This is a genomic window from Pseudomonas triticicola, from assembly GCF_019145375.1.
In the GTDB taxonomy this organism is placed as follows: Bacteria; Pseudomonadota; Gammaproteobacteria; order Pseudomonadales; family Pseudomonadaceae; genus Aquipseudomonas; species Aquipseudomonas triticicola.
Window position 1 is genome coordinate 57,672 of record NZ_JAHSTX010000001.1, and the last position, 57,354, is coordinate 115,025.

At 60.1% G+C, this 57,354-nt stretch carries 52 protein-coding genes, 1 tRNA gene and 1 pseudogene (2 of these 54 running past the window's edge); 30 read left to right on the forward strand and 24 right to left on the reverse strand.

All coding sequences use genetic code 11. The features are described from left to right. On the reverse strand, positions 1-877 hold the 5' portion of the coding sequence (locus tag KVG85_RS00190; RefSeq protein ID WP_217862659.1) for a putative 2-dehydropantoate 2-reductase. It extends 41 nt beyond the left edge of the window; 877 of the gene's 918 nt are visible here — the first part of the coding sequence; it begins with the start codon at positions 875-877; the stop codon falls past the left edge of the window. A gap of 140 nt (positions 878-1,017) precedes the next feature. On the opposite strand from KVG85_RS00190, the gene KVG85_RS00195 reads away from it, so the two are divergent. Next, positions 1,018-1,503, forward strand: a complete 486-nt coding sequence (locus KVG85_RS00195) for a YajQ family cyclic di-GMP-binding protein (RefSeq protein WP_016773491.1) — start codon at positions 1,018-1,020, stop codon at positions 1,501-1,503. Between the two features lie 152 nt (positions 1,504-1,655). Continuing rightward, on the forward strand, positions 1,656-2,498 hold the full coding sequence (locus tag KVG85_RS00200) for a mechanosensitive ion channel family protein (protein WP_217862661.1): 843 nt from the start codon (positions 1,656-1,658) through the stop codon (positions 2,496-2,498). A 112-nt stretch (positions 2,499-2,610) separates the two neighbouring features. Here KVG85_RS00200 and KVG85_RS00205 read toward each other — a convergent pair whose 3' ends face one another. Further along, a complete protein-coding gene (locus tag KVG85_RS00205; protein WP_206421668.1) occupies positions 2,611-3,960 on the reverse strand; it encodes an OprD family porin in 1,350 nt (449 codons plus the stop codon). A gap of 889 nt (positions 3,961-4,849) precedes the next feature. Between KVG85_RS00205 and KVG85_RS00210 the strand changes: the two genes are divergently transcribed. Both KVG85_RS00210 and KVG85_RS00215 read left to right on the forward strand, forming a co-directional pair. Then, positions 4,850-5,275: an HIT family protein gene (locus KVG85_RS00210; protein ID WP_217862663.1), complete on the forward strand. Its 426-nt coding sequence runs from the start codon at positions 4,850-4,852 to the stop codon at positions 5,273-5,275. Between the two features lie 3 nt (positions 5,276-5,278). Then, entirely contained in the window at positions 5,279-5,485 is a 207-nt protein-coding gene (locus tag KVG85_RS00215) for a SlyX family protein (RefSeq protein WP_217862665.1), read from the forward strand. A 63-nt stretch (positions 5,486-5,548) separates the two neighbouring features. Here the strand turns inward: KVG85_RS00215 and KVG85_RS26090 are convergent, their stop codons facing one another. Then, positions 5,549-6,151 (reverse strand): cold-shock protein, encoded by a 603-nt coding sequence (locus KVG85_RS26090; RefSeq protein ID WP_016773496.1) that lies wholly within the window; start codon positions 6,149-6,151, stop codon positions 5,549-5,551. Positions 6,152-6,462: 311 nt separating this feature from the next. Between KVG85_RS26090 and KVG85_RS00225 the strand changes: the two genes are divergently transcribed. The 19 genes from KVG85_RS00225 (at position 6,463) to nadA (ending at position 21,520) form a co-directional block, all read left to right on the forward strand. Continuing rightward, on the forward strand, positions 6,463-6,933 hold the full coding sequence (locus KVG85_RS00225) for a Dps family protein (RefSeq protein ID WP_016773497.1): 471 nt from the start codon (positions 6,463-6,465) through the stop codon (positions 6,931-6,933). Positions 6,934-7,114: 181 nt separating this feature from the next. Further along, entirely contained in the window at positions 7,115-7,453 is a 339-nt protein-coding gene (locus KVG85_RS00230; protein WP_217862667.1) for a ribbon-helix-helix domain-containing protein, read from the forward strand. A 130-nt stretch (positions 7,454-7,583) separates the two neighbouring features. Then, entirely contained in the window at positions 7,584-7,805 is a 222-nt protein-coding gene (locus tag KVG85_RS00235) for an FmdB family zinc ribbon protein (protein ID WP_016773499.1), read from the forward strand. A gap of 98 nt (positions 7,806-7,903) precedes the next feature. Then, complete coding sequence (aspS, locus tag KVG85_RS00240; RefSeq protein ID WP_064365013.1) at positions 7,904-9,679, forward strand: aspartate--tRNA ligase; 1,776 nt, start codon at positions 7,904-7,906, stop codon at positions 9,677-9,679. 119 nt (positions 9,680-9,798) lie between these two features. Then, on the forward strand, positions 9,799-10,545 hold the full coding sequence (locus KVG85_RS00245; protein ID WP_024014089.1) for a YebC/PmpR family DNA-binding transcriptional regulator: 747 nt from the start codon (positions 9,799-9,801) through the stop codon (positions 10,543-10,545). A 157-nt stretch (positions 10,546-10,702) separates the two neighbouring features. Then, on the forward strand, positions 10,703-11,230 hold the full coding sequence (gene ruvC / locus KVG85_RS00250; RefSeq protein ID WP_016773501.1) for a crossover junction endodeoxyribonuclease RuvC: 528 nt from the start codon (positions 10,703-10,705) through the stop codon (positions 11,228-11,230). A gap of 114 nt (positions 11,231-11,344) precedes the next feature. Further along, positions 11,345-11,953, forward strand: coding sequence for a Holliday junction branch migration protein RuvA (ruvA, locus tag KVG85_RS00255; RefSeq protein ID WP_024014088.1), 609 nt, complete (start codon positions 11,345-11,347; stop codon positions 11,951-11,953). After that, positions 11,954-13,015, forward strand: coding sequence for a Holliday junction branch migration DNA helicase RuvB (ruvB, locus tag KVG85_RS00260; RefSeq protein WP_024014087.1), 1,062 nt, complete (start codon positions 11,954-11,956; stop codon positions 13,013-13,015). Positions 13,016-13,142: 127 nt separating this feature from the next. Next, entirely contained in the window at positions 13,143-13,610 is a 468-nt protein-coding gene (ybgC, locus tag KVG85_RS00265; RefSeq protein WP_041479792.1) for a tol-pal system-associated acyl-CoA thioesterase, read from the forward strand. Further along, on the forward strand, positions 13,600-14,295 hold the full coding sequence (tolQ, locus tag KVG85_RS00270) for a protein TolQ (RefSeq protein WP_008080223.1): 696 nt from the start codon (positions 13,600-13,602) through the stop codon (positions 14,293-14,295). The genes ybgC and tolQ overlap by 11 nt, the downstream gene beginning before the upstream one ends. Positions 14,296-14,318: 23 nt before the next feature. Next, positions 14,319-14,771, forward strand: coding sequence for a protein TolR (gene tolR, locus KVG85_RS00275; protein WP_160767866.1), 453 nt, complete (start codon positions 14,319-14,321; stop codon positions 14,769-14,771). Then, a complete protein-coding gene (tolA, locus tag KVG85_RS00280) occupies positions 14,771-15,847 on the forward strand; it encodes a cell envelope integrity protein TolA (protein WP_217862668.1) in 1,077 nt (358 codons plus the stop codon). The genes tolR and tolA overlap by 1 nt, the downstream gene beginning before the upstream one ends. Positions 15,848-15,864: 17 nt before the next feature. Beyond that, positions 15,865-17,145: a Tol-Pal system beta propeller repeat protein TolB gene (gene tolB, locus KVG85_RS00285; RefSeq protein WP_016773506.1), complete on the forward strand. Its 1,281-nt coding sequence runs from the start codon at positions 15,865-15,867 to the stop codon at positions 17,143-17,145. Between the two features lie 52 nt (positions 17,146-17,197). Continuing rightward, positions 17,198-17,695, forward strand: coding sequence for a peptidoglycan-associated lipoprotein Pal (gene pal / locus KVG85_RS00290; protein ID WP_003178634.1), 498 nt, complete (start codon positions 17,198-17,200; stop codon positions 17,693-17,695). Positions 17,696-17,701: 6 nt separating this feature from the next. Continuing rightward, complete coding sequence (ybgF, locus tag KVG85_RS00295; RefSeq protein WP_024014085.1) at positions 17,702-18,541, forward strand: tol-pal system protein YbgF; 840 nt, start codon at positions 17,702-17,704, stop codon at positions 18,539-18,541. Between the two features lie 167 nt (positions 18,542-18,708). Beyond that, complete coding sequence (gene queE / locus KVG85_RS00300; protein WP_016770671.1) at positions 18,709-19,356, forward strand: 7-carboxy-7-deazaguanine synthase QueE; 648 nt, start codon at positions 18,709-18,711, stop codon at positions 19,354-19,356. A gap of 1 nt (position 19,357) precedes the next feature. Beyond that, on the forward strand, positions 19,358-20,050 hold the full coding sequence (gene queC / locus KVG85_RS00305) for a 7-cyano-7-deazaguanine synthase QueC (protein ID WP_217862670.1): 693 nt from the start codon (positions 19,358-19,360) through the stop codon (positions 20,048-20,050). Between the two features lie 63 nt (positions 20,051-20,113). Continuing rightward, positions 20,114-20,189 (forward strand) — tRNA-Lys (locus tag KVG85_RS00310). A gap of 272 nt (positions 20,190-20,461) precedes the next feature. Further along, complete coding sequence (nadA, locus tag KVG85_RS00315; protein ID WP_016773509.1) at positions 20,462-21,520, forward strand: quinolinate synthase NadA; 1,059 nt, start codon at positions 20,462-20,464, stop codon at positions 21,518-21,520. Positions 21,521-21,695: 175 nt separating this feature from the next. Here nadA and KVG85_RS00320 read toward each other — a convergent pair whose 3' ends face one another. The 12 genes from KVG85_RS00320 to arcD (KVG85_RS00375) all read right to left on the reverse strand — a co-directional run bounded on the left by KVG85_RS00320 (position 21,696) and on the right by arcD (KVG85_RS00375) (position 36,499). Then, positions 21,696-22,184: an RDD family protein gene (locus KVG85_RS00320; protein ID WP_217862672.1), complete on the reverse strand. Its 489-nt coding sequence runs from the start codon at positions 22,182-22,184 to the stop codon at positions 21,696-21,698. Positions 22,185-22,281: 97 nt separating this feature from the next. Further along, complete coding sequence (locus KVG85_RS00325) at positions 22,282-22,494, reverse strand: cold-shock protein (RefSeq protein WP_003227496.1); 213 nt, start codon at positions 22,492-22,494, stop codon at positions 22,282-22,284. A gap of 403 nt (positions 22,495-22,897) precedes the next feature. Further along, complete coding sequence (gcvT, locus tag KVG85_RS00330) at positions 22,898-24,025, reverse strand: glycine cleavage system aminomethyltransferase GcvT (protein WP_217862674.1); 1,128 nt, start codon at positions 24,023-24,025, stop codon at positions 22,898-22,900. 93 nt (positions 24,026-24,118) lie between these two features. Then, the gene (locus KVG85_RS00335) at positions 24,119-25,495 is read right to left on the reverse strand and encodes an L-serine ammonia-lyase (RefSeq protein WP_016773512.1); all 1,377 of its coding nucleotides are present in this window, start codon (positions 25,493-25,495) and stop codon (positions 24,119-24,121) included. 207 nt (positions 25,496-25,702) lie between these two features. Beyond that, a complete protein-coding gene (gene gcvP, locus KVG85_RS00340) occupies positions 25,703-28,555 on the reverse strand; it encodes an aminomethyl-transferring glycine dehydrogenase (protein WP_217862676.1) in 2,853 nt (950 codons plus the stop codon). Between the two features lie 11 nt (positions 28,556-28,566). Beyond that, entirely contained in the window at positions 28,567-28,950 is a 384-nt protein-coding gene (gene gcvH, locus KVG85_RS00345; RefSeq protein WP_217862678.1) for a glycine cleavage system protein GcvH, read from the reverse strand. 450 nt (positions 28,951-29,400) lie between these two features. Then, complete coding sequence (gcsR, locus tag KVG85_RS00350; protein WP_073472002.1) at positions 29,401-30,909, reverse strand: transcriptional regulator GcsR; 1,509 nt, start codon at positions 30,907-30,909, stop codon at positions 29,401-29,403. Positions 30,910-31,154: 245 nt separating this feature from the next. Next, entirely contained in the window at positions 31,155-31,517 is a 363-nt protein-coding gene (locus KVG85_RS00355; protein WP_217862679.1) for a DUF5064 family protein, read from the reverse strand. A gap of 62 nt (positions 31,518-31,579) precedes the next feature. Then, positions 31,580-32,509, reverse strand: a complete 930-nt coding sequence (gene arcC, locus KVG85_RS00360) for a carbamate kinase (RefSeq protein WP_217862681.1) — start codon at positions 32,507-32,509, stop codon at positions 31,580-31,582. A 191-nt stretch (positions 32,510-32,700) separates the two neighbouring features. Further along, positions 32,701-33,711 (reverse strand): ornithine carbamoyltransferase, encoded by a 1,011-nt coding sequence (locus tag KVG85_RS00365; protein ID WP_217862683.1) that lies wholly within the window; start codon positions 33,709-33,711, stop codon positions 32,701-32,703. A 68-nt stretch (positions 33,712-33,779) separates the two neighbouring features. Beyond that, positions 33,780-35,036 (reverse strand): arginine deiminase, encoded by a 1,257-nt coding sequence (arcA, locus tag KVG85_RS00370; protein ID WP_016773516.1) that lies wholly within the window; start codon positions 35,034-35,036, stop codon positions 33,780-33,782. A gap of 35 nt (positions 35,037-35,071) precedes the next feature. Next, positions 35,072-36,499 (reverse strand): arginine-ornithine antiporter, encoded by a 1,428-nt coding sequence (gene arcD / locus KVG85_RS00375; RefSeq protein ID WP_217862684.1) that lies wholly within the window; start codon positions 36,497-36,499, stop codon positions 35,072-35,074. Between the two features lie 438 nt (positions 36,500-36,937). Here arcD (KVG85_RS00375) and arcD (KVG85_RS00380) point away from each other — a divergent pair, with 438 nt between their 5' ends. Next, the gene (arcD, locus tag KVG85_RS00380; RefSeq protein ID WP_217862686.1) at positions 36,938-38,365 is read left to right on the forward strand and encodes an arginine-ornithine antiporter; all 1,428 of its coding nucleotides are present in this window, start codon (positions 36,938-36,940) and stop codon (positions 38,363-38,365) included. 196 nt (positions 38,366-38,561) lie between these two features. Here arcD (KVG85_RS00380) and KVG85_RS00385 read toward each other — a convergent pair whose 3' ends face one another. The 9 genes and pseudogenes from KVG85_RS00385 to gap all read right to left on the reverse strand — a co-directional run bounded on the left by KVG85_RS00385 (position 38,562) and on the right by gap (position 49,227). Next, positions 38,562-39,911, reverse strand: a complete 1,350-nt coding sequence (locus KVG85_RS00385; protein WP_217862688.1) for a CoA transferase — start codon at positions 39,909-39,911, stop codon at positions 38,562-38,564. A gap of 191 nt (positions 39,912-40,102) precedes the next feature. Continuing rightward, on the reverse strand, positions 40,103-40,858 hold the full coding sequence (locus KVG85_RS26195; RefSeq protein ID WP_371699605.1) for a methyl-accepting chemotaxis protein: 756 nt from the start codon (positions 40,856-40,858) through the stop codon (positions 40,103-40,105). A 102-nt stretch (positions 40,859-40,960) separates the two neighbouring features. After that, a pseudogene (locus KVG85_RS26200) lies at positions 40,961-42,313 on the reverse strand (methyl-accepting chemotaxis protein); the annotation flags it as partial. A 95-nt stretch (positions 42,314-42,408) separates the two neighbouring features. Then, positions 42,409-42,819, reverse strand: a complete 411-nt coding sequence (locus KVG85_RS00395; protein ID WP_122602096.1) for a YbaN family protein — start codon at positions 42,817-42,819, stop codon at positions 42,409-42,411. A 160-nt stretch (positions 42,820-42,979) separates the two neighbouring features. Then, complete coding sequence (locus KVG85_RS00400; RefSeq protein ID WP_217862692.1) at positions 42,980-43,576, reverse strand: biliverdin-producing heme oxygenase; 597 nt, start codon at positions 43,574-43,576, stop codon at positions 42,980-42,982. A gap of 109 nt (positions 43,577-43,685) precedes the next feature. After that, entirely contained in the window at positions 43,686-46,271 is a 2,586-nt protein-coding gene (locus KVG85_RS00405; protein ID WP_217862694.1) for a TonB-dependent receptor, read from the reverse strand. A 122-nt stretch (positions 46,272-46,393) separates the two neighbouring features. Further along, positions 46,394-47,359: a FecR family protein gene (locus KVG85_RS00410; RefSeq protein WP_016773524.1), complete on the reverse strand. Its 966-nt coding sequence runs from the start codon at positions 47,357-47,359 to the stop codon at positions 46,394-46,396. A 139-nt stretch (positions 47,360-47,498) separates the two neighbouring features. Then, on the reverse strand, positions 47,499-48,026 hold the full coding sequence (locus KVG85_RS00415) for an RNA polymerase sigma factor (RefSeq protein WP_217862696.1): 528 nt from the start codon (positions 48,024-48,026) through the stop codon (positions 47,499-47,501). A gap of 199 nt (positions 48,027-48,225) precedes the next feature. After that, positions 48,226-49,227, reverse strand: a complete 1,002-nt coding sequence (gene gap, locus KVG85_RS00420; RefSeq protein WP_016773526.1) for a type I glyceraldehyde-3-phosphate dehydrogenase — start codon at positions 49,225-49,227, stop codon at positions 48,226-48,228. A 220-nt stretch (positions 49,228-49,447) separates the two neighbouring features. Here gap and edd point away from each other — a divergent pair, with 220 nt between their 5' ends. From edd to KVG85_RS00450, 6 genes are all read left to right on the forward strand, one after another. After that, complete coding sequence (gene edd / locus KVG85_RS00425) at positions 49,448-51,274, forward strand: phosphogluconate dehydratase (protein ID WP_217862698.1); 1,827 nt, start codon at positions 49,448-49,450, stop codon at positions 51,272-51,274. Continuing rightward, a complete protein-coding gene (locus KVG85_RS00430; protein WP_125926431.1) occupies positions 51,271-52,230 on the forward strand; it encodes a glucokinase in 960 nt (319 codons plus the stop codon). The genes edd and KVG85_RS00430 overlap by 4 nt, the downstream gene beginning before the upstream one ends. 180 nt (positions 52,231-52,410) lie before the next feature. Continuing rightward, on the forward strand, positions 52,411-53,142 hold the full coding sequence (locus KVG85_RS00435; RefSeq protein WP_217862700.1) for a response regulator: 732 nt from the start codon (positions 52,411-52,413) through the stop codon (positions 53,140-53,142). Further along, positions 53,132-54,601 (forward strand): ATP-binding protein, encoded by a 1,470-nt coding sequence (locus KVG85_RS00440; protein ID WP_071173345.1) that lies wholly within the window; start codon positions 53,132-53,134, stop codon positions 54,599-54,601. Before KVG85_RS00435 ends, KVG85_RS00440 begins: the two co-directional genes overlap by 11 nt. 321 nt (positions 54,602-54,922) lie before the next feature. Further along, positions 54,923-56,182, forward strand: coding sequence for a D-mannose isomerase (locus tag KVG85_RS00445; RefSeq protein ID WP_217862701.1), 1,260 nt, complete (start codon positions 54,923-54,925; stop codon positions 56,180-56,182). Positions 56,183-56,300: 118 nt separating this feature from the next. Next, a protein-coding gene (locus KVG85_RS00450) for an ABC transporter substrate-binding protein (RefSeq protein ID WP_217862702.1) crosses the window boundary here: on the forward strand, positions 56,301-57,354 show its 5' portion. The gene runs 248 nt beyond the window's last position; only the first 1,054 of its 1,302 coding nucleotides appear in the window; the start codon lies at positions 56,301-56,303; its stop codon lies off the right edge, out of view.

Below are 57,354 nucleotides of genomic sequence, written 5' to 3' on the forward strand. Positions count from 1 at the left end.
GGCGTTGCTGCAACTGGTGCAGATGCGGCAGATGCAACTGATGGCGCTCGGCAACTTTGCAGGCGTGGCCCAACAGATAGCTGATCTCGGTGCGGCGCTGGTTGGCGACGTCCTGATACATCGAAGAGTAATTGGCAGCGGTGGCGTGGATCACTCGTTCGACTTCCGCTTGCAGGTTTTGCGCCGCAGCCGGCTGGCCGCAGCTCTCCAACAGTTCAGCCAGTTCGGCGCAGAGCGTGGCGACTTCGCAGTGATGCTCGCTCAGCCCGCCGTTGCGGCAATCGTGCAGCACGGTCAGCGGGTTGATCGCGCAGTTCAGCGCCAGTTTGCGCCACAGTCGAGTGAGGATGTCAGCGCTCCACTCATGGGGGATGTTCGCCGCTTGCAGATCGTCCAGCCAGACCGGCGCCAGCGGATTTGCCGCATCGCCCAGCCAGTTGAAACCGTGACCGGCAAACACCACGCGCCAATCGCCATCACGGAACGCGCCCTCGGTGCTGGAAGCGCTGATGCAGCGCGCTTGCGGCACGCGCGCGGCGACGGCGTCCTGACTGCCGAGGCCGTTCTGCAGCAGGATCAGTTCGGCGTCCGGAGCAAGGCGGGAAGCGAGGCGGGCGACGGCCTCTTCGGCGTCATAGGCCTTGCACGCAACCAGCAATCGGCGAATCGGCTCGGGGCTGTCCGGGGTTTCGCCGGGAACTGCATAGGTATGAGCTTGTCCGTTTTCTACCAGGGTCAATCCGCCCACTGCCTCGTAGCTTTGCAAGCGCGCCGCATCACGCAGGATCAGGCGCACCGGCAAGCCGGCGCGAGCCAGACGTGTCGCCCAGAGTGTGCCGAGGCTGCCGGCGCCAAGTACGTGCCAGGTGGTCGACATCAGTTTTTTGCTCGATTGCTTGCAGGCATGTGCGGCTCGCCGTATCGGTAGGAAAAGACCCGTTATAATGAGCCCGATTTTAACCGCAAGCCAAGCGCGCTCCATCCACATCGAGCGCGCCTTTTTATTGGAGAGATTACATGCCGTCGTTCGACGTGGTATCCGAACTGGACAAACACGAACTCACCAACGCGGTCGAGAACGCCGTGAAGGAACTCGATCGTCGTTATGACCTGAAAGGCAAAGGCAGCTTCGAGTTCAAGGAAAAAGACCTGACCGTCAGCCTCACCGCCGAAGCCGCTTTCCAGCTCGAAGCGATGATCGAAATCCTCAAGCTGGCGCTGACCAAGCGCAAGATCGACGTGCAGTGCCTCGAGGTCAAGGATGCTTACGCGTCCGGCAAGCTGATGAAGCAGGACGCCATCCTCAAGGAAGGCATCGACAAAGAGCTGGCGAAGAAGATCGTCGGCCACATCAAGGAAGCCAAGCTCAAGGTCCAGGCCGCGATTCAGGGCGAGCAGGTGCGTGTCACCGGCAAGAAGCGCGACGATTTGCAGGAAGCCATCGCGGCCCTGCGTGCCAAGGAATTCGGCATGCCGCTGCAGTTCAACAACTTCCGCGACTAAGCTTGGTCTGAAGGCTATGTGGGAGCGAGCCTGCTCGCGAATGCGGTGTTTCATTCAGCGAAAAGTTGACTGACACGCCGCATTCGCGAGCAGGCTCGCTCCCACAGTTGTTTTGAATACACCCCGGGAAGCCGGAAATCAGGAGATAGAACATGGATTTGAATGCGGAAGTGGACCACCTGGTCAAGGCGTCCCAGGCGTGGATCCCGATGATCATGGAATACGGCAGTCGCGTACTGCTGGCGGTGATTACCCTGGCCATCGGCTGGTGGCTGATCAACAAAGTCACGCAAAAACTCGGCGGTCTGCTGGCTCTGCGCAATGCCGATCTGGCGCTGCAAGGCTTCATCAGCAGCCTGGCCAACATCATTCTCAAGGTGCTGCTGATTGTCAGCGTCGCGTCGATGATCGGCGTCGAAACCACCTCGTTCGTCGCGGCCATCGGTGCTGCGGGTCTGGCGATCGGCTTGGCCTTGCAGGGCAGCCTGGCGAACTTCGCTGGCGGTGTGCTGATTCTGCTGTTCCGCCCGTTCCGCATCGGTGACTGGATCGAAGCCCAAGGTGTAGCGGGTACCGTCGACAGCATCCAGATTTTCCACACTGTGCTGCGCACCGGCGACAACAAGACCATCATCGTGCCCAACGGCAATCTGTCGAACGGCATCATCACCAACACCAACCGTCAGCCAACCCGCAAAGTCGTGTTCGATGTGGGCGTGGATTACGAAGCGGATCTGCAGAAGGCCCGTCAGGTATTGCTGGATCTGGCCAAGGATCCCCGAGTCATGCAGGACCCGGAGCCACAGGCAGTGATTTCGACATTGGGTGACAGCTCGATCACTGTTTCCCTGCGGGTATGGGTGAAAACTGCGGACTATTGGGATGTGATGTTCATGTTCAATGAACAGGCGCGAGATCGTTTGAAGAGTGCCGGTATTGATATTCCGTTTCCGCAGCGGGTTATACGTGTAGTGCAGGAATCGGCGACACAATGATAGGTTGCTAGCTAAGTACTAGCTTTGCTAGTCAGTCTTTTAAATAAGTGAAAATAAAAAGGCCCATCCGAAGATGGGCCTTTTTTTATGCTTTGAAACTAACCACTGACAATTACAAGATGTTCAGCGGGTACTCGGTGATCAGACGGAACTCTTTGACATCGCCTTCACCTTCATCAGCGTTGGCAACGTGCCATGCTTGACGAATGCGGAAGGACAAGTCTTTGGCCGGGCCGCTCTGAACAACGTACTTGGCTTCAAAGTTGGTTTCGTGGTGTTTGCCATCTTCACCATACAGACCGGCGTATGCGCTGCCTGCTGGAGTGTTGGTACCGTCAATGTCCCAACCTTTGACGTAACGAACCATGAAGCTAAGGCCTGGAACACCGTACTCGGCCATTTTCAGGTCATAACGAGCCTGGATGGATTTCTCGCCAGGGGCGTTGAAGTCAGAGTACTGGATCGAGTTGGCGAGGAAGATCGAGTCGCCGCCACGGTTGTTCTTGCCCACACCGATGTAGTCGAACGGGGTATCGCCGTTGACCTTCTGGAAGCCCAGGGTAAAGGTGTGTGCCTTCAGGAACGACAGCGCGGTAGCCAGCGAGAATGCGGTGTTGCTGATGTCGCCCGCTTCAGCGCTGCCGGTGTCGGTGGTGCGGTAGATGTTGAAGTCGGTGTTCAGTGAAGTATCACCACCGAACGGGGTGGTCAGGTTCACGTTGGCGTAGTACTGGTTCCAGATGTCTTCCAGCTTGGCGCCGTACAGCGATGCACTGAGGTTGTCAGTGATCGAGTACTTGCCGCCGAAGTAGTCGATGTTGTTCGCTTCAACACCGGCGTAGGTAGCGTAGAGGCCGCCATCGCGTGCGTTCTTGTCCTGGCTGGAGCCGGAGTAGAAGTGGCCGGCTTCCAGGTCCAGATCTTTCACTTCGCTGCTCTGCAACTGGAAGCCAGTGGCAGTTTGCGGAAGGATGCGGGAACCACCGACAGCGAACACTGGAGAAGTGCTTGGCTGCATGTCGCCGAATTTCAGTTCGGTCTTGGAGACACGGAACTTGATGGAAGCGCCTGCCTTGCCCTGACTGTCGTTGACGTCGCGGGCATAGCCGTTGGCCTTGACGGTATCGCTACGGCTCATGTTGCCAGTACCGGAAGTACCGTCACCGCCATCCAGTTTCAAGGCCAGATAGCCGTATGCATCAATACCTACACCCACGGTGCCCTGGGTATAACCGGAGGTGAAGTTGCCGAGGAAACCCTGGGTCCAGTCTTTCTGGTCACGGCCACCGTTCTTGTTGTCGCGGTTGAAGTAGTAGTTCTTCAACGTCTCGGTGAGTTTCGCACCTTCAACAAAACCTTTGGCTTCTGCCTGGTCATCTACGAACGGGGCGGCCGTAGCCAACTGCGAACTGGCTGCTGCTGCAACTGCCAGTGCGATCATGCTCCACTTCATCACGCGCATCGTGATTTGCTCCTTTGGTTTTAGAAGAGTACTGCCGTCCCACCTGTTTTATTATCTGGGCGGCTCTTTCTTTTTGTGTCGGCGCAAACTTATATCACGCCGACAATGTTGGCGATACTTGCGAAACCAACCTTTCAGCTTCTTTACGGCGTTGTCGCAAAAGGAGCGCTGGATGTCGCAAATTCACAGTACCAATGCAGCCGGACTGACAACTTTATCGCTGTTTTCGAGCCTTTTTGCATCAGTAAAAAAGAGTCCCTGGCAAAACACTTGAATCTCCATCGGGCAACCCTGCCACTGTTTTTATTGGCTTCAGGCGACCACTTCCAGTGGTGCGCTTATAGTCCATACCGTTACGAATGCAACAAGCGTGCACAAACCGCAAAATCGCTGCGGTTATTTTTTTCCTTGGCGTCCGGATATGTGAAAACCTTGTGAAAACGGGGCCTCGGGGCTGTTTTGTTGCGGGCTTGACGATGATCTCCCAATGGTGTTGCAACGCACCAAAGGCGCGCAGGACAACCAAAAACGTTACCGGTTCACCCCGCATTGAGTATTTGGCGGATGCCCGACCCACTGAGCGTAGACGTGTTGTGCAGTTTTGGTGCAAAAAAATCACCATCGGGCCCGAGTAAAACTGGCGCCGCCCGATTCGAGGGTCGACAGATCAGGGGTTTTCATGCGGATCTTCACGTCAAGGCTCATGTCCGGGGCTGTATTGGTGCGTCGGCGAGATAAATGTCTTATGTAGGCGCGCTTACTGAATTACTGTCGGAGGGAAGCGTGAAGCCCGCTGCATTCGCAGGTATGCTGCCGTTCTGTCGCTTGGCGCGCTGCTTTTACGGCGCCGCCGCTAAGCTGAGTCATAGGATCAGCGGGAGTGCTCACAGTGTTTGCTTTGGATTCACGACTTCAACAGGACGCCCTGGTCATCGGCGACTTTCCGTTGTGCCGGCTGTTGCTGACCAACGACAGCAATTACCCTTGGTTCATCCTGGTACCTCGGCGCGAGGATATCAGCGAGTTGTTTCAGTTGGATGTCGCCGATCAGCAACGGTTATGGCGGGAAACCACCACCCTTGCCGAGTTACTCAAGGATTCGTTCGACGCCGACAAGCTGAACGTGGCAACCCTGGGTAACGTTGTCAGTCAGTTGCACATGCATGTCATCGTGCGTAAACGCGACGACGCCGCTTGGCCGGCGCCGGTCTGGGGCAGACACCCGGCCAAGCCGTACAGCGCGGAACAGGTAGCAGCCATTCGCGAGCGCTTGCGTATGGTGCTGACCGAAGAATTCACCTTTGTGGAGGGCTGAGTCATGAGCCTTGAAGAGCGCGTAACCGATCTGGAAAGCCGTCTGGCCTTTCAGGATGACACCATTCAGGCATTGAACGATGTGCTGGTGGCCCAGCAGAGAGTCATCGAGCGCCTGCAGTTGCAGATGGAGGCGCTGATCAAGCGTCACGAAGAAATGGTCGGGCAGTTCAGTGCTTTTGAAGAAGATGCGCCACCGCCGCATTATTGAGTCATTCGGCAGGCATAAAAAAACCGCGGACAGCCAGGCTGTTCGCGGTTTTTTTGCTTTGGATCAGCGACGCGGCAGAGCGGCGATCACGTCCTCGGCTTGCAGGCCCTTGTCGCGGTTCATCACCGAGAACTCGACGCGCTGGCCTTCCACCAGAACACGGTGGCCTTCGCCACGAATGGCGCGAAAGTGCACGAAAATATCATCGCCGGAATCCCGGGAGATAAACCCGAAACCCTTGGAAGTGTTGAACCACTTCACGGTGCCGGTATCGCGATTGCTCATGTCATAGGTAGTCGGCGCAGCGGCCGGTGACGATTTGTAGAAGCTGACAGCCAAATGCAGCAGCACGGCAACCAGGGCGATCACCAGGCTGAACAACACCGCCGGCTGGCCAGCGATGACCGGCATCGGCGCGATCAGGGTCAAAGTTTGCAGGACGACGGTCAGTACCAGAAGGGCGCTGACCAGATTTTGCAGATGCTGGCGCGGGCCTTTGTTCCAGTAAGGAATCACTGGAGCGATGACCAGGTTCAGCAGGCCGAAAAAGGCCAGGTAAAGTGCATCGGGCTGTTGCAGGTAAGGAACGGCTTCGGCTTTCAGGCTGGGTATGAACGACAGCAGCAAGGCTGCTGCGCCCATTAGCAGGTGGACGATTTTCAACATTTTGATTGGCTCACGTTATGACGGCTCACAAGGAAGAGCTGAAGGCGCACGGTTCGCTTCAGGACAAAATAAGAGGCGGTGGACACGTACACGGCATCAGCCTATGCGCAACACCCCGGAAAATGGGGCATTGCGACACACTGCCTATTTAACAGCAAAGCCTGCGGCTACTCAAATCAGCCCGGCCAGCGGCAGAGAAACGGTCGATTTGTCGCAGTTCGATCACGGATTGATAGCTGCGAGCCGGCGCTTGCCTTGCTAAAGTGGGGCTGAACCTGCTGGATGAATTCAATCACTGTTAGGGGGTAAGCATGGCAATTGATATCGGTATCAGTGAAGAAGACCGCAAATCCATCGTCGAAGGGCTGTCGCGACTGCTGTCGGACACCTATGTGCTGTATCTGAAAACCCATAACTTTCACTGGAACGTCACCGGCCCGATGTTCCGCACGCTGCACCTGATGTTTGAAGAGCAATACAACGAGCTGGCGTTGGCCGTCGATTCGATCGCCGAGCGTATCCGTGCGTTGGGCTTCCCGGCGCCGGGTGCCTACGCGACCTATGCGCGTCTTTCTTCTATTAAAGAAGAAGTCGGTGTGCCGAGCGCCGAAGACATGATCAAGCAATTGGTCGAAGGCCAGGAAGCGGTGACCCGTACCGCGCGCGGCATTTTCCCGTTGCTGGACAAGGTCAGCGATGAGCCGACCGCTGACCTGCTGACCCAGCGCATGCAAGTGCACGAGAAAACCGCATGGATGCTGCGCGCGCTGCTCGAGGAATGACCCGGCCGCTGCGGACGGCGTGAGGTCGTCCGCATGCTCTCCAGACTCTTACCGTTGTCGTTGGCTTATCCTACGAGGCTGGTCAACAAGTCGTATGGCGCTAACTTTGTCACTGGGTTTTTATGAGGGCGCAGGATGTTGCCTTATAAATCAGCAGTCATGGCAAAGGAGTGTCAACGCTATGGTAGAAGGAGAAAGGCGAAGCGACAGGATGTCGGCTTCGCGGCACGTAATCAAAGTCGACCCGTTTGTCAGCGAGTTCGACATGAATCTGATCCGGCCGCTGTCGCGGTCTATTCGCCTCAACGGTTTTGCGACCTGCCTGCGCCTGGAGCAGGTCTACTGGAACATCCTCGGCGGCATGGCCGAGGACAATCATTGTTCGATCAGCACACTGTTATCCCACGTTGATCGCGAGGTGCATCTGCGCTACGGCGGGGTGAAGAATTTCAGTGCGCTGGTACGGGTGGTTTGTGTCATGAACGGGATCAAAGGCCTGGCACCCGCAGTTTCGCGTTGAAATGCCGGTTGCAACGAGGTTGCAGGCTGTGCAGTGTTACGGCTGCACAGCCTGCATTTAATCGATATAATCCCGCGCTTTCGCCGCAAAGCCCCGCGCGCGGCAGCAATCTGATCGCCGAGACACCTCCATGCCAATGTACGATTACCAATGTGCTTCCTGTGGTCATCAGTTGGAAGCCATTCAGAAGATCAGCGACGCACCGTTGGTCGACTGCCCTGCCTGCCAGGCGCCCGAACTGAAGAAGCAGCTGTCCATGCCGGGTTTTCGCCTCAGCGGCAACGGTTGGTACGAGACCGACTTCAAGACCGGAGCCAAGAAGAATCTGGCCGGTGGCGACAAAGCTGACTAGGGTTCCAACCCTGAACGAACGACACGCGTGAGTTTCCGCCTTGCTTGATGGCGGCGGGATCTCCACCGAATTTCGAATTACGAGAAGCGAACCACACCATGATGCGCAGCCACTATTGCGGCCAACTGAACGAAAGCCTGGAAGGCCAGGAAATTACCCTTTGCGGATGGGTTCACCGTCGCCGCGACCACGGCGGGGTGATTTTCCTCGACATCCGTGATCGTGATGGTCTGGCCCAGGTGGTGTTCGATCCGGATCGCGCCGAGAGCTTCGCCGCCGCCGACCGCGTACGCAGCGAATACGTCGTGAAGATCACCGGCAAGGTGCGTCTGCGTCCGGCCGGCGCGACCAACGCCAACATGGCCTCGGGCATGATCGAAGTGCTGGGTTATGAACTGGAAGTGCTGAACGAGTCGGAAACCCCGCCGTTCCCGCTCAACGAGTTCTCCGACGTCGGCGAAGAAACCCGCCTGCGCTATCGCTTCCTCGACCTGCGTCGTCCGGAAATGGCCGAGAAGCTGCGTCTGCGTTCGCGCATGACCACCAGCATCCGTCGCTTCCTCGACGAGAACGGCTTCCTCGACGTCGAAACGCCGATCCTGACCCGGGCCACCCCGGAAGGCGCGCGTGACTATCTGGTGCCGAGCCGTACCCACGCCGGTTCGTTCTTCGCCCTGCCGCAATCGCCGCAGCTGTTCAAGCAACTGCTGATGGTGGCCGGCTTCGACCGTTACTACCAGATCGCCAAGTGCTTCCGCGACGAAGACCTGCGTGCCGACCGTCAGCCGGAATTCACCCAGATCGACATCGAGACCAGCTTCCTCGATGAAAAAGAGATCATGGGCCTGACCGAGCAGATGATCCGCAACCTGTTCAAGGAAGTGCTGGATCTGGAATTCGGCGAATTCCCGCACATGACCTTCGAAGAAGCCATGCGCCGCTACGGTTCGGACAAGCCGGACCTGCGTATTCCGCTGGAACTGGTTGATGTTGCCGACCAGCTCAAAGAAGTCGATTTCAAGGTGTTCAGCGGCCCGGCCAACGATCCGAAGTGCCGCATCGCCGCACTGCGCGTTCCAGGCGGGGCGAGCATGCCGCGCAAGCAGATCGACGACTACACCAAGTTCGTCGGCATCTACGGTGCCAAGGGCCTGGCGTACATCAAGGTCAACGAGCGTGCTGCCGGTGTTGAAGGTCTGCAATCGCCGATCGTGAAGAACATCCCTGAAGACAAGCTCAACGTGATCCTTGATCGCGTTGGCGCAGTCGATGGCGACATCGTGTTCTTCGGTGCCGACAAGGCCAAGATCGTCAGCGAAGCCCTGGGCGCGCTGCGTATCAAACTCGGTCACGACCTGAAGCTGCTGACCTGCGAGTGGGCGCCAATGTGGGTCGTCGACTTCCCGATGTTCGAAGAGAACGACGACGGCAGCTTCTCGGCGCTGCACCACCCGTTCACTGCACCGAAGTGCACCCCGCAGGAACTCGAAGCCAACCCGGCCGGCGCACTGTCCCGTGCGTACGACATGGTGTTGAACGGCACCGAGCTGGGCGGCGGTTCGATCCGTATCCACCGCAAGGAAATGCAGCAAGCGGTATTCCGCCTGCTGGGCATCAACGAAGCGGAACAGGAAGAGAAGTTCGGCTTCCTGCTCGACGCGCTGAAGTACGGTGCACCGCCGCACGGTGGTCTGGCCTTCGGTCTGGACCGTCTGGTGATGCTGATGACCGGCGCCCAGTCGATCCGTGAAGTGATCGCCTTCCCGAAAACCCAGAGTGCTGCCGACGTGATGACGCAGGCTCCGGGCGTAGTGGATGCCAAGGCACTGCGCGAGCTGCACATTCGCCTGCGCGAAACGCCAAAGGCTGAGTAAGACGGGCCTGAAGGCGCATCTTCGGATGCGCCTTTTTTCTTTCTCAGGTCGAATTTTTCAATTGCCGGCCGCTGCCTCGGCGGGGCGGGCAAGGTTTCAAAAAGCATTCGGAGCAAGTTATGGCAGGTCATTCCAAGTGGGCAAACATCAAGCACCGCAAAGAACGTCAGGATGCCAAGAGGGGCAAGATCTTCACCAAGTGGATCCGTGAACTGACCGTTGCGGCCCGTCAGGGTGGCGGCGATCCGGGTTCCAACCCGCGTCTGCGTCTGGCTCTGGACAAGGCGTTGAGCGCCAACATGAGTCGCGACATCATCGATCGCGCCGTTGCGCGCGGTGCCGGTGCCACTGAAGCGGACAACGTTGAAGAACTGACCTACGAAGGTTACGGCCCGGGCGGCGTGGCGGTGATGGTCGAGTGCATGACTGACAACCGTAACCGCACTGCCGCAGCCGTGCGTCACGCGTTCAGCAAGTGTGGCGGCAACCTCGGCACCGATGGTTCGGTGGCGTATCTGTTCGAGCGCAAGGGCCAGATCAGTTTCGCCCCGGGTGTCGATGAAGACGCACTGACCGAAGCAGCGCTGGAAGCCGATGCCGATGACGTGGTCACCCACGAAGATGGTTCGATCGACGTATTTACCTCGTTCACCGGTTTCTATGCGGTGCGCAACGCGCTGGAAGCGGCCGGGTTCAAGGGCGACGACGCGGAAATCGTCATGCAGCCGACCACCAGCGCCGAGCTGGATCTGGAAGGTGCGGAGAAGGTGCTCAAGCTGATCGACATGCTTGAGGACCTGGACGACGTGCAGAACGTCTATTCCAACGCGGATATCCCGGAAGACGTCGCCGCTCAGCTTGGCTGATGTAAATAGAAAGGTTGCAGTTTTTTGCTGGCTCTACACTTCCTCTGTAGGAGCTGCCGAAGGCTGCGATCTTTTGATCTTTTAAAAACACAAAGATCGCAGCCTTCGGCAGCTCCTACATGTACCCTCAGCTTTCGCATCATTTTCTGCAGGCGTTATGACTCTAATTCTTGGTATCGACCCCGGTTCGCGCATCACCGGTTACGGGATCGTTCGCGATACCGGGCGGGGCGGCTGCATCTATGTGGCCTCGGGCTGCATTCGCACCGGGTCCGGCGAGCTGCATGAACGTCTGCAAATTGTCTATCGCGGCGTGCGCGAAATCATCAAGACCTACGGCCCGGTGACCATGGGCATCGAAAAGGTGTTCATGGCGAAAAACGCCGACTCGGCGCTGAAGCTCGGACAGGCGCGGGGCGCTGCGATTGTCGCCGGCGCCGAAGAGTGTCTGGAAATCGCCGAGTACACCGCCACGCAAGTCAAGCAGGCCGTCGTCGGCACCGGTGCGGCCAATAAGGAGCAGGTGCAGATGATGGTCATGCACATGCTCAAGTTGACCAGCAAGCCGCAGATCGACGCCTCCGACGCCCTCGCGATCGCCATTTGCCATGCGCATACGCGCTCAAGCCTGCTGCCGCACGGGCTGGGAACCGCACGCAGTCGTGGCGGGCGCCTGCGTCTCTGATAGCATCAGCATCAATTTTCCTGAAAGTGGTTTTGCGGCGCCTGTGTTGCCGGCGTGCAAGCCACCTTCAATCGTCGCCAGCCCACGGCTGGCCAGCGCTCAAGGATTCAAAACGTGATTGGACGCTTGCGCGGCACCCTGGCTGAGAAACAGCCGCCGCACCTGATTCTCGATGTCAATGGCCTCGGCTATGAGGTGGAAGTGCCGATGACCACGCTTTATCGGTTGCCGTCGGTCGGTGAACCGCTGACCCTGCACACCCATTTGGTCGTACGCGAAGATGCGCAGTTGCTCTATGGTTTTGCCGGCAAGCGTGAGCGAGACTTTTTCCGCGAGCTGATCCGTCTCAACGGCGTCGGGCCGAAACTGGCGCTGGCGTTGATGTCGAGCCTGGAAGTCGATGAGCTGGTGCGCTGCGTGCAGTCTCAGGACACTTCGGCGCTGACCAAGGTGCCGGGGGTTGGCAAGAAGACCGCCGAGCGTCTGCTGGTTGAATTGAAAGATCGCTTCAAGGCCTGGGAAACCTCGCCGGCGATGTTCGCGCTGGTGCCGAATCAGCCGGACGGCCCGGCGCCGGTCAACAGCGCCGAGACCGATGCGGTCAGCGCGTTGATCTCGTTGGGCTACAAGCCGCAGGAAGCGAGCAAGGCGATTTCCGCGATCAAAGACAAGAACCTGAGCAGCGAAGACCTGATCCGCCGCGCTCTGAAGGGAATGATTTAAGTGATTGAAGCTGATCGTCTGATCGCCGCCGCGCACAGCCCGCGCGAGCGCGAAGAAGTCCAGGATCGGGCCATCCGCCCGGTCAGCCTGGCCGACTACATTGGCCAGCCGACCGTGCGCGAGCAGATGGAGCTGTTCATCCAGGCTGCGCGTGGCCGCAGTGAATCCCTCGATCACACCCTGATCTTCGGCCCACCGGGGCTGGGCAAGACCACGCTGGCCAACATCATTGCCCAGGAAATGGGTGTGTCGATCAAGAGCACCTCCGGGCCAGTGCTGGAACGCCCGGGTGATCTGGCCGCGTTGCTGACCAATCTTGAGCCGCACGACGTGTTGTTCATCGACGAAATCCATCGTCTATCGCCGATCGTTGAAGAAGTGCTGTATCCGGCGATGGAAGATTTCCAGCTCGACATCATGATCGGCGAGGGGCCGGCAGCGCGCTCGATCAAACTGGATCTGCCGCCATTCACACTGGTCGGCGCCACCACCCGCGCCGGCATGCTGACCAATCCGCTGCGTGATCGCTTCGGTATCGTCCAGCGCCTGGAGTTCTACAGCACTGCGGATCTGGCAACGATCGTCAGTCGTTCGGCGGCGATTCTCGGTCTGCCGCTGGATCCGGAAGGTTCGTTCGAGATCGCCCGTCGTGCCCGTGGCACGCCGCGAATTGCCAACCGTCTGCTGCGTCGGGTGCGCGACTTTGCCGAAGTCCGCGCCAAGGGCCACATCACCAAAGCGGTGGCGGATCTGGCGCTGAACCTGCTGGATGTCGACGAGCATGGTTTCGATCATCAGGATCGACGCCTGCTGCTGACCATGATCGAGAAGTTCGACGGCGGCCCGGTCGGTATCGACAGTCTGGCGGCGGCGATCAGTGAAGAACGCCACACCATTGAAGACGTGCTCGAACCGTATCTGATCCAGCAGGGCTATATCATGCGCACGCCACGGGGCAGGGTGGTGACGCGGCATGCCTACCTGCACTTTGGTTTGAATGTTCCGTCACGCATGGGCGAGATGCCCGTGGCAGACGAGTTTCTCGACGCCGTCGACGATTGATACACATTTGCTGGTGATTTATTCAGGGTTTGTACTGTCAGACGACGGTACTTTTGCGTTAAAGCTTTGAAACTACGAAAAACAGTTGTCTGGCCGGATTGGCAACCTGAGGAGTAAGCACTAGAGTATGCGCGCGCAAAACGGGCTTGAGCCGTTCGCACATCGTTGTCGCGTTTATTACGAGGACACCGATGCGGGCGGCATCGTGTATTACGTTAATTACCTCAAGTTTATGGAACGGGCTCGAACCGAGCGGCTACGGGAACTGGGCTTTGCCCAATCTGTGCTTGCCGGAGAGGACCTGTTGTTCGTCGTGCATTCCAGCGAAGCGCGCTACCACGCGCCGGCGCGACTGGATGACGAATTGCTGGTAAGCGCTGATGTAATCGAATTGAACCGTGCCAGCCTGCGCTTCAAGCAGCAGGTCAGGCGGGCCACGGATAATGTGCTGCTCTGCGAAGGGCAGTTTTTGGTGGCCTGCGTGCGCACCGACAGTTTGAAACCCCGGGCCCTTCCCGAAGACCTGCGTGCGGCCTTCGCCGACGCGGTCGGCCCGGGTACACACTCAAAGCAGGAGATAAAGCGTGGAAGCTAACGTCGTCGACCATTCCTCCATGTGGAGCCTGGTCAGCAATGCCAGCATCGTGGTGCAGTTGGTAATGTTGACCCTGGTGGCCGCATCGGTGACCTCATGGATCATGATCTTTCAGCGCAGCAACTTGCTGCGTGCCGGTCGACGCGCCCTGGAGAGCTTCGAAGAGCGCTTCTGGTCCGGTATCGACCTTTCCAAACTGTACCGTCAGGCCGGCAGCAACCCTGATCCGGATTCGGGTGTGGAGCAGATCTTCCGTGCCGGCTTCAAGGAATTCTCCCGTCTGCGTCAGCAGCCAGGTGTCGATCCTGAAGCAGTGATGGAAGGTGTCGCCCGTGCGATGCGCGTGGCCATCTCGCGCGAAGAAGAGAAGCTCGAGCAGAGCCTGCCGTTCCTCGCCACCGTCGGTTCGGTCAGCCCGTACATCGGTCTGTTCGGTACCGTGTGGGGGATCATGAACTCCTTCCGCGGTCTGGCCAGCGCTCAGCAAGCGACCCTCGCCACCGTTGCTCCGGGTATCGCCGAAGCCCTGATCGCCACCGCGATCGGCCTGTTCGCTGCGATCCCGGCGGTCATCGCTTACAACCGTTTTGCTGCGCGCAGCGAAACCTTGCTGGGCCGCTACTACACCTTCGCCGATGAATTCCAGGCGATCCTGCACCGCAAAGTGCACACCAGCGAAGAATAAGCAGGTATTTCCCGATGGCTTTAATCGCTCGAGCTCGCAAAAAGCGCAAGCCGGTCGCCGAGATGAACGTGGTGCCCTACATCGACGTGATGTTGGTGCTGCTGGTCATCTTCATGGTGACCGCGCCGATGCTCAATCAGGGCGTGAAAGTTGATCTGCCCAAGGTTTCCAGCGAAGCCTTGCCGCAGGACAACAACACCCAGGTCCTGACCATTTCGATCAAGGCTGACAAGACCTACTACTGGAACCTTGGCAGCGAAGTCGACACCGAGAAGCAACAGGACAGGGCCATGACCCTGCCACAGATGACTGACGCGGTGACCAAGATCATCCGCGCCGGCACCGAGGGCGGCAAACGCACCCAGGTGTTCATTCGTGGCGACAAGACTGTCGACTACGGCGCCGTCATGGGCGCCATGGGCGGGTTGCAGAAAGCCGGGGTCGGTAACGTTGGTCTGATTACCGAGGCCCCCTGATGCAGCAACAGCGAGAGCCGTCCGCCTCGGAAAGCTACTTCTGGCCTACTGTTCTGGCAATCGTCCTGCACGTGCTGGTGTTCGGCATGCTGTTCGTCAGTTTTGCCTTTACGCCCGAACTGCCGCCGGCCAAGCCGATCGTCCAGGCGACTCTGTACCAGCTGAAATCGAAAAGTCAGGCGACCACCCAGACCAATCAGAAGATTGCGGGTGAGGCGAAGAAATCCGCCGCGCGCCAGACCGAAGTCGAACAGATGGAACAGAAAAAGATCGAGCAGGAAGCGGTGAAGGCGGCGGAACAAAAGAAAGAGGAAGCGGCTCAAAAGGCCGAGGAAGCCAAGAAGGCCGACGAGGCGAAGAAAGCGGACGAAGCGAAAAAGGCTGATGAAGCCAAGAAAGCCGACGACGCGAAGAAAGCCGAAGCGAAAAAGGCCGAAGAGAAACAATTGGCTGATATAGCCAAGAAGAAGGCCGAAGACGAAGCGAAGAAGGCTGCTGAGGAAGAGGCGAAGAAAGCCGCTGCCGAAGAAGCCAAGAAGAAGATCGTCGAAGACGCGAAGAAGAAAGCCGCCGAAGACGCCAAGAAGAAAGCTGAAGCTGAAGAGGCGAAGAAGAAAGTCGCCGAAGACGCGAAGAAGAAAGCTGCTGCCGATGCTGCGAAGAAGAAAGCGCAGGAAGCGGCACGCAAATCCGCCGAAGACAAAAAGGCCCAGGCCCTGGCAGATCTGCTTTCCGACACGCCGCAGCGTCAGCAGGCCCTGGCCGATGAGCAGGGTGACGAAGTTGCCGGCAGTTTCGATGACCTGATTCGCGCTCGCGCAGCAGAAGGCTGGGCTCGTCCTCCTTCGGCGCGCAAAGGCATGACGGTCGTGCTGCAAATCGGCATGTTGCCGGACGGTACAGTGACCTCGGTCAGCGTGGCCAAGTCCAGCGGTGACGGTCCGTTCGATGCTTCGGCAGTCGCGGCAGTGAAGAATATTGGACGTTTGACAGAAATGCAGGGAATGAAGCCGAGCGATTTCGCTCCGTATCGTTCATTCAAGATGACATTCACACCTGAGGATCTAGCCTTGTGAGAAACCTTCTTCGAGGAATGCTGGTCGTGATCTGCTGCATGGCAGGGATCGCGGCGGCAGATGAAAAGAACATTCTGGTCACCAGCGGCAGCGATCGGGCTACTCCGATCGCCGTCGTACCGTTCGGCATGCAGGGCGGCGCCGTGCTGCCGGATGACATGGCTGAAATCATTGGCAACGACTTGCGCAACTCGGGCTATTACTCGCCGATTCCGAAAGCCAACATGATCAGCCAGCCAAGCCAGCCGAGCGAAATCATCTTCCGTGACTGGAAGGCGGTGGGTGCTCAGTACATGATGGTCGGCAGCATCGCTCCAGCGGGCGGTCGCCTGCAGGTGCAGTGGGCACTGTTCAACGTCGCCACCGAACAGAAAGTGGCGGACGGCAGTGTCTCCGGCACTACCGACCAGATCCGTGACATGGCGCACTTCATTTCAGATCAGTCTTTCCAGAAGCTGACCGGCATTGAAGGTGCCTTCTCGACGCGTCTGCTTTACGTAACGGCCGAGCGTTTTTCCGAGAAGAACACCCGTTACACCCTGCAACGCTCCGACTATGACGGCGCACGCGCAGTGACTCTGCTGCAATCGCGCGAGCCGATCCTCTCGCCGCGTTTTGCACCGGACGGCAAGCGTATCGCCTACGTGTCGTTCGAGCAGAAGCGTCCGCGTATCTTCATGCAGAACATCGACACCGGTCGCCGTGAGCAGATCACCAACTTCGAAGGCCTCAACGGCGCGCCAGCCTGGTCGCCGGACGGCAATCGCCTGGCATTCGTGCTGTCGAAAGACGGTAACCCGGACATCTACGTAATGAACCTCGGTTCGCGTCAGATCAGCCGCGTAACCAATGGCCAGGGCATCAATACCGAACCGTTCTGGGGCAAGGATGGCTCGACCATCTATTTCACCTCGGACCGTGGCGGCAAGCCGCAAATCTATAAAACCAGCGTCGGTGGCGGTGGTGCCGAGCGTGTGACGTTCGTGGGCAACTACAACGCCAACCCGAAACTTTCGGCTGATGAAAAGACTTTGGTGATGATCCATCGTCAGGATGGCTTCACCAATTTCAAGGTGGCAGCTCAGGATCTGCAGCGGGGTAGTGTAAAGATCCTCACTGATAGCACTCTGGACGAGTCACCTACTGTTGCGCCCAACGGCACCATGGTAATCTACGCCACCCGCCAACAGGGCCGGGGAGTCTTGATGCTCGTGTCCATTAATGGACGCGTGAGGCTCCCGCTTCCTACCGCTCAAGGCGAAGTCAGAGAACCGTCCTGGTCCCCTTACCTGAAGTGAGCGGGCGCTACACGTTTTACTTAACACACTGGGGTTCATTAGGAGTTTCACGATGGAAATGCTGAAGTTTGGTAAATTTGCTGCGCTGGCTCTGGCCATGGCTGTAGCTGTAGGTTGCTCGTCCAAAGGCGGCGACAACGCCGGTGAAGGCGCTGTTGATCCAAACGCTGGTTACGGCGCAAACACTGGTGCCGTTGACGGTTCCCTGAGCGAAGAAGCTGCTCTGCGCGCAATCACCACCTTCTACTTCGAATACGACAGCTCGGACCTGAAGCCAGAAGCCATGCGCGCTCTGGACGTTCACGCCAAAGACCTGAAAGCAAACGGCGCTCGCGTTGTTCTGGAAGGCAACACCGACGAACGTGGTACTCGTGAGTACAACATGGCACTGGGCGAGCGTCGTGCGAAAGCCGTTCAGCGCTACCTGGTACTGCAAGGTGTTTCCCCAGCTCAGCTGGAACTGGTTTCCTACGGCGAAGAGCGTCCAGTTGCTACCGGCAACGACGAGCAGTCCTGGGCCCAGAACCGTCGCGTCGAACTGCGTAAGTAATTCGATATGCGAACGTGCCGTCGTGCTGTAACTGTTCTGGCTCTCAGCCTCGCGCCGCTTGCGGCGTGGGCTGCGGTTCCTGTGGTCGATGACAACTCCGGTTATAACAATAGCGGGAGCAGTTATCCGCCTGCGGGTTACGGTACGAACGGCGCCTATGCCGGGGGAGCGGCTTCGGCCCCTGCCTCGGCACAAGGCATGCTGTTCAACCAATTGCAACAGATGCAGGATCAGATTTCGCGCCAACAGGGCGTGATCGAAGAACTGCAGAATCAGGTTTCGCGCATGAAGCAGGAATCCCTGGAGCGATACCAGGATCTTGATCGGCGCATAGGATCCGGCGTTGCACCAGCCGCGACTCCCGAGAATTCTTCTGCCGGTGGCGATGCAAGTGCTGCTGCCGGTGCTGCCGCAGGCGCGGGTGCTGCTGCGGCAGCCCAGGCACCTGCCGCGGGTAGCGAACCGGCTGATCCGGCCAAGGAAAAGCTGTATTACGATGCCGCTTTCGACCTGATCAAAGCCAAGGATTTCGACAAGGCCAGCCAGGCCTTCGCCGCTTTCCTGCGCAAATACCCCAACAGCCAGTACGCGGGAAACGCTCAGTACTGGTTGGGCGAAGTGAACCTGGCCAAGGGTGATCTACAAGGTGCAGGTCAGGCCTTTGCCAAGGTTTCGCAGCTGTATCCCAAGCACAACAAAGTGCCGGACTCGCTGTACAAGCTGGCTGACGTAGAGCGCCGCCTCGGTCACACCGACAAGGTCAAAGGCATTCTGCAGCAGGTGGTGTCCCAATATCCGGGCACTTCCGCCGCGCAGCTGGCCCAGCGTGATTTACAGCGCATGTAAGCCTGTTCATCCGTGTTTTGAAGAAACCCGCGCTTGTCGCGGGTTTTTTCGTTAGAATTCACGCCCTTTTTCTGAAACACGCTTCTTGTGGTCTACGCGTTGGCGGGATTGCCTGAAGTGCCTGACGGAGGCGGACAGCCTGTTTAGCTGTTACGCCCGTGGCGACTATGCAAGACACATTGAGAATCACCGAAGTTTTCTACTCGTTGCAGGGTGAAACTCGGACTGCCGGGCTGCCCACGGTTTTCGTGCGCCTGACCGGTTGCCCGTTGCGTTGCCAGTACTGCGACAGCGCTTACGCGTTCAGCGGCGGCACCGTCCGCACCCTCGACGACATCCTTGAGCAAGTGGCCGGATATCGTCCGCGCTATGTTTGTGTCACCGGCGGTGAGCCGTTGGCTCAGCCGAACGCCATTCCTTTGCTTGAACGGCTGTGTGACGCCGGCTACGAGGTGTCGCTGGAAACCAGCGGCGCCCTCGACGTATCCGCTGTCGATCCGCGTGTCAGTCGCGTCGTCGATCTGAAAACGCCGGGCTCGAAAGAAGCCCATCGCAACCGTTACGAGAACATCGAACTGCTGACCCGCAACGATCAGGTGAAGTTTGTCATCTGCTCGCGGGAAGACTATGACTGGGCGGTCTCCAAGCTGATCCAGTACGGTCTCGACCAGCGCGCCGGCGAAGTGCTGTTTTCGCCGAGTCACCACGACCTGAATGCTCGGGAACTGGCGGACTGGGTGGTGGCGGACAATCTGCCGGTACGCCTGCAATTGCAGCTGCATAAATATCTTTGGAACGACGAGCCGGGGCGCTGAGATGACTGAACAACTGAACACTACTCAAAAACGTGCGGTCATCCTGTTGTCCGGCGGCCTCGACTCGGCCACCGTCGTGGCGATGGCACGCGCCGAAGGCTACGCCTGCTACACCATGAGCTTCGATTACGGCCAGCGCTCGCATGCCGAATTGCACGCTGCCGCCCGCGTTGCTCGCGATCTGGGTGTAGTCGAGCACAAGGTCATCGGACTGAACCTCAATGGCATGGGCGGCTCGGCGCTGACCGACACCAGCATCGACATTCCGGAAGAGCTGGGCGAAGGCATTCCGGTGACTTACGTGCCGGCGCGTAACACGGTTTTCCTGTCGTTGGCATTGGGTTGGGCCGAAGTGCTCGGCGCGCGCGATATTTTCATCGGCGTCAACGCAGTGGATTATTCCGGCTACCCGGACTGCCGTCCCGAGTTCATCGAGTCGTTCGAGCGCATGGCCAACCTGGCAACCAAGGCCGGCGTGGAAGGCAACGGCTTCCGCATTCAGGCGCCGCTGCAAAATCTCAGCAAGGCGCAGATCGTCCAGGCTGGCGTGAAGCTGGGCGTGGATTATGGCCTGACGGTTTCCTGCTATCAGGCCGACGATGAAGGCCGCGCTTGCGGCAAATGCGACAGCTGCCGCCTGCGTGCGGAAGGCTTCGCGGCAGCTGGTGTGGAGGATCCAACCCCTTATTTTTGATCTTTTTCAAAAAAGGTGTTGAATAGTCCTTAAAAATCAGTATTATACGCGCCACCACACAGCGGGTCGTTAGCTCAGTTGGTAGAGCAGTTGGCTTTTAACCAATTGGTCGTAGGTTCGAATCCCACACGACCCACCATATTTGGCGGTTTAGAAAATCCGGAAGGCCCACGAAAGTGAGGATTTCCGGGTTTTTTTTTGCCTGCAATTCAGGCGTTCGATGTTTCAGCGCGGCCACACCTGACGCAGGTCAGAATCATCTTTTGTATCAACGGGATATTCTGTAGCCTTGCGCAGCTTCAACGCTGTCCCGTGCCTGATGATACTCACTCTCCCGGCGGTACCCTCTAGTGGTCCGGAGCCGGGTGTATACTCGACTTTCGCGCGAATGCGCCTGCAGGTCTTGCGAACATGACGCAGATTTCCGAACGCCTTCTGGTTCAAGCCCACCTCGACGCCAAGCAGCCTAAACCGCTGACGGCAGAAGAGGAGGCTTATTACCGTTCCGCCATCGCCGCCGAGCTCAAGGCTCAGGACGCGGTGCTGGTCGCCCACTTTTATTGCGATCCGGTGATTCAGGCCCTGGCCGAAGAAACCGGCGGCTGTGTTTCCGACTCCCTGGAAATGGCCCGCTTCGGCAACGCCCATCCGGCCAAGACCGTGGTGGTCGCCGGCGTCAAGTTCATGGGCGAGACGGCAAAGATTCTCAACCCGGAAAAGCGCGTGCTGATGCCGACCCTGGAGGCGACCTGCTCGCTGGACCTGGGCTGCCCGGTCGATGAGTTCTCGGCGTTCTGCGACCAGCACCCGGAACGTACCGTGGTGGTGTATGCCAACACTTCCGCCGCCGTGAAGGCTCGGGCTGACTGGGTGGTGACTTCGAGCTGCGCACTGGAGATCGTCGAAAGCCTGATGGACAACGGCGAGACGATCATCTGGGGCCCGGACAAGCACCTGGGCACTTACATTCAGCGCAAGACCGGTGCCGATATGCTGCTTTGGGATGGTGCCTGCATCGTCCACGAAGAGTTCAAGTCCAAGCAGCTCGAGGACATGAAAGCGCTGTACCCGGACGCAGCGATTCTGGTGCATCCGGAGTCGCCGACTTCGGTGATCGAGCTGGCGGACGCCGTCGGTTCTACCAGTCAGTTGATCGCCGCCGCGCAAAGCCTGCCAAACAAGACCCTGATCGTCGCCACCGACCGTGGCATCTTCTACAAGATGCAGCAGCTGTGCCCGGACAAGGTCTTCATCGAAGCGCCTACCGCCGGTAACGGCGCGGCTTGTCGCAGTTGCGCACATTGCCCGTGGATGGCCATGAACACCCTTGAGCGCACGCTCAAGAGCTTGAAGGAAGGCACCAACGAGATCTTTGTCGATCCGGCACTGATTCCTCAGGCGATCCGCCCGCTGAAGCGCATGCTCGACTTCACCCAGGCAGCGCGGATGAAATTGGCTGGTAACGCCTGAGTACCCCTTGTAGAAGTGAGCCCTGTGGTGAGGGGATTTATCCCCGTTGGGTGGCGAAGCCGCCCTAAATCAAACACCGCGGCATATCAGGGATACCGGTGGGCTCCTTTACGACTGCTACGCAGCCGGACGGGGATAAATCCCCTCACCACAGGGGGACTCTTGAGTATGGAAATTATTTGCTCTTCTTCGGGACCCGCACCACACGAGTATCGGAATAAATGTCATGCCAGGTGCGCTTCTGCTTGTCGAACAGCGACCAGAAGAAACCCAGCCCGACACACAACCACGACGCGATCGACACCATAAAGCGCAGCAGCGCCTGCCACAGGCTGATCGCTGTGCCGTTGGCGTTCTGCACGCGGATGCCCCACACCTGCATGCCCAGTGTCTGCCCGCCGTGGGTCCAGAACTTGGCGAAGAAGCCGAACAACACCAACAGCAGCACCGTGGAATACAGTGGATCACCATCGAGCTGGCCGGCATCGGTCATCACCCGCAAACGTTCTTCGCCAATGATTGCGGCCTGGATCAGCTTGTAGATGAATCCGGTGACGATCAGCAGGGCGGTGCACAGCAGGAAGTCGTAGAACATCGCCGCCAGACGACGACCGAGAGCAACGGGAGGAAAGTCCCCTTGCGGCGTGAGCAGGTGTTTCGACATGGCAGCCTCACGGCGTTAATGGAAGCGCCATTTTACGGATAAGCGCGCACAAAAAAGCCCCTGATATCAATATCAGGGGCTTTTTCGTAGCAGAAGATCAGGCTTCTGCTTGTACTTCGTCAGCCTGCATGCCTTTCTGGCCTTGCACGGCAACGAAAGTCACCTTCTGGCCTTCTTTCAGGCTTTTGAAGCCGTTGCCCTGAATGGCGCGGAAATGTACGAACAGATCCGGACCGCTTTCTGGAGTGATAAAACCAAAACCTTTCTCGTCGTTAAACCACTTGACGGTACCGCTCTGACGTGTGGACATTTCTTATTTCCTTTGACGCATAAATTGATGACAGCCCCTTTCACATGAAAGAGTACTGGAGCTGGTTGCAAGGAGTAAGAAGACGTCGAGCGGGATGTAGCTAACTTGTAGGCTACTGCCCAGGTCACGATTCCAAGCTGACCCATGCAAACACAGTGGACAAACTCTACGCCAACTACGGGAGAAAAAACAAGCCCTGGGAAGGCCCCGGTTTTACTGCTCTTCATGGCAGTTCGTCAGCAAACTAGTTCAGTCTTAGACGATTGTCTGGTTCTATTTTCAGCAAGCGTTATAAGCAGCGTTCATATTCGAAACGGATGTTAAAAAACGCACTGTTTTATGGCGATTGCGTTACACATTAGTGCACGTTTAACGCAATCGCGTTACTTATAGAAACAGTCGATCAACCGCGATAGTAGCGTTGTGGAACAAATGGCATTTTGCTTACAAGCATTTGCACCTTTTTCCCACGGACGATGGCCCACACAGGTGTATCGAGCGCGACGTAAGCGGTGTCAAGGTATCCCATCGCCAATGGCCCGCCCAAAGTCGGACCAAAGCCACCGCTGCAGACGCTGCCGATGATCTCGCCGGCCTCGTTGACGATTTCTGCGCCTTCACGCACCGGGGTGCGCTCCTGCGGCAGCAGGCCGACGCGTTTGCGTGCCACGCCATTTTGTTGCTGCGCGAAAATTTGCTCGGCGCCCGGGAAGCCCCCGGCCCGTGCGCCATCGGCGCGGCGTGGCTTGGAGATCGCCCACAGGAGGCTGGCTTCGATCGGCGTGGTTTCGCTGTTCATGTCGTGGCCGTACAGGCACAGGCCGGCTTCCAGACGCAGCGAGTCGCGGGCGCCAAGACCGATGGCCTGGACCTCTGGTTCGGCGAGCAGGGCGCGGGCGAGTTTTTCCGCTTCAGCGGCAGGTACCGAGATTTCGAAACCGTCTTCACCGGTGTAGCCCGAACGGCTGACAAAGCAATCCACGCCGAGCAATGACACACGCTTGAACTGCATGAAAGTCATCTTCGCCACGTCCGGCGCAAGACGCGCCAGCACGGTGACGGCTGCCGGACCTTGCACGGCGAGCAGAGCGCGCTCTTCGAACAGCGCCGTAATGGTGCACTGATCGCCGATGTGTTTTTGCAGATGCGCGAGATCCTGATCCTTGCACGCGGCGTTGACCACCAGGAACAGCTCGTCATTGCCCAGATTGGCAACCATCAGGTCGTCGAGGATGCCGCCGCTTTCGTTGGTGAACATCGCGTAACGCTGCATGCCCACCGGCAGGTCGATGATGTCCACCGGCACCAGGGTTTCCAGGGCTTTGGCCGCATTGGCGCCGGTCAGACGAATCTGGCCCATGTGCGATACGTCGAACAACCCGGCTTGCTCACGGGTGTGCTGGTGTTCTTTCATCACGCCGAGCGGGTATTGCACGGGCATGTCGTAGCCGGCGAAGGGCACCATGCGCGCGCCGAGTTCGAGGTGCAGCGCGTGGAGCGGGGTTTTCGAGAGTTGTTGTTCGGTGGACATGCGTGGCTCCTTTGAAATTCGGTTCAGGTGAAGGGCAAGATCAAGAGCCCCTCACCCCAGCCCTCTCCCGGAGGGAGAGGGGGCTAGTTACGTTCAGCATTCGATAATGTTGACTGCCAGGCCACCGCGGGCGGTTTCCTTGTATTTGCTTTTCATGTCGGCGCCGGTCTGGCGCATGGTGCGGATGACTTTGTCGAGGGAGACGAAATGCTGGCCGTCGCCGCGCATGGCCATGCGCACCGCGTTGATTGCTTTCACCGAGCCCATCGCGTTGCGCTCGATGCACGGCACCTGCACCAGACCGCCGATCGGGTCGCAGGTCAGGCCGAGGTTGTGTTCCATGCCGATTTCAGCGGCGTTCTCGACTTGCTGCACGCTGCCGCCGAGCACTTCGCACAGAGCGCCGGCCGCCATTGAACAGGCCACGCCGACTTCACCCTGACAGCCGACTTCGGCGCCGGAGATCGAAGCGTTTTCCTTGTAGAGAATGCCGATTGCGGCAGCAGTCAGCAGAAAGCGCACGACGCCGTCGTCATTCGCGCCGGGGATAAAACGCATGTAGTAATGCAGCACCGCCGGAATGATGCCCGCCGCGCCGTTGGTGGGAGCGGTGACCACGCGCCCGCCGTTGGCGTTTTCTTCGTTGACCGCCAGTGCATAAAGATTGACCCAGTCGAGCACCGACAGCGGATCGCGCAGGGCGGATTCCGGGTTCTTGCACAATTGCCGATGCAGCGCCGCCGCCCGGCGTTTGACCTTCAAACCACCGGGCAAAATACCTTCGTTACGGCAGCCAGCGGCAACGCAGTCCTGCATCACTTGCCAGATTTTCAGCAGGCCGGCACGGGTTTCGGCTTCCGGGCGCCAGGCGCTCTCGTTGGTCAGCATCACCTGGCTGATCGACAGCCCGTAGGTAGCGCAATGACCGAGCAAGTCCTTGGCGCTTTTGAAGGGGAAGGTCAGTGGCGTGGCGTCTTCGACGATGCGATCGGCGCCGGCCGCATCTTCATCGACAACAAAACCACCGCCGACCGAGTAGTACTCGCGGCTGCGGATTTGAATTCCCGCTGCGTCGAAGGCGCGAAAGATCATGCCGTTGGGGTGGTAGGCCAACGGTTTGCGGATCATCGCCAGGTGTTCTTTCTCGTTGAACGCGATGCTGTGTTCACCGAGCAGATTCAGTCGGCCATTGCCGCGAATCTCTTGCAGCCTCGCGGCGACGGTTTCGGTGTCGACAGTGTCCGGGTGTTCGCCTTCGAGGCCGAGCAGCACGGCTTTGTCGCTGCCGTGACCTTTACCGGTAGCGCCGAGCGAACCGTACAGCTCGACGCGCACGCTGGCGGTGCTGGTCAGCAGGTTTTCACGGCGCAAGCCCTCGGCGAAGCGCGCAGCCGCGCGCATCGGGCCGACGGTGTGGGAACTGGAGGGACCGATGCCAATCTTGAACAGGTCGAACACGCTTAACGACATGAGTGGTTCTCCGGTTTCTTGTTATGGGGATTGGCGCAGTTTTTGAAATCGGTGTAGATCCCTCGTGGGAGCGAGCCTGCTCGCGAAAGCGTCGGACCAGCCACCATTTACGTTGACTGAAATGGCGCCTTCGCGAGCAGGCTCGCTCCCACAGGGGGATCTAGGATGTTGCTGAAATCGGGGCCGATATTCAGCCCCTTCATTCCTTTAAGCGTAGCTTTCGATCGACGGGCAGGCGCAGACCAGGTTGCGATCGCCGAAGACGTTGTCGACGCGGCCGACCGGCGGCCAGTATTTGCCTTCGATCAGCGACGCGACCGGGTACACCGCTTGCTCGCGGCTGTACGGGTGGGTCCATTCGCCAACCAGTTCTGCTGCGGTGTGCGGGGCGTTTTTCAGCGGGTTGTCTTCCTTGTCCAGCGTGCCGTTTTCTACCGCGCGGATTTCTTCGCGGATGCGGATCATCGCGTCGCAGAAGCGGTCCAGCTCTTCCTTGGATTCGCTTTCGGTCGGCTCGATCATCAGCGTGCCAGCGACCGGGAACGACATGGTCGGCGCGTGGAAACCGAAATCGATCAGGCGTTTGGCGACGTCATCGACGCTGATGCCGCTGCTGTCTTTCAATGGACGCAGATCAAGAATGCACTCGTGCGCCACCAGGCCGTTGCTGCCGGTGTACAGCACTGGGTAATGCTCTTCGAGGCGACGGGAAATGTAGTTGGCATTGAGGATCGCCAGTTGCGAAGCGCGCTTCAGACCAGCGCCACCCATCATGCGGATGTACATCCAGGTGATCGGCAGAATGCTCGCGCTGCCGAACGGTGCCGCGCAGACCGCGCCTTCCTTGCGTTCCATCTGGCCGTGGCCCGGCAGGAACGGGGTCAGGTGCGATTTGACGCCGATCGGGCCAACGCCCGGGCCGCCACCGCCGTGCGGGATGCAGAAGGTTTTGTGCAGGTTCAGGTGCGAGACGTCGCCGCCGAACTTGCCCGGTGCGCAGAGGCCGACCATGGCGTTCATGTTGGCGCCGTCGATGTACACCTGGCCGCCGTTGTCGTGAATGATCGCGCAGATTTCGCGAATGCCTTCTTCGAACACGCCGTGGGTCGACGGGTAGGTGATCATCAGCGCGGCGAGGTGTTCGCGGTGCTCGATGGCTTTGGCGCGCAGGTCTTCAATGTCGACGTTGCCACGGGCATCGCATGCGGTGACGACAACGCGCATACCGGCCATTTGCGCGGTGGCCGGGTTGGTGCCGTGGGCCGACGACGGGATCAGACAGATGTCGCGGCGCTCATCGCCACGGCTCTGGTGGTAGGCGCGGATCGCCAGGAGACCTGCATATTCACCTTGCGAACCGGCGTTCGGTTGCAGCGAGATCGAGTCGTAACCGGTGGCGGCGCAGAGCATCGCTTCCAGCTCATCGGTCAGTTGCTGGTAACCGGCGCTTTGGGCGGCCGGGGCGAACGGGTGCAGTGCACCGAATTCGGCCCAGGTCACCGGGATCATTTCGCTGGCGGCGTTGAGTTTCATGGTGCATGAGCCCAGCGGGATCATCGTGCGATCCAGCGCCAGGTCCTTGTCCGCCAGTTTGCGCAGGTAGCGCATCAGCTCGGTTTCCGAGTGATAACGGTTGAACACCGGGTGGCTGAGGATCGGCGACTGGCGCACCAGCTCAGCAGGAATGGTGCTCTGCACCGAGGCGGCCAGCGCAGCGAAGTCCGGTAGGGCCTTGCCGTCGGCGAACAGGCCCCACAGGGTTTCGATGTCAGCCTGAGTGGTGGTTTCGTCGACCGACAGGCCCAGACGTTCGTCGTCGATCACACGCAAATTGATCTGCTCAGCATGCGCCTTGTCGTGCAGCGCGGCGGTGTGTGCGCCGGTGGCAACGGTCAGGGTGTCGAAGAAGTTTGCCTGCTCGACTTGAGCGCCCAGCGCGGTCAGGCCCTTGGCCAGAATCGCGGTCAGGTGATGCACGCGGTTGGCGATCTGGGTCAGGCCTTTCGGGCCGTGGTAGACGGCGTACATGCTGGCGATGTTGGCCAGCAGCACTTGAGCAGTGCAGATGTTCGACGTGGCCTTCTCGCGGCGGATGTGTTGCTCGCGGGTCTGCATCGCCAGACGCAGGGCCGGCTTGCCGAAACGGTCAACCGAGACACCGACCAGACGGCCCGGCATGTCGCGCTTGAACGCATCTTTAGTCGAGAAGTAAGCGGCGTGCGGGCCACCGAAGCCCAGCGGCACGCCGAAGCGTTGCGCCGAACCAATCGCCACGTCGGCGCCGAATTCGCCCGGTGCGGTCAGCAGCGTCAGGGCCAGCAGGTCAGCGGCCACCGCCACCAGAGCGTTGGCGGCGTGCAAGCGCTCGGTCAGCTCGCGATAGTCGAACACATCACCGTTGCTCGCCGGGTATTGCAGCAGCGCGCCGAAGAATGGCGTGACGTCAGTCAGTTCGCGCTCATCGCCCACGACCACGTCAATACCGAGCGGCTCGGCACGAGTGCGCAGGACGTCGAGGGTCTGCGGATGGCTGTGGATCGAGGCGAAGAACTGGTGGCTGCCCTTGTTCTTGCTCAGGCGTTTGCAGAAGGTCATGGCTTCGGCAGCGGCGGTGGCTTCGTCAAGCAGGGAGGCGTTGGCGATCGGCAGGCCGGTGAGGTCGCTGATCATGGTCTGGAAGTTCAGCAGCGCTTCGAGACGGCCCTGGGAAATTTCTGGCTGGTACGGAGTGTAAGCGGTGTACCAGGCCGGATTTTCCAGCAGGTTGCGCAGGATCGGCGACGGCGTGTGGCAGTTGTAGTAGCCCTGGCCGATGTAGGTCTTGAACAACTGATTCTTGCCGGCGATGGCTTTGATCATCGCCAGGGCGTCGGCTTCGCTGAGGCCGTCGTCCATGCCGAGCACGCTGGTGCCCTTGATACTTTCCGGGATGACGCTGGCGCTCAGGGCTTCGAGCGAGTCGAAACCGAGGCTGTTGAGCATGGCTTGCTCGTCACCGGCGCGCGGGCCGATGTGACGGGCGATGAATTCGTTGGCGGTGCCGAGATTGATGGCGGTCATGGCGTAATTCCTCAGGCTTCGGCTTGGGCTTTGATCAGACGGTCGTAAGTATCCTGATCGAGCAGTTTGCCGACAGCGGCGGCGTCGCTTGGCTGAAAGCGGAAGAACCAGCCTTCGCCCAGCGGATCTTCGTTGACCAGCTCAGGAGCGTCTTGCAGTGCCGGGTTGACTTCCAGCACGTCGCCATCGAGCGGCATGTAAACGCCGCTGGCGGCTTTCACCGATTCCACGGTGGCGGCTTCAGCGCCTTTTTCGTAAGCCTGTAGCTCAGGCAGTTGCACGAACACCACGTCGCCCAAGGCGTTCTGCGCGAATGCGGTGATGCCGACAGTGACACTGCCGTCGGCTTCGGTGCGCAGCCATTCGTGATCTTCGGTAAAACGCAACTCGCTCATGGAAACTCCTCAGGGGCCAGACTCGTCTGGTGGACGCGGTGGAAAGCTTGGGGCGGGGAAGCCCTTTATAGATGAGAAGGCAGGTAGCAAGAATGCGGCCAAGGTTGATTTATCTATATAAATCAATGGCTTGGATTTTTCAGGTGGGCGTCGGCAGGTTGCGCCTGTAGCGAAATCGCTACAGCTTGGGGCGAGGAGAAAAGCTGAACGGGATCAAAGCGTTGCGCAGCGCTGGTCACAGGCGGGTGTAGCGATATCGTTCCGCTGTAGCGCTTTCGGTACAGATGGAGGTCGTTTTTGGACGGATTTCGAATCCGCCATAAATCCTGTGGGAGCGAGCCTGCTCGCGAAGACGGTGTGTCAGGCGCCAGCTATTTTGCTGATAGACCGCTTTCGCGAGCAGGCTCGCTCCCACATGGGGAATTTCCTGCAATAGGGATGCGCGGTGAGTCAGGGTTTATTGGGAATGCCGTATTTGCGCAGGCGATGGGCGATAGCGGTGTGCGAGGTTTGCAAGCGGCTCGCCAATTGCCGGGTCGAGGGATAGCTGACGTAGAGCTTCTCGAGCAGCTCTCTTTCGAACGATTCGACCGCTTGCTCGAGGCTGTCGACGTCGGTATCGGCTTGGCGCGCCACCGAAGTGCCGGCGATGTCGAGGTCGCCGATATCGACCAGGCTGCTTTCGCAAATCGCCGCCGCACGGAAAATCACGTTCTGCAACTGCCGCACGTTGCCTGGCCAGCGATTGCCGAGCAGGGCGGGGTAAGTCCCCGGCGCCAAGCGGCAGACCGGGCGCTGGATCTGCGCGCAGGCCTGCTGCATGAAGTAGCGCGCCAGCAGCAGGATGTCCTGACCGCGTTCACGCAGCGGCGGCACTTCGACGTTGAGCACGTTGAGGCGATAGAACAGGTCTTCGCGGAACAGACCTTCGCTGACCATTTTTTCCAGATCGCGGTGAGTCGCGCTGAGGATGCGCACGTCGACCTTTACTTCCCGATCACCACCGACGCGGCGGAAGCTGCCGTCGTTGAGAAAACGCAGGAGTTTGGCCTGCAAGTACGGCGACATCTCGCCGATCTCATCGAGGAACACCGTGCCCTGGTTGGCCAGCTCCATCAGCCCCGGTTTACCGCCACGCGCCGCGCCGGTGAAGGCGCCGGGGGCGTAGCCGAACAGTTCGCTTTCGGCGAGGTTTTCCGGCAGCGCTGCGCAGTTCAACGCCAGAAAAGGAGCACTGTGCCGCGCACTGATGGCGTGACAGGCGCGGGCCACCAATTCTTTGCCGGTGCCGGTTTCGCCTTGAATCAACAACGGTGCATCAAGGGCGGCGACCCTTTGCGCGCGGGCCTTGAGTGTGCGGATCGCCGGAGACTCGCCGAGCAGCGCGTCGAAGCCTTCGGCGTGATCGTGATGCAACGCCGAGAGCTGTTCGCCGATGCGATTTGGTTGATACAGGGTCAGCAGGGCACCGGCGTCGGTGATCGGCGTGGCGTCGAGCAACAGGGTCTGGCCATTGACAGTGATTTCGCGCAGCGGCAGGCGAAAGCCGTTTTCCAGCAGGGTGTCGAGCAGGCCGGGATCATTGAACAGCGCCGAGACGCTTTCGCCGGCCGGTTCGCGACCGTACAGGGCAATCAACGCCGGGTTGGCCAGCAGCACCTTGCCGGCGCTGTCGAGGGCCAGCACCGGGTCGGTCATCGCTGCGAGCAGGGCATCTAGCTGCAGATGCCGACGCTGGCCGGGGAGGATATCGACCACGGTCACCGCCTCGACGCCAAGCACGCGAAACAGCGCATCTTTCAGTTCTTCGAGCACTTGCGGGCTGAGGGTCGGCGCGTCGATGTAGACGTTCGGCGGGATCATCTCCACCGCATCCAGATTGAGATTGCGCCCACCGAGGATAGCCAGGACTTCCTGGGTGATGCCGACGCGGTCGATGAAACTGACGTGGATACGCATGGGGCGGTTCAGTGATCTGCAGAGCGGAGGGGGGCAAGTATGCCTTAAATCAAAAGCCCCCTCACCCCAGCCCTCTCCCGGAGGGAGAGGGAGCCGACCGAGGTATCTGGGGTTATGCATCGACCTGAAAGTCCCGGGCGATTATGGATTCAGTGATGCAGGATCAGGTCGACGCAATGCTGCAGCATCCCCCAATCGGTTCCCTCTCCCTCCGGGAGAGGGCTAGGGTGAGAGGCTTTTGATTTTTATTCGAAATGCTCGAGATTGACCGGATCCCCCGACTGCATATTCAACTTCTGCCGAATGTCTTCAAACATCAGATCGTAATGCTTGTGCACCGAGCCGATCTGGCTGTGGGCCTTGGGGATTCCGTACTTCTCGGCGATCCGCGTGACATCGCGGGCGAAGTTGTAGGCCTCTTCCTTGGGCAGGAAAAACGCCTCCTTCATGTCCTTGCCCTGCATGCTGCCGTGCAGGGTGAACTGAATACCTTTGCCTTTCTGCGGATCGGTGAACACTTCATAGTCCAGATGCACGTTGTAATTGACGTCATCGTCGGTCAACGCGTGCCGCTCGATGTGCAGATGACCGGGTTCGAACTGGGCCATTGAGCTACTCCTTTCAAGGCATGGAAGCGGGGCAGGCCTTGAGCCTGCCCCGGCGTTTATTGTTATCGGTAGCTGATCCCCGGCTTCGCCGTGCTGACCCGCGTACCGGCGGTGCCCTGGACGATGGCTTCGATATCGGCCAGCGAACCGATCACCGCGACCTTGCCAGTATGGCGCGCGAATTCGCAGGCTGCCTGCACCTTCGGCCCCATGGAGCCGGCGGCGAAACCAAGGCGTTCGAGTTCGTCCGGGTGGGCTTCGGCGATGGCTTTCTGGGTGGGTTTGCCATAGTCGATAAAAGCCGCGTTGACGTCGGTGGCGATCACCAGCAGGTCGGCTTCCAGTTGCTCGGCAAGCAACGACGAACACAGATCCTTGTCGATCACCGCCTCGATGCCCTTGAGGTTGCGCTGATCGTCGTACATGGTCGGAATCCCGCCGCCACCGGCGCAGATGACGATGCTGCCCTTGTCCAGCAGCCACTTGATCGGGCGGATTTCGAAGATGCGCTTCGGCCGTGGACTGGCGACCACGCGGCGGAATTTGTCGCCATCGGCAGCAATCGCCCAGCCTTTTTCGGCGGCGAGTTTTTCCGCTTCGGCTTTGTCGTAGACCGGGCCGATCGGCTTGGTCGGGTTCTTGAAGGCCGGGTCGTTGGCGTCGACTTCGACTTGGGTCAGCAGGGTGGCGAACGGCACTTCGAAGTCGAGCAGATTGCCCAGTTCCTGTTCGATGATGTAGCCGATCATGCCTTCGGTTTCAGCACCGAGCACGTCCAGCGGGTATGGAGTGACCGAGGTGTAGGCCGCCGCTTGCAGCGACAGCAGACCGACTTGCGGGCCATTGCCGTGAGCGATGACCAGTTGGTTGCCGGGATGGATCTTGGCGATTTGCTCGGTGGCGATGCGGATGTTGGCGCGCTGGTTGTCAGCGGTCATCGGCTCACCACGGCGGAGCAGGGCGTTACCGCCCAGGGCTACGACGATACGCATGGTGCAATCCTTCTAAGCAGAGGAATGACAAACGATTCGATCCCCCTGTCGGAACCGGAATCCCTGTGGGAGCGAGCCTGCTCGCGAATGCGGTATGTCATTCAACAGTGATGTTGTCTGATCTGACGCTTTCGCGAGCAGGCTCGCTCCCACATTGGGTTCCCGGTTCCTTCAGTGGGAGCGCTGTGGCGTCAGAGATCAGCCAGGGTCGAGACCAGAATCGCCTTGATCGTGTGCATGCGGTTTTCCGCTTGCTCGAAGGCAATGCAGGCCGGCGACTCGAACACATCGTCGGTCACTTCGATGCCGTTTTTCAGGTGCGGATACTGCTCGGCGATCTGTTTGCCGACCTTGGTGTCGCTGTTGTGAAAGGCCGGCAGGCAGTGCATGAACTTGGTACGCGGGTTGCCGGTGGCTTTCATCAGGTCGGCGTTGACCTGATACGGCAGCAGTTGCTGGATACGCTCGGCCCAGGCTTCCACCGGTTCACCCATCGATACCCAGACATCGGTGTGAATGAAGTCCACGCCTTTGACCGCTTCTTTCGGATCTTCGGTGAGGGTGATGCGTGCGCCACTTTCCTCACCGTATTTTTTGCAGCGCGCTACCAGATCGTCCAGCGGCCACAGCGCTTTCGGTGCGCAGATGCGCACGTCCATGCCGAGTTTGGCGCCGATCAGCAGCAGCGAGTTGCCCATGTTGTTTCGCGCGTCGCCCAAGTAGGCGTAGCTGATTTCGTGGATCGGCTTGTCAGCGTTTTCACGCATGGTCAGTACGTCGGCGATCATCTGGGTCGGGTGATATTCATCGGTCAGGCCGTTGAACACCGGCACGCCGGCGAACTTGGCCAGCTCTTCGACGATTTCCTGTTTGAAGCCACGGTACTCGATGGCGTCGTACATGCGCCCGAGCACGCGGGCGGTGTCCTTCATGCTTTCCTTGTGGCCGATTTGCGAGGAGTTCGGGTCGATGTAAGTGACGTTGGCGCCTTGGTCATAGGCCGCCACTTCGAAGGCGCAACGGGTGCGGGTCGAGGTCTTTTCGAAGATCAGGGCGATGTTGTTGCCCTTCAGGTGTTGTTGCTCGGTGCCGGTGTACTTCGCGCGTTTCAGATCGCGGGACAGGTCGAGCAGGTAACGCAGCTCACGTGGGGTGTGGTGTTCCAGGCTGAGCAGGTTACGGTTGTGAATGTTAAAAGCCATGATGGATCTCCTTGGGTTTCGGTTATCCCCTTGGCCGCGCTCGATAAGTCGCGGCGAAGGCTCAAAGATTAGTAATCGATCGGGTCACGGATGATCGGGCAGGTCATGCAGTGGCCGCCGCCACGGCCCCGGCCGAGTTCGCCGGCGCTGATGGTGATGACCTCCACGCCAGCCTTGCGCAGCAGGGTGTTGGTGTAGGTGTTGCGGTCGTAGCCGATGACCACGCCCGGCTCCATCGCCACCACGTTGTTGCCGTCGTCCCATTGCTCGCGTTCGGCGGCGAAGCTGTTGCCGCCGGTTTCCACCACGCGCAGTTTCGGCAGGTTGAGCGCCGCAGCGACGGTGTCGAGGAAGCTGCCTTCTTCGCGGCGGATGTCGATGCCGCCCTGTTTGCTTTCGTCAGGGCGCAGGGTGAAGGCGACGATCTGGTTGACCACTTCCGGGAAGATCGTCACCAGATCGCGGTCGCAGAAGCTGAACACGGTGTCCAGGTGCATGGCCGCGCGGGATTTCGGCAGGCCGGCGACGATGACTTTTTCCACCGCTTTGTTGTTGAACAGGTTCAGCGCCAGTTGGCCGATGGCCTGCCGCGATGAGCGCTCGCCCATGCCGATCAGCACCACACCGTTGCCGATCGGCATGACGTCGCCGCCCTCAAGGGTAGAGTTGCCGTGGTCCTTGTCCGGGTCGCCGTACCAGATCTCGAATTCGGCGTTGGTGAATTGCGGATGGAATTTGTAGATGGCGGTGGTCAGCAGGGTTTCCTGACGGCGCGCCGGCCAGTACATCGGGTTCAGCGTCACGCCACCGTAGATCCAGCAGGTGGTATCGCGGGTGAACTGGGTGTTGGGCAGCGGCGGCAGGATGAAGCTGGAGTGGCCGAGGAAATCGCGGAACATCTGGATGGTCTTGCCACCGAAGCTGTCCGGCAGATCATCGGCCGAGACGCCGCCAATCAGGAATTCGGCGATGTGGCGGGGCTCGAGGCTTTTCAGCCAGGATTTCACTTCGCTGATCAGGCCCAGGCCCACCGAGTCGGCAGTGACTTTGCGCTCAAGAATCCAGTCCAGCGCTTCGGGGATGGCGACGATGTCGGTCAGCAGGTTGTGCATTTCCACCACGTCGATGCCGCGCTCGCGCATTTTGGTGACGAAGTCGAAATGGTCGCGCTTGGCCTGCGCCACCCACAGCACATCATCGAACAGCAGTTCATCGCAGTTGTTCGGGGTCAGCCGCTGATGGGCCAGACCTGGGGAGCAAACCATGACTTTACGCAGTTTCCCGGCTTCGGAGTGGACGCCGTACTTCACTTTTTCCGTGGTCATTTCTGTGTTCCTCCAGATGACAATTCAATCAGGGGTTACAGCGTCAGGAAGCCATCGTAGAGACCGTAGGCCGCCACCACGGCGCCCACGACCACTGCGGCGAAAATCAGCTTCTCGACGTTGGTGAAAACCGGTTGTTTGAGTTCCAGCTTGGCCTTGGCGAACAGGATCGCGCCGGGCGCGTAGAGCAGGGCCGACAGCAGCAGGTACTTGACCCCGCCGGCGTACAACAACCACACCGCATAGATCAGGGCGATACCGCCGATGATCAGATCCTTGCGCCGCTCGGCGGCAAAGCCTTCGTAGCTCTCGCCGCGCACCGCCAGCAGCAGGGCATAGGCCGCCGACCACAGGTACGGCACCAGAATCATCGAAGTGGCGAGGTAGATCAGTGACAGGTAAGTGCTGGCCGAGAACAGGGTGATGATCAGGAACACCTGCACCATCGCGTTGGTCAGCCACAGGGCGTTGACCGGCACGTGGTTGGCGTTTTCCTTGCGCAGGAACTCCGGCATGGTGTGGTCTTTGGCGGCGGCGAACATGATCTCGGCACACAGCAGCACCCACGACAGCAGCGCGCCGAGCAGCGAGATGATCAGGCCGACGCTGATCAGCACCGCACCCCAGTGACCGACCACATGCTCAAGCACGGCGGCCATCGACGGGTTCTGCAGTTTCGCCAGTTCCGGCTGGGTCATGATGCCCAGCGACAGCACGTTCACCAGCACCAGAAACAGCAGCACGGTGATGAAGCCGATCACCGTAGCCTTGCCGACGTCCGAGCGCTTCTCGGCGCGGGCGGAGAAGATGCTCGCGCCTTCGATGCCGATGAACACCCAGACGGTGACCAGCATCATGTTGCGCACCTGGTTCATCACACTGCCCAGATCAGGGTTTTTCACGCCCCAGATGTCGGCGGTGAAGATGTCCAGTCTGAACGCGAAGACTGCGATCAACACGAACAGCAGCAGCGGCACGACCTTGGCGACCGTGGTCACCAGGTTGATGAACGCCGCTTCCTTGATCCCGCGCAGCACAAGAAAATGCACGCCCCACAGCAACACCGAGGCGCCGATCACCGCCGCCGGGGTATTGCCTTCGCCGAATATCGGAAAGAAGTAACCGAGGGTGCTGAACAGCAACACGAAGTAACCGACGTTGCCCAGCCAGGCACTGATCCAGTAGCCCCACGCGGACGAGAAACCCATGTAATCGCCGAATCCGGCCTTGGCGTAGGCGTAGACCCCGCCGTCCAGGTCAGGCTTGCGATTGGCGAGGGTCTGAAAGACGAAAGCGAGGGTGAGCATGCCGACGGCGGTGATGGCCCAGCCGATCAGCACGGCACCGACGTCGGCGCTGGCAGCCATGTTTTGTGGCAAGGAAAATATCCCGCCGCCGATCATTGAACCGACTACCAGTGCAACCAGTGCACCGAGTCTTAGTTTTCCGGGCGCTTCAGACATTTGCATGACTCCATTGCAGGAAAGGAGAGCTCACAGCCTAGTACCGTTGTCTGTTCCAACAGCTGACTTGGATCAGTGCATGGTCACATTCCATTGTTAATGAATGACTTATCCACCCGTTGCGGGGCATGACTCGGTGCTCTGGGAGGCCCGTTCCAGAGCCGTTTCGCTAACGCAATTGGGAATAGCTATTAATGCTTTCGAACTATGACGCTAGTTGCTTTTGCGCGTTTGGCAAATGTCGGTCATCTGTTTTCAGTACAGAATCGAATTATCAGGATCAGCGCACAAAACTGACTTAACGTGCTACGTGTTATCGTCATCAGCTATATAAAAGTGTCTTCGATCAGGCATTACCTGATAAACGTCATCTACTCTTAGCTTTTTAGTCAGCTGTTGTTACAAATGAACAACAGCGGCTTTTTCAAGGAGATCTGCATGTCGCAACCGACGCAAAAGCTGCGCCTTGGTGCGTTGATCGCGCTGGTGGTGGGGTCGATGATCGGCGGGGGGATTTTCTCTTTGCCGCAGAACATGGCGGCGCGCGCCGATGCCGGGGCAATCCTGATCGGTTGGGGCATCACCGCGATCGGTATGCTCACCCTGGCCTTCGTCTTTCAGACCCTGGCCAACCGCAAACCGGAGCTGGACTCGGGCGTCTATGCCTACGCCAAGGCCGGGTTTGGCGACTACATGGGCTTTTCGTCGGCGTGGGGTTACTGGATCAGCGCGTGGCTGGGCAACGTCGGCTATTTCGTCTTGCTGTTCAGCACCCTCGGCTATTTTTTTCCGGTGTTCGGCCAGGGCAATACGCCGATCGCCATCGGCTGCGCTTCGGTGCTGTTGTGGGCGGTGCATTTTCTGGTGATGCGCGGGATCAAGGAGGCCGCGCTGATCAACCAGTTGACCACCGTGGCCAAGGTCGTGCCGCTGATCATGTTCATCGTCATCGCTGCCGTGGCGTTCAAAGCGGACATCTTCACCCGCGACATCTGGGGCCGCAGCAATCCGAACTTCGGCGGGGTGATGGACCAGGTGCGCAACATGATGCTGGTCACCGTGTTCGTCTTCATCGGTATCGAAGGCGCCAGCGTCTATTCGGCCCGCGCGGAGAAACGCAGCGACGTCGGCCGCGCCACGGTGATCGGTTTTCTCGGCGTGCTGGCGCTGCTGGTGCTGGTCAACGTGCTGTCGCTGGGGATCATGAGCCAGCCGGAACTGGCCAATCTGCAGAATCCTTCACTGGCGGCAGTGCTCGAGCACATTGTCGGGCCGTGGGGTGCGTTACTGATCAGCATCGGGCTGGCGATTTCCCTGCTCGGTGCATTGTTGTCCTGGGCCTTGCTCTGCGCGGAAATCCTTTTCGCCACGGCCAAGGACAAGACCATGCCGGCGTTCCTGAAGAAGGAAAACAACAATCACGTGCCGGTCAACGCGCTGTGGCTGACCAATGTGATGATCCAGATTTTCCTGCTGATCACATTGTTCTCGGCGGGTACTTACACCAGCCTGATCTATCTGGCGTCGTCGATGATTCTGGTGCCGTATTTGTGGTCGGCGGCCTACGCGGTGCTGCTCAGCGGGCGCGGCGAAACCTACGAGCACGCGTCTGCCGAGCGCACCAAGGATCTGCTGATTGGCGGCATCGCCCTGGTTTACGCGGTGTGGCTGTTGTATGCCGGCGGAGTGAAATATCTGCTGCTGTCGGCGCTGCTGTATGCGCCGGGGGTGATTCTGTTTGCCAAGGCCAAGCGTGAACAGGGCCAGCCGGTGTTTACCACGGTGGAGAAGGGGATTTTTGCCTGCGTGCTGATTGGCGCGGGGCTGGCGGCTTATGGGTTGTATAGCGGGGTATTGTCGTTGTGATCTGAAAAGCAGCCCCTCACCCCAGCCCTCTCCCGGAGGGAGAGGGGGCTGACCGGGGGATATTGGCGAATTACGCCGACGTGAAAGACCTTTACCGAATCCATAATCGACTGGTTTTTTCAGGTCGGCGTATAGCGCAAGACACCTCGGTAGGCCCCCTCTCCCTCCGGGAGAGGGCTGGGGTGAGGGGCTTCTTCTAGAGCCACTGCGCAGGATGCGAGCCCAACTCCATCGCCGGCAAATCCCACCGCACCGCCACCCCGCTGATCTGCACCGGTACGCGCAATCTCCGCGCCGGCCCCCAGGCGGTGTGTTCAATTGCCGGATCCTGATCCAGCGCATCTTCGGCCCGCAGCGGGTCATGCGTCGCCGGCCCATGCTCGAGCAACAGCTTCGCCGTCCGTGCCAGCGACAACCGCGCCGAGCCCCCGCGACCGTTGGCCAGTCGTTCAGTCAGCAATCTGATCGCACTCGCCGCCAGCAGATACCCGGTCGCATGATCCAGCGCCTGCACCGGCAGCGGCGTCGGTTTATCGCTGTGCTTCCAATGCTGTCCGGCCTCGGCGATGCCGCTGCTCATCTGCACCAGGCTGTCGAAGCCCCGGCGGTTCTGCCAGGGGCCGCTCCAGCCGTAGGCGTTGAGGCAGACGTCGATCAGCCCCGGTGCCAGCTGCCTTCGGCGTTCAATACCAAACCCCAGATGTTCCAGCGCATCGGCGCGGTAGCCGTGCAGGAGAATGTCGGCGTCTTGCAATAAACCTTCGAACACTGCGCGATCCGCTGGCACTTGCAGATCCAGCCGCGCGCAGCGTTTGCCGACGGTCATTTCCGGGACCACACCGGGTTCGTTCCAGCTCGGTGGATCGATGCGCAGCACGTTTGCGCCGAGCCCTGCGAGAAAGCGGCTGGCGGTGGGGCCGGCGAGCACGCGGGTCAGGTCGAGCACCTTGATCCCGGCCAGCGGTCGTGCGATCGAGCCTTGCCATGGGCTGCGGTTCTCGTCCGTCTGCTCGATGAACTGCACCAGCGCTTCGGCATTCACGGCCAGCCCTTGCGGATGCTGCTGCCACTGCGCCCAACTGCGCATTTCGGCGGCGCAGCCCTTGGCGTCGACCACCGCCTGCTCAAGATCCGCGCTCGCCCACTGTGCGACTTTCGCCGCCATTGCGGCACGATCGGCGCAGGCACCGAGCACGCGTTCAGCGGCGGCGCGGTGATGCGGGGCGTTGGTGTGCAGACGGATCCAGCCGTCCCGGGTCGCATAGTCGCCGGCGATCGCATCCCATAACGGCGGCACTTGCCAGCCGATCGGGCGCAGCGAGGTGGAGAACCACAACGAGGCCAGACGGCGGTCGACTGCAACCGCAGGCAAGTGCCCGGTTTGCTGGTGAAGCAATTCGCTGAGCGCTTGCCCGGCAGCGGCGATGCTGGCGCAGGCCAGCTTGGTCACGGCGAACGCCGAGGGCAGGGCGCCGTCACCGGTAAAGGGTATTGGCGTGTGAGGCAAGTCGAGTGCGGTTTGGATGGACGTGAGCAGATCAGTCATCGAAGGCCCTCCGGAACGAGAGGGCGATGATAGTGCAAAAGAATCGCGGTTTAGATGAAACCAGGGTGTGAACCCGTTTCCCCTGTGGGAGCGAGCCTGCTCGCGAAGGCGTCGTGTCAGTCAACACCGATGTTGGATATGACGACCTCTTCGCGAGCAGGCTCGCTCCCACAGGGATTTATGCTGGATAGTTACACGCGAAACTGATCCATCAATTTCATCTGCTGGCTCGCCAGGCTGTTGAGCTGGCTGCTGATCGCTGCCGATTCGGTAGCCTGCTCGGTGAGGGTTTCGGTCACGGTGCGAATCGCCGAGACGTTGCGGTTGACCTCTTCGGCCACTGCGCTTTGTTCTTCGGCGGCACTGGCGATCTGCAGGTTCATGTCGCTGATCACCGTCACCGCATCGCTGATCTTGCCCAGCGCATCAACGGCCTGACGAATCTGCCCGGCGTTGTTGTGCGCCTGGGTCTGGCTCGAGTGCATGGTCGCGACCACGCCACGGGTGCCGGTCTGGATGCGCTCGATAACGATGCGGATTTCCTCCACCGAATCCTGCGTGCGCTTGGCCAGGTTGCGCACCTCGTCGGCGACCACGGCAAAACCGCGACCGCTTTCGCCGGCGCGGGCGGCTTCGATGGCAGCGTTGAGAGCCAGCAGGTTGGTTTGTTCGGCGATGCTGCGGATCACTTCCAGCACCGAACCGATCTGCTCGCTGTTGACCGCCAGCGCTTCGACTTCGGTCACTGCTTTGCTGACCTCATCGGCGAGTTGATTGATGTCGCGGGTGCTGCGCTCGATGATCGCCATGCCGTCCTTCGCCGACTGATCGGCACCCTTGGCGGCGTTTGCCGCGTTCGAGGCACTGTTGGCGACGTCGTGGGCGGTGGCGCTCATTTCGTTGGACGCGGTGGCGACCTGATCGATTTCGCGGAACTGCACCTGCATGCCTTCGCTGGTCTGGCGGGCGATTTCCGACGATTGATCGGCTGTACCACGTGCTTCGGTGATGCTCTGTTTGATCTGCGCGATGGTCGGCTGAAGCTTGTCGAGGAAGCGGTTGAACCAGTTCACCAGTTCGCCCAGTTCATCTTTCTTGCTGTAGTTCAGGCGCTGGGTCAGATCGCCTTCGCCGCTGGCGATGTTCTTCAGCATCTCGGCGACGCTGTTGATCGGACGGGTGACGCCGGAGGCGGTGAGCCAGATCAGCAGCAGGCCGACCAGACCGGCCACGCCCGCTACCAGCAGGGCAGTGATCACGCCGGTTTGTTGCGCATCATCCAGTACCGCTTGCAGCTTTACCGAATCGGCCAGCAGCACTTGCTCCGGCAGGTCGATGACCACGCCCCAGGCGCGCGAATTGCCGATCGGGTCGACCGGGTAAACCGCGCGAATCAGCTCGCCCTGTTGGAGAATTTTCGCTGTGCCGCTGCCGACCAGTTGCAATACATCCTGGCCATCGGCGCCGAGGGTATCGCTGATTTTTTTGCCGACCCGCGTCGCGTCAGCACTGTCGGCCGCCAGCACGCCGCTGCCGGAGACGATCAGCATGTGCCCGGCGTTGTTGAACAGGCTGCGCTGCGAGTCGACGGCGGCGGCTTGCAGGGCGTCGAGCGCGATGTCGACACCGACCACGCCGATCGCTTTGCCATCCACCAGCAGCGGCACGGAAATGGTCGTCATGAGCATTTCCTTGCCACCGACGGTGTCGGCATACGGGTCGAGCAGGCAGGTGCGTTTGTTGTCGCGAGGGCAGGTGTACCAACTGTTGTACGGCGTGCCGCTGACGCTGAGGGTGGTTTTGGTCAAGTCGTCCTCGACCATGATCGTATTCAGCGCGGCGCCGGCGGCACGGCTCCAGTACGAGGCGAAGCGCCCGGCTTCGTTGGACTGCCGCGCGGCATCGTTGGCGAATTCGCTGTCCTTGCCGTCGAGGCCGTTGGGTTCGAAGGCCAGCCAGATGCCAAGGACTTTATCGTTGCGCTCGAAAGCGGTTTTCAGACTTTGGTTCAACTCTTCCCGAACGGCGCCGGCTTCGAGTGAACGCTTGGCCGCCATCGTCCGCAGATCCTTGATCTGGTCGGCGAGGGCGGTGACCACCAGCAGGCTTTCGCCAAAGGTTTTCTGCACCCGCACCGCTTGTTCGGCGGCCTTGGCCTGCAGCAGGTTCTGCACGCTGGCGGTGAGCAACTGGTTGCTGGATTGACTGACCAGCGCGTCGTTCTGGTTGGTCTGGTAGATGTTCATGCTGACAATCAGCACCACCACTCCGAGCAGGCACAGGCCGGAGAGCAGGACGATTTTCAGGCGAATGGACAGAGAGTCGAACATGGGCGATCTCGCGAATGGAATAAACAGGTGGCTGGGCCGGGAGCCCGGTTTGCCAAATCCATTCAGCGCCATTCAATCCTCATCGGCGTTAAGCGAAACGGCATGAGGCGCTTGCCGACGGACGGTCGCTGCTAAACGTTTGCGCAGGGGAAAGTGCTGAAAAGGCTTTAATTACAGGGATGTTTCACTACCGCGACGGGCGTCTCCGGACGCGACCAGATCCACAGGTTGCCCATGGCCATGCCGGCAATCGCCAGATAGATCGGCCAGCCGTGATCGAGCATCACCAGCATCAACGTCGCACACAGCAGCATGCTGACGGTGGCACTGAGCTTGGCCTTGCGCGCGATGATCCTGCCGTTGCGCCAGTTACTCAGGATCGGCCCGAACAGGCGGTGATTTTCTAGCCAGGCACTCAAGCGCGGCGAACTGCGGGTCGCGGCCCACGCGGCAAGGAGGATGAACTCGGTGGTCGGCAGGCCGGGCACGACGATGGCGATCAGGCCAATGCCGAGGCTGACATAGGCCAGCAGGCCGAACAGCAGACGGGCGAGTTTTGATGGGGCGGGTGCGGGCATAGCTCAGCGGTGGCTTCTGAAGCGGAACGGGGATCTTACAGATTTGTGGTGAGCCCTGTGGGAGCGAGCCTGCTCGCGAAAGCGGTTGATCAGCCACATTGATGTTGAATGTGCTGCCGTCTTCGCGAGCAGGCTCGCTCCCACAAAGGATAGAGTTGCTTCAAGCTACTTCGGCTTCTATCGCATAAGCCCGTTCCAGCAGCACGGTAAAGCGGTTGAACGCATCCAGTGCACCTTGCTCAACTTCAGCGTCTTCCTCAGCGGTGAACGGCAACGCATCGAGGGTGCGCACAAAGCTTTTCCAGCCCTCGGCGCGGCCACCTTGCGGTTCCGCCAGATGCCGGGCGCCAAAGGTTTCGCTCAGCTCCAGTGCCACCGCACGCTTGATCAAAAACGCCGCGCCGAGCTTGGAACCCTCCGACACGAAGATCCAGCCCAGCGCCCGCGCCTTGCTCGGGTTTTTCAGCGCGCCGGCCACCGGCGCCGGGACTTCGGTGTCGAGGTCGGCGAGGTCAGCCCTGGCCGCTTCGGCGCGGCAACGGGCTGGCAGATCCGGGACGATCGCGGTCAGTTCGGCATCGTTGTACAGCTCGACCAGTTCCGCCTGGAACAGGTATTGCGCGACGACGAAACGGGCGAAGCTGGCGCGGGTTTCGAATGGTGCGTGGGCTTTGACCAGGGCATCGAGTTTGCTGTGCGGCTCATGGGTGATCTGGTTCAGGCGTTGCGAACGCAGGGTTTTTTCCGAGGCAGTCATGGGGTGTCCTTGATAAATGAGGCGCTTGAAAACAAGACGTACGGGCGGGCGCCGGACAGTAAAAAAACCTCACTGCGCGGCGAGAACACGCGCAGTGAGGCCGGGCGGATCAGATGTCCCAGATCAGGTTGATCGCGAAGTTGCGCCCCGGTTGGGTCAGGCGATCAAGGTTGGCCGGTTGCGTCACCGACGCTTCGCCGACGCTGTCGTAACCGCGCACGTCATCCCATAGCCAGTATTTCTTGTCGGTCAGGTTGTAGACGCCGCCGCTGACGGTGACGTCGTCGGTCACCTTGTAATAGCCGGCCAGATCGAGAATGCCGAAGCCCGGGGTCTTGAACTGACTGCTGACGCCGTCCGGCGATTTGAAGTTGCTGTCGTCGACGCGGTCCTTTTTCTTCACCACGGTCCAGCTCAGCAGACCGCCATAGTTGTCCTGGTCGTAACCGAGGCCGAATACGCCGGTGAGCGGATTGACGCTGTTGATCGGCTCGCCGCTGTCGTTGTTGCGCCCGTAGGCGTAGGCGATCGAGCCTTGGGTATACAGGCCTTGCGGCGCGCCGAACGCGTCCAGGTTCAAGCGACCTTTGACTTCCGCACCCTTGATGGTGGCGCGCTTGATGTTGTTGCTCTGGAAGGTCAACTGATCGTCGCCCGGCTTGACCGCATCCTCGTTGATGAAGTCGCGGTACTTGTTATAGAACACCGCGACGTCGAACGAGCCCTGCTCGAAATTCCCGCGCAGGCCGGTTTCGAAACCTTTGCTTTTTTCCGGCTCAAGGTCGGAGTTGGGCGCCACGGTGTAGCCGGTGGTGTTGTTCTCGAAACGCCCGTACAGCGATTTTGCCGTGGGCGTGCGGAAGCCTTCGGCGTACTGGCCGTACCAGGTGTAGTTGTCCGTCAGTGCATAGGTCAGGCCGAATTTTGGCGAGACTTTGTGCCAGGTCTTGTTCTTGTCGCTGACCGTGCCCTGGCCGTCGGCATTCACGGTGTTGAGGAATTCCTCGGTGATGTGCGGCTTGAGCTGGGTGTAGTCGTAGCGCAGGCCCGGCAGGAAGGTCCAGTCGTTCCAGCTGATCTGATCCTGGGCGAACAGGCTGTAGGTGTTGATGGTCGGATCGGGGAAATCAGAGGCCTTGGCCAGCACGTCCGCCGCACTGGTCGCGCCAATCGCCGTGCAGCCGCGACCGACGGCCAGGCATGTGCCGTCGCCGCTGCGTGAACCGGTGACTTTCTGCTGTTTGATCGTGGTGCCGTAAGTCAGCAGGTGATCGGTGTCACCGATGGCGAAGGCCTTGTCCAGTTGCGCGTCGAACACCCACTGCTTTTCCTCGTAGATCGTGTCGCGGGTACGCAGCACTTTACGAGTGATCGGGTAGTACAACTCTTCGGTGCTCTGGTCGGTCTTGGCGATCTGGTGATTGAGGCTCCACTTGACGTTATCGACCAGCAGGCTGTCGAGGGCGAACGCGTGTTCGATACCGAAACGCTCGCGGGTGATGGTGTCGTTGCCGGTGCGCCACTGGTACATGCCGCCGGCCAGGACGCTGCTCGGAATGGTCGGCGCGCCGTTGAAATACGGGCCGCCGTAGGCACTTTTCTGGTCGGTGTCGCGATCGTCCTTGTACTTTTCGTAGGTCAGGCCCAGGCGCGAATCGTCGTTGTAGTTCCAGCCGAGCTTGGCCAGGACGTTGGTCGCGCGCACGTCTTCCGGGTTGGCGGCGGTGCGCGCAAGGCCGGTGCCGTTGTTGCCGCCGAAGGATTCGGTTTCGTGACCGTCGCGCTGGCTGTAATGCAGCAAGCCGTCGAACTCACCGCTGCGGCCGGCGACGGTGGCGGACTTCAGCCAGCTGTCATCGGCGGAGCTGTAACCGCTTTTCAGGCGCGCTCCGACGTCCTTGCCCGGTTTGATGATGTCGTCGGCGTCCAGCGTGTAGTAACTGACCGCGCCGCCGATGGCGTTGCTGCCGTACAGCACCGAGGCCGGGCCGCGCAGAATTTCCACACGCTTGACGATTTCCGGGTCGACGTAGTTGCGCTGGCTCTTGGCGTAGGGGCCGTTGAAGAAGCCGTTGGGGATCTCCACGCCATCGACTTGAGTCAGGATGCGGTCGCCGTCGATACCGCGAATGTTGTAGCCACTGATGCCGCCGCGCTGACCGGCACCGCCAACGGAAACGCCCGGCTCGTAGCGCACCAGATCCTTGATGGTGTTGACGTTGTTGCGGTCAAGCGCTTGGCGATCATGCACGCTGACCGTCGAGGGCACGCTGTTGACGGATTGTTCCTGGCGAGTGGCGCTGATGGTCACCTGATCGAGATTGAGCGTGCCGCTGCTGTTGCGTTTTTCCAGCAGGACATTGTTGTTGCTCAGTTTGCGGAAGCTCAGGTTGGTCCCCACCAACAGGCGCTCGAGGGCTTTTTCCGGCGGCAGCGAACCGCGCACGCCCGGCGACGAGACGTTCTGCCCCAACTCGGCCGGCAAGCCGACCTGCCAACCGGTCACGGCGGTGAAGGCATTCAGTGCCGAAACCAGTGGTTGCTGGCCGATGGCGAAGGCGTAATCGCCCATGTTGCGTGTCGGTTGCTCGGTGGCCGCCAGCAGCGGTGCGGTGCCAGCCATGAGGATGGCCGCAGTCAGCAGCGACAGTACGCGGGAAGGGGAAGCAGTCTGGCGGGTAAGGCGTGAGGACATCGATAGCGCTCCGTGTCGCACGAATCTTTATAGGTGCTGATCGGCATGGTTAGATGCGAATCAATTGCATTGGCTATAACGAGACGTACTGCCATTGGCTATCGAGTAAAAATAATTCTCATTCAGTTCAGAATCACCAGCGCAGGGAATTCCTGCAGGCGCGCCGAGGTGATGTGGGCGAGAGAGCGGACCACGTCGAGCGGCTGGTCGAGACGGTAGTTGCCGGTGACGGCGACGTCGGCCAGTTGCTCGTTGTTGTTGATGATCCAGCCCGGGTAGTAGCGGCGCAGCTCGGCCAGCACCTGATTCAGCGGGCAGTTCTCGAACACCAGACGGCCTTCTACCCAGGCCAGATCGGCATTGGCGTCGAGCTTGGCCGGGCGATCAAAACCGTTGGGGCCGATGCGAATGCTTTCCCCGGCACGCAGGCGCACCCGGGCATCGTTGTGGGTGGCGCGCAGATCGACATCGCCACGTTGCACATTCACTTGCGCGACCCCGTCGAGGTAGCGCACGGCGAATGCGGTGTCGTGCACGCTTGCCTGCACCGGACCTGCGTCGATCTCCAGCGGCTGATTGCGCCCGCTGGCGATCTCGAAAAACGCCTCGCCCTGAAACAGCCGGGCCACGCGCTGTTGATCGTTGATGGTGCTGGAAAACGCCGAGTTGGTATTGAGCAGGACCTTCGAGCCGTCCTCCAGTTGCAGCCGCTGACGCTCGCCGACCACGGTCAGGTGATCCGCTTGAATGCGCATCGGCAGGTTGCTGAAACTGAACAGCCCGAGGATCAGCACCGCAGCGGTAGCCAGCGGTTTCCAATGCGGGCGCAAGCGTTTGAGAAAAGTGATTTTTACCGGTTTTGCTGCCAGAGCCTCGGCGCACAGGGCGACTTGCGGGCCGTCCCAGATCGCCTGGGCCTTGGCGAACGCCTCGGCGTTCAAAGGATCAGCCGCCAGCCAGGCATGAAATTGCCGGGTCTGTTCCTCATCCGGGCTGCCGAGCACGATGAGCCAGTCCAGCGCCTGGTCCATTGCTGCTGCAGCGTCCCGCGCCGAATCGGGCGAAGGCGAGCGGTGGGTGTCCGTCACGGTGGTTCCTCAGGGCTTCTGGCGAAGCAAGGCTTCTGGCGAAGCAGTTTCTAGCTTCAAGCTGCAAGCTGCAAGCTGCAAGCCGGATGGGTTACTGCATTTCGTTTTTGCTTGCCGCTTGCCGCTTGAAGCTTGCAGCTCAAAGCTTGCCACTGCCGTTATGTCGTTCGGCAACGCCGATGCAGATCGACATGATCAGTTTCAGTTCCTTCTGCACGGTGCTCAGCGAAACATCAAGTTCATCAGCGATTTCCTGATAGCTGTGGCCGTGCAAACGGCTGAGGATGAAGATCTGTTGCTGGCGCGGGCTGAGTTGGCTGAGGCTCACGTTCAAACGCTCCAGCAATTGTTCGGCGTGGGCGGCGTCTTCGGCGCTGCTGGCGGGCGCGGCGATGCTCTGCACGACATCTCGCGGCACGTCGTCGACCATGGTCCGCGCATGAATCTTGCGCGCGCGCAAATGATCCAGCGCCAGATTGCGCGCGGTCTGGAAGACAAAGGGTTCAAGGTGATCGATGGCCCGTTCGCTCAACGCCCGGGTCACGCGCAGGTAGGTCTCCTGCAACAGGTCTTCAGCGGTGCTGTGATTGTTGACCATCCGTTCCAGCGTGCGCAGCAGGGAAGTGCGCTGGGCGAGGAAGACGTGGTTGAAGCGCGATTGACTCACGGGAGGACCTGATCCATTTTGAGCGAATGATAATGCTTATCATCCAGCTGAATGGTCAAGTGCTGATTTCAAATTGAAATCGGATCTCCTGTGGGAGCGAGCCTGCTCGCGAAGGCGTCGTGTCAGTCAATTCCATATCGACTGACAGAAAGCTTTCGCGAGCAGGCTCGCTCCCACAGGGATTGGGGGCCGGCTGGGATTATTCGGCGTTACACAACGCCAGGCAGTTATCCAGCATGCGGTTGGAGAAGCCCCATTCGTTGTCGTACCAGGCCAGCACTTTCAGCAACTTGCCGCTGACCTTGGTGTGGTTGGCGTCGAAGATCGACGACAGCGGGTTGTGGTTGAAGTCGCTGGAAACCAGCGGCAAGGTGTTGTAACCGAGAATTTTCGAATGCTGGCTCGCCGCTTTCAGCAGGGCGTTGACTTCGTCGGCACTGGCTTCTTTCTTCAGTTGCACGGTGAGGTCGACCAGCGACACGTTGATCACCGGTACGCGCACAGCCATGCCGGTCAGTTTGCCCGCCAGTTCCGGCAGCACCAGGCCTACCGCTTCGGCTGCGCCGGTCTTGCTCGGGATCATGTTCTGCGTGGCCGAGCGGGCACGGTACGGGTCGCTGTGATAAACGTCGGTGAGGTTCTGGTCATTGGTGTAGGCGTGGATGGTGGTCATCAGGCCGCTTTCGATGCCCAACTCGCGATGCAGCACCTGCGCCACTGGCGCGAGGCAGTTGGTGGTGCACGAAGCGTTGGAAATGATCTGGTGCGACTGACGCAGAATGTCGTGGTTGACGCCATAAACGACGGTGGCGTCGGCGCCTTTGGCCGGGGCAGAAATGATCACCTTGCGGGCGCCGGCGCTGATATGCGCGGCGGCTTTGGCACGGTCGGTGAACAGACCGGTGCATTCGAACACTACGTCGATTTTTTCAGCGGCCCACGGCAGGTCGGCCGGGTTGCGAATGGCGCTGACGGCGATGCGGTCGCCATTGACCGTCAGGCTTTCGTTATCGTGCGCCACTTCGGCGTCGAAAGTGCCGTGGACGGTGTCGTATTTGAGCAGATGGGCATTGATCGAACTGTCACCCAGATCGTTGATCGCGACGATCTGCAGGTCTTGACGATAGCCTTGGGTATACAGTGCGCGCAGGACATTACGGCCGATGCGGCCAAAACCATTGATTGCGATTCGAAGAGTCATGGAACAGCGCCGCCGTCGTTTTGTTGTTGGAATTACAAGATTATTCGCATAAAAATAGAAAACAAGCCTTTTTAGTGGCAATATTTTGTTTTATCTACAACGAGTGACCTGAATCAACTGGTCCGAATGGTCAAAAAAGCCGTCTGTCATTCCAACAACAACGGCGTTTGATCAGCATAGACAATCAGGTCGCCACATCCGTTAGCCTGGAGTTCTACACATGCATCCCCGCGTTCTTGAGGTCACCGAACGGCTTATCGCCCGCAGCCGCGCCACGCGTCAGGCTTACCTTGCATTGATTCGCGGCGCCGCCACCGATGGCCCGATGCGCGGCAAGCTGCAATGCGCCAACTTCGCCCACGGCGTGGCCGGTTGCGGCACTGAAGACAAGCACAGCCTGCGGATGATGAACTCGGCGAACATCGCCATTGTGTCTTCCTATAACGACATGCTTTCGGCGCACCAGCCGTACGAAGTCTTTCCACAACAGATCAAGAACGCCCTGCGCGAAATCGGCTCGGTCGGCCAGTTCGCCGGCGGCACTCCGGCGATGTGCGACGGCGTGACCCAGGGCGAGCCGGGCATGGAACTGAGCCTGCCGAGCCGCGAAGTCATCGCCATGTCCACCGCCGTGGCGCTGTCGCACAACATGTTCGACGGCGCGCTGATGCTCGGCATCTGCGACAAGATCGTCCCGGGCCTGATGATGGGTTCGCTGCGTTTCGGTCATCTGCCAACGATCTTCGTACCGGGCGGGCCGATGGTTTCGGGGATTTCCAACAAGGAAAAAGCCGACGTCCGCCAGAAGTACGCCGAAGGCAAGGCCACCCGCGAAGAGCTGCTGGAATCGGAGATGAAGTCCTACCACAGCCCGGGCACCTGCACCTTCTACGGCACCGCCAACACCAACCAGTTGCTGATGGAAGTCATGGGCCTGCACTTGCCGGGCGCGTCTTTCGTCAACCCGAACACACCACTGCGCGACGCCCTGACCCGCGAAGCCGCGCATCAGGTCACGCGCCTGACCAAGCAGAACGGCAACTTCATGCCGATCGGCGAAATCGTCGACGAGAAGGCGCTGGTCAACTCCATCGTTGCCCTGCACGCCACCGGCGGCTCGACCAACCACACCCTGCACATGCCGGCCATCGCCATGGCGGCGGGCATTCAGCTGACCTGGCAGGACATGGCCGACCTTTCCGAAGTCGTCCCGACCCTGAGCCACGTCTACCCGAACGGCAAAGCCGACATCAACCACTTCCAGGCAGCGGGCGGCATGTCGTTCCTGATCCGCGAACTGCTCGCCGCCGGCCTGCTGCATGAAGACGTCAACACCGTGCTCGGTCATGGCCTGAGCCAGTACACCAAAGAGCCGTTCCTCGATAACGGCGAGCTGGTCTGGCGCGAAGGCCCGACCGACAGCCTCGACGAAAACATCTTGCGTCCGGTGTCGCGTGCGTTCTCGCAGGAGGGCGGCTTGCGGGTGATGGAAGGCAACCTCGGTCGCGGGGTGATGAAGGTTTCTGCCGTTGCGCTGGAGAACCAGATCGTCGAAGCACCGGCGATGGTCTTCCAGGATCAACAAGACCTGGCGGACGCATTCAAGGCCGGTCTGCTGGAGAAGGATTTTGTCGCCGTGATGCGCTTCCAGGGCCCGCGTTCCAACGGCATGCCCGAGCTGCACAAGATGACGCCGTTTCTTGGCGTGTTGCAGGATCGCGGCTTCAAAGTGGCGCTGGTGACTGACGGGCGCATGTCCGGCGCGTCGGGGAAAATCCCCGCAGCGATTCACGTCAGCCCGGAAGCTTATGTCGGTGGCGCTTTGGCGCGCGTGCAAGAGGGCGATATCATCCGCGTCGATGGCGTCAAAGGCACCTTGGAACTGAAGGTCGACGCCGCCGAATTTGCAGCGCGCGAACCCGCCAAGGGCCTGTTGGGCAACAACATTGGCAGCGGCCGCGAGCTGTTTGGCTTCATGCGCATGGCCTTCAGCTCGGCGGAGCAGGGCGCCAGCGCCTTCACTTCTGCCCTGGAGACGCTTAATTGAAACTGGCTTTGGTCGGTGACATCGGAGGCACCAACGCGCGGTTCGCGTTGTGGCAAAACCAGCAACTGCAATCGGTTCAGGTGCTGGCCACAGCCGACTTTGCCAGCCCGGAAGAGGCAATCGCTCTGTACCTGAGCGGGCTCGGGCTGGCGCCGGGCTCGATCGGCTCGGTGTGCCTGTCGGTGGCAGGTCCGGTGAGCGGCGATGAATTCAAATTCACCAACAACCACTGGCGGCTCAGTCGCAGCGCGTTCTGCAAGACCTTGCAGGTCGAGCAGTTGTTGCTGACCAACGACTTCTCGGCGATGGCGCTGGGCATGACCCGCTTGCAGCCCGGCGAATTCCGCGTTGTCTGCGAAGGCACGCCGGAGCCGTTGCGCCCGGCGGTGGTGATCGGCCCGGGCACTGGCCTGGGTGTCGGCACCTTGCTCGATCTCGGCGAAGGACGCTTTGCCGCGTTGCCGGGCGAGGGCGGCCACGTCGACCTGCCGCTGAGCAGCCCGCGGGAAACGCAACTGTGGCAGCACATCTACAACGAGATCGGCCATGTCAGCGCGGAAACCGCGTTGAGCGGCGGAGGCCTGCCTCGACTGTACCGGGCGATCTGTGCGGTGGATGGCCATGAGCCGATACTCGAAACGCCGGAAGCGATCACCGCCGCTGGCCTTGCCGGTGATCCGATCGCTTTGGAAGTGCTCGAGCAATTCTGCTGCTGGCTCGGTCGCGTCGCCGGCAACAACGTGCTCACCACCGGCGCGCGCGGCGGCGTGTTTATCGTTGGCGGGGTGATTCCACGCTTCGCCGATTTCTTCCTCGCCAGCGGCTTCGCCCGCTGCTTCGCCGACAAGGGATGCATGAGCGATTACTTCAAAGGCATCCCGGTGTGGCTGGTGACCGCGCCGTATTCCGGCCTCGTTGGCGCCGGCGTGGCCCTGGACCAATCAATCCCGACCTGAAATGCAATCCAATTGTGGGAGCGAGCCTGCTCGCGAAAGCGGTGTGTCAGTCAACAGATCTGTTGAATGTTAAAACCGATTCGCGAGCAGGCTCGCTCCCACAAGGGTTTCTGTAGTGTTTGTTAGTTTGATGCTTAAGGCATAATCCGCCCCAACTCCAACAACAAGGATGCCTTCGAAGTGAGCTCAGTCAACAAGTCGATATTGTTGGTCGATGACGACCAGGAAATACGCGAGTTGCTGGAAACCTACCTGACCCGCGCCGGGTTTCAGGTGCGGGCCACCGCCGATGGTGCCGGTTTTCGTCAGGCGCTCAACGAGGCGCCCAGCGATCTGGTGATCCTCGATGTGATGCTGCCCGACGAAGACGGTTTCAGCCTGTGCCGCTGGGTGCGCCAGCATCCGCGTCAGGCGCAGGTGCCGATCATCATGCTGACCGCCAGTTCCGACGAAGCCGACCGGGTGATCGGTCTGGAGCTCGGCGCCGACGATTACCTTGGCAAACCGTTCAGCCCGCGCGAACTGCAAGCGCGGATCAAGGCCCTGCTGCGTCGCGCGCAATTCGCCCACGAGCGCAGCGGCAGCGAAGTGCTGGTCTTCGACGACTGGCGCCTGGACACGGTCAGCCATCGGCTGTTCCACAACGACGGCGAGGAAGTGATTCTTTCCGGCGCCGATTTCGCCCTGCTGAAACTGTTCCTCGACCACCCGCAGCAAATCCTCGACCGCGACACCATCGGCAACGCCACCCGTGGCCGCGATCTGATGCCGCTTGATCGCATCGTCGACATGGCCGTCAGCCGTTTGCGCCAACGCCTGCGCGACACCGAAAAACCGCCACGGCTGATCCGCACCGTGCGCGGCAGCGGTTATCAGTTGGCAGCCAATGTGGTTGCCGGCAATGCTCACTGAGGCGCTGGGCAAATTCGCCAGTCGCATACCGGTGCCGCGCTCACTGCTCGGGCGGATGCTGCTGCTGACCCTGCTGGCGGTGCTGTTCGCACAGACGCTGTCGAGTGTGATCTGGGTCTCGCAACTGCGCGCCACCCAGCTCGAAGGCTTGGTCACCAGCGCCCGCAGCCTGGCGCATTCGATGACCGCCAGCGTCAGCTATTTCCGTTCCTTGCCAGTGGCCTATCGACCGCTGGTGCTCGATCAATTGCGCAGCATGGGCGGTACCCGTTTTGTCGTGACCCTCAACGACAAACCGCTGGGCATGGACGTGCTGCCGGTCACACCGCGCAAGGCCGCCGTGATGCAAGCGGTGGATGAAGTGCTGCGCCAGTCCCTCGGCCATGACACGGACATTTCGGTGACCTTCGTCAGCCCCGAAGACCTGCGGATTTTCAACGCCGGGCTGAAACTTGATGAATTGCCGCGCTCCTGGGCGCACTACGCGTTGACGCTGGAGCCGGTGAATCCGCCGGTGCTGGTCACGCAAATTCAAATGGCCCCGGGCGAATGGCTGTACATCGCCTCGTTGCTGCCGGAGCCGTACACCAGTCTCGAAGAGCAAGGCCTGCCGGCGCAGCAGGTGTGGTTTATCGTCCTCACCAGCGGCTTTTTGCTGTTGTTCATCGGCCTGCTGGTGCACTGGCAGAGCCGGCCGCTCAAGCGCCTGGCGCGGGCAGCGCGGGATCTCTCGCTGGGCGCCGACGTCGAGCCAGTGGCGGAGGGCGGTGGCAGTGAAGTGGTCGAAGTCGGCCGCGCGTTCAACACCATGCGCGAACGCATCAGCCGTTACCTGACCGAGCGCAGCCAGTTGTTCAGCGCGATTTCCCATGACTTGCGCACGCCAATCACCCGCCTGCGCTTGCGCGTCGAACTGCTCGAAGACGAACAGCTGCAAGCCAAATTCGGCCGCGATCTGGATGAGCTGGAGCTGCTGGTCAAAGGCGCACTGCAATGCGTGAAAGACACCGACATCCACGAGAACATCGAGCCGGTGGATCTCAATCACGTCCTCGATTGCCTGGTCGAGCCGTATCTGGCGCCGAACGGCAATGGCCGCGTCACTCAGCATGGCCGCGCGCTGTCGGCGTATCCGGGCAAGCCGCTGGCGCTCAAACGCTGCATCGGCAACCTGATCGACAACGCCTTGAAGTACGGGCAGAACGCGCATCTGCACATCGATGACGATGACAGCGCGTTCGTTTTGCACGTCGACGATGAAGGGCCGGGTGTGCCGCAGCAGCGGCTGGAGCAAGTGTTCGAGCCGCACTTCCGTTTGGCGGGACAGCAGCAGGGCTACGGACTCGGTCTGGGCATTGCGCGCAACATTGCCCACAGCCACGGCGGCGAGGTGACGTTGCAGAACCTGCGTGAGGGCGGGTTGCGGGTGACGTTGCAGTTGCCGCGGTCTGTGGATTAGCCCCGAAAAGCCCCTCACCCTAGCCCTCCCGAAACGTCGGACCGCCCAGAGGGAGAGGGGACCGATTGGGGGATGCTGCTGAGCTGCGCTGACCTGTAAATGCGGTGATGAATCCATAATCGCCAATATTTTTCAGGTCGACGGAGGACGCAAGACACCTCGGTCGGCCCCCTCTCCCTCCGGGAGAGGGTTGGGGTGAGGGTGCTTTTGCTCTTTTCTTTTGTCACAAGCCAGTGACAAACCCCGTCCCCTTCGTTACAAGCCCGCCCTGGCCCGTTGTTTAGACTGCCCGCAGTCCTAACAACAAAAAAGGGTCACCCCATGGACACCTTTCACCCAGACTTCAGCAGTTGGCTGAACGCCCCTGCCCACCAGCAATGGCTCGCTACCGAAGGCCTGCGTCTGCTGGATTTCGCCAAGGCATCACGACTGCCCGAAGGCTTCGGCAATCTCGACGAGCGCGGCCGTTTGCCGGCGCACGCCCAAGCCGAAACCATGAACACCGCGCGCATGACCCACAGCTTCGCCATGGCGCACATTCAGGGCCTGCCGGGGTTTGCCGAGCTGGTCGACCACGGTATCGCCGCGTTGCGCGGGCCACTGCGTGATGCGTTGCACGGCGGCTGGTTTGCGGTGGCCGAACACCGCGACGACAACACCGGCAAGAACGCCTACCTGCACGCCTTTGTCGCGCTCGCCGCCAGCTCCGCCGTGGTCGCACAACGGCCCGGCGCCCAAGCCTTGCTCGATGACGCAATCGACATTATCGACACTTATTTCTGGAGCGAAGAAGAGGGCGCCATGCGCGAATTCTTCAACCGCGACTGGAGCGAAGAAGAAGCCTATCGCGGCGCCAACAGCAACATGCACGCGACCGAAGCATTCCTCGCGCTGGCCGATGTAACCGAAGATCCGCGCTGGCTGGTGCGCGCCCAGCGCATCGTCGAGCGGGTCATTCACGGTCACGCTGCTGCCAACGACTACATGGTCATCGAACACTTCGATCGCGACTGGCAACCGCTGCGCGAATACAACCACGACAATCCGGCTGACGGTTTCCGTCCCTACGGCACCACGCCGGGCCATGGTTTCGAGTGGGCGCGCTTGCTCCTGCACCTTGAAGCCGCGCGGGTGCAGGCCGGCATGCTGACGCCGGGCTGGCTGGCCCTGGATGCTCAAAAACTCTTCGAAAACAACTGCCGGCACGGCTGGGATGTCGATGGCGCGCCGGGCATTGTCTACACCCTCGACTGGCACAACAAAGCCGTGGTCCGCCATCGCCTGCACTGGACGCACGCCGAAGCCAGCGCCGCCGCCAGTGCCTTGCTCAAACGCAGCGGCGACGGGCAATACGAAAGCTGGTACCGACTGTTCTGGGAGTTCTGTGAGACGAATTTCATTGACCGTTGCAACGGCAGCTGGCACCACGAACTCAATCCGCAGAATGTGCCAAGTGCCGATATCTGGCCGGGCAAGCCCGATCTGTATCACGCCTGGCAGGCTGTGCTGATTCCGCGATTGCCGCTGGCGCCAAGCATGGCCACGGCTTTGGCGCGGTTGTCCCGGCCTGTGCCTGTGTAACCATGTCGTGACATTTACGCGTCCCTTCGTTACCTGCGAAGCGAAACGCTCTGTTTAAACTCCGTGCAGCGCAAGCACCAGACTTGCAATGCATAACAACAAGAAAGGTACATCTCGAATGAATGCGATTTCTCGCCTCGCTACTGTCATTTCTGTCGCCTCCCTGTTCCCGCTCGCAATCCTGCCGCTCAGTGTCTCCGCTGCCGACTCCAAAGGTTCGGTCGAAGTCGTGCACTGGTGGACTTCCGGTGGCGAAAAAGCCGCTGTTGATGTGCTCAAGGCCCAAGTCGAAAAAGACGGTTTCACCTGGAAAGACGGCGCTGTCGCCGGTGGTGGCGGTGCGACTGCCATGACCGTGCTGAAAAGCCGTGCCGTTGCCGGCAACCCGCCAGGCGTAGCGCAGATCAAAGGCCCGGACATCCAGGAATGGGCGTCGACCGGTCTGCTCGACACCGACGTTTTGAAAGACGTCGCCAAGTCGGAAAAGTGGGACAGCCTGCTCGACAAGAAAGTCTCCGATACCGTGAAGTACGACGGTGATTACGTGGCCGTGCCGGTGAACATTCACCGCGTGAACTGGCTGTGGATCAACCCGGAAGTCTTCAAGAAAGCCGGCATCACCAAGAATCCAACCACCCTCGAAGAGTTCTACGCAGCCGGCGACAAGCTGAAAGCGGCGGGCTTCATTCCGCTCGCCCACGGCGGTCAGCCTTGGCAGGACAGCACCGTGTTCGAAGCCGTGGTGCTCTCGGTCATGGGCGTGGATGGCTACAAGAAAGCCCTGGTCGATCTCGACAACAAGGCGCTGACCGGCCCGGAAATGGTCAAGGCGCTCACCGAGCTGAAGAAAGTCGCGACCTACATGGACGCGGACGGCAAAGGCCAGGACTGGAACCTCGAAGCGGCCAAGGTCATCAACGGCAAGGCCGGCATGCAGATCATGGGTGACTGGGCCAAGTCCGAATGGACCGCCGCCAAGAAAGTCGCCGGCAAGGACTACGAGTGCATAGCGTTCCCGGGCACCGACAAGGCGTTCACCTACAACATCGACTCGCTGGCCGTGTTCAAGCAGAAGGACGCAGGCACTGCGGCCGGTCAGCAGGACATCGCCAAAGTCGTGCTGGGTGAGAACTTCCAGAAAGTCTTCAGCATCAACAAAGGCTCGATCCCGG

What these genes read in the sequence shown, in the direction of transcription:
- KVG85_RS00195 (WP_016773491.1), top strand. Translation starts at nt 1,018, where the DNA reads ATGCCGTCGTTCGACGTGGTATCCGAACTGGACAAACACGAACTCACC.
- KVG85_RS00200 (WP_217862661.1), top strand. Translation starts at nt 1,656, where the DNA reads ATGGATTTGAATGCGGAAGTGGACCACCTGGTCAAGGCGTCCCAGGCG.
- KVG85_RS00205 (WP_206421668.1), bottom strand. Translation starts at nt 3,960, where the DNA reads ATGCGCGTGATGAAGTGGAGCATGATCGCACTGGCAGTTGCAGCAGCA.
- KVG85_RS00215 (WP_217862665.1), top strand. Translation starts at nt 5,279, where the DNA reads ATGAGCCTTGAAGAGCGCGTAACCGATCTGGAAAGCCGTCTGGCCTTT.
- KVG85_RS26090 (WP_016773496.1), bottom strand. Translation starts at nt 6,151, where the DNA reads ATGTTGAAAATCGTCCACCTGCTAATGGGCGCAGCAGCCTTGCTGCTG.
- KVG85_RS00225 (WP_016773497.1), top strand. Translation starts at nt 6,463, where the DNA reads ATGGCAATTGATATCGGTATCAGTGAAGAAGACCGCAAATCCATCGTC.
- KVG85_RS00230 (WP_217862667.1), top strand. Translation starts at nt 7,115, where the DNA reads ATGGTAGAAGGAGAAAGGCGAAGCGACAGGATGTCGGCTTCGCGGCAC.
- KVG85_RS00235 (WP_016773499.1), top strand. Translation starts at nt 7,584, where the DNA reads ATGCCAATGTACGATTACCAATGTGCTTCCTGTGGTCATCAGTTGGAA.
- aspS (WP_064365013.1), top strand. Translation starts at nt 7,904, where the DNA reads ATGATGCGCAGCCACTATTGCGGCCAACTGAACGAAAGCCTGGAAGGC.
- KVG85_RS00245 (WP_024014089.1), top strand. Translation starts at nt 9,799, where the DNA reads ATGGCAGGTCATTCCAAGTGGGCAAACATCAAGCACCGCAAAGAACGT.
- ruvC (WP_016773501.1), top strand. Translation starts at nt 10,703, where the DNA reads ATGACTCTAATTCTTGGTATCGACCCCGGTTCGCGCATCACCGGTTAC.
- ybgC (WP_041479792.1), top strand. Translation starts at nt 13,143, where the DNA reads ATGCGCGCGCAAAACGGGCTTGAGCCGTTCGCACATCGTTGTCGCGTT.
- tolA (WP_217862668.1), top strand. Translation starts at nt 14,771, where the DNA reads ATGCAGCAACAGCGAGAGCCGTCCGCCTCGGAAAGCTACTTCTGGCCT.
- tolB (WP_016773506.1), top strand. Translation starts at nt 15,865, where the DNA reads ATGCTGGTCGTGATCTGCTGCATGGCAGGGATCGCGGCGGCAGATGAA.
- pal (WP_003178634.1), top strand. Translation starts at nt 17,198, where the DNA reads ATGGAAATGCTGAAGTTTGGTAAATTTGCTGCGCTGGCTCTGGCCATG.
- ybgF (WP_024014085.1), top strand. Translation starts at nt 17,702, where the DNA reads ATGCGAACGTGCCGTCGTGCTGTAACTGTTCTGGCTCTCAGCCTCGCG.
- queE (WP_016770671.1), top strand. Translation starts at nt 18,709, where the DNA reads ATGCAAGACACATTGAGAATCACCGAAGTTTTCTACTCGTTGCAGGGT.
- queC (WP_217862670.1), top strand. Translation starts at nt 19,358, where the DNA reads ATGACTGAACAACTGAACACTACTCAAAAACGTGCGGTCATCCTGTTG.
- nadA (WP_016773509.1), top strand. Translation starts at nt 20,462, where the DNA reads ATGACGCAGATTTCCGAACGCCTTCTGGTTCAAGCCCACCTCGACGCC.
- KVG85_RS00320 (WP_217862672.1), bottom strand. Translation starts at nt 22,184, where the DNA reads ATGTCGAAACACCTGCTCACGCCGCAAGGGGACTTTCCTCCCGTTGCT.
- KVG85_RS00325 (WP_003227496.1), bottom strand. Translation starts at nt 22,494, where the DNA reads ATGTCCACACGTCAGAGCGGTACCGTCAAGTGGTTTAACGACGAGAAA.
- gcvT (WP_217862674.1), bottom strand. Translation starts at nt 24,025, where the DNA reads ATGTCCACCGAACAACAACTCTCGAAAACCCCGCTCCACGCGCTGCAC.
- KVG85_RS00335 (WP_016773512.1), bottom strand. Translation starts at nt 25,495, where the DNA reads ATGTCGTTAAGCGTGTTCGACCTGTTCAAGATTGGCATCGGTCCCTCC.
- gcvP (WP_217862676.1), bottom strand. Translation starts at nt 28,555, where the DNA reads ATGACCGCCATCAATCTCGGCACCGCCAACGAATTCATCGCCCGTCAC.
- gcvH (WP_217862678.1), bottom strand. Translation starts at nt 28,950, where the DNA reads ATGAGCGAGTTGCGTTTTACCGAAGATCACGAATGGCTGCGCACCGAA.
- gcsR (WP_073472002.1), bottom strand. Translation starts at nt 30,909, where the DNA reads ATGCGTATCCACGTCAGTTTCATCGACCGCGTCGGCATCACCCAGGAA.
- KVG85_RS00355 (WP_217862679.1), bottom strand. Translation starts at nt 31,517, where the DNA reads ATGGCCCAGTTCGAACCCGGTCATCTGCACATCGAGCGGCACGCGTTG.
- arcC (WP_217862681.1), bottom strand. Translation starts at nt 32,509, where the DNA reads ATGCGTATCGTCGTAGCCCTGGGCGGTAACGCCCTGCTCCGCCGTGGT.
- KVG85_RS00365 (WP_217862683.1), bottom strand. Translation starts at nt 33,711, where the DNA reads ATGGCTTTTAACATTCACAACCGTAACCTGCTCAGCCTGGAACACCAC.
- arcA (WP_016773516.1), bottom strand. Translation starts at nt 35,036, where the DNA reads ATGACCACGGAAAAAGTGAAGTACGGCGTCCACTCCGAAGCCGGGAAA.
- arcD (WP_217862684.1), bottom strand. Translation starts at nt 36,499, where the DNA reads ATGTCTGAAGCGCCCGGAAAACTAAGACTCGGTGCACTGGTTGCACTG.
- arcD (WP_217862686.1), top strand. Translation starts at nt 36,938, where the DNA reads ATGTCGCAACCGACGCAAAAGCTGCGCCTTGGTGCGTTGATCGCGCTG.
- KVG85_RS00385 (WP_217862688.1), bottom strand. Translation starts at nt 39,911, where the DNA reads ATGACTGATCTGCTCACGTCCATCCAAACCGCACTCGACTTGCCTCAC.
- KVG85_RS26195 (WP_371699605.1), bottom strand. Translation starts at nt 40,858, where the DNA reads ATGCAGGTGCAGTTCCGCGAAATCGATCAGGTCGCCACCGCGTCCAAC.
- KVG85_RS00395 (WP_122602096.1), bottom strand. Translation starts at nt 42,819, where the DNA reads ATGCCCGCACCCGCCCCATCAAAACTCGCCCGTCTGCTGTTCGGCCTG.
- KVG85_RS00400 (WP_217862692.1), bottom strand. Translation starts at nt 43,576, where the DNA reads ATGACTGCCTCGGAAAAAACCCTGCGTTCGCAACGCCTGAACCAGATC.
- KVG85_RS00405 (WP_217862694.1), bottom strand. Translation starts at nt 46,271, where the DNA reads ATGTCCTCACGCCTTACCCGCCAGACTGCTTCCCCTTCCCGCGTACTG.
- gap (WP_016773526.1), bottom strand. Translation starts at nt 49,227, where the DNA reads ATGACTCTTCGAATCGCAATCAATGGTTTTGGCCGCATCGGCCGTAAT.
- edd (WP_217862698.1), top strand. Translation starts at nt 49,448, where the DNA reads ATGCATCCCCGCGTTCTTGAGGTCACCGAACGGCTTATCGCCCGCAGC.
- KVG85_RS00440 (WP_071173345.1), top strand. Translation starts at nt 53,132, where the DNA reads ATGCTCACTGAGGCGCTGGGCAAATTCGCCAGTCGCATACCGGTGCCG.
- KVG85_RS00445 (WP_217862701.1), top strand. Translation starts at nt 54,923, where the DNA reads ATGGACACCTTTCACCCAGACTTCAGCAGTTGGCTGAACGCCCCTGCC.